Raw genomic sequence first — 51,301 nt, 5'->3', positions numbered from 1 at the left:
AGATGTGTATAAGAGACAGGGGCGAGGGGATTGATGTCGATCTGCAACTGATCATGGTTGTCGACCACCCAGAGCAGGCTGTCGCGATTGCCCAACATGTTGTCGTAGAGCTGGGGACGAGTGCGCAGGGCATCGAGGCTGGCACTGTCATGGATCAATGCCTGAATCCGCGCGAGGCGCCCTAGCAAGGCTTGATCATCACGCCAGGCAATTTCACGTTGTAGCGAGTGATAGAGATAAAATCCCACCGCCCCCAGCAGCAGCGCGCTCACCAAGGCGAACATCATCGCAAGGCGCAGACTTAATGTCCGTGGCCACCAGTTCATGGCTGCACATCCAGCATGTAGCCAATGCCACGGATGGTGTGGATCAACTTAATGGGATAGGGATCATCCACCTTGGCCCGTAAGCGACGAATGGCCACATCCACCACATTGGTGTCGCTATCAAAATTCATCTGCCAGACATGGGAGGCGATCAAGGTGCGCGATAGCACCTCACCTTCGCGGCTGAGCAACAGATGCAGTAACGCAAACTCCTTGTTGGTCAGGGTTAAGCGCTCGCCCTGACGGGTGACCTTGCGTTTGAGCAAGTCCAACTGCAAATCAGCGATCTGATAGCGTTCGATTTCCCGTGGTGGGCCGCGCCGGAGCAGGGTTCGCACCCGGGCCAGTAACTCGGCGTAGGAGAAGGGTTTGACCAGATAATCATCGGCCCCAAGTTCCAACCCCTTGACCCGATCTTCAATGGCATCGCGGGCAGTTAAAAACAGCACTGGCGTTGGCGAGGTGCGGCGAATGATCGGTAACAGCTGCCAGCCGTCCAGCTTGGGCAGCATCACATCAAGGATGATCAGGTCAAACTCACTTTCCTGCACCAGATGTTGGCCATCGAGGCCATTTAACGCCACTTCCACCATAAAGCCCGATTCAGTGAGCCCTTTGCGCAGGTAATCGGCGGTTTTCACCTCATCTTCCACAATCAATATTCGCATCATCCCCTCCCATTGCAGCCCGCTAGCTTAAAGCGAGATGGGCGGCGGTCCCATTACAAATTTGTCATCTCAAGGCAATCAAGCTGAGCGCCGCCTTTATGCACTATGACCAACAACCGCTCAAGAGAGCGTTTAATGGGAGCAATTATGCAGATCCGAAAACATATCGCTTTACCAATGATGGCATTAGCGCTGAGTTCCGGTGTGGTGTGGGCAGAGGCCCCGCTTGTTGCCGAGCGTGCAGACGTGACCTTGCCGCTGGCTAATCAGTTACTGCAAGCCACCTTGGCGGCGTGCCATGCCGAGGGGCGCACCGGCGTCGCGGCGGTGGTAGATCGCGGCGGTAACTTGGTGGCCCTGCAGCGGGATGACAACGTCGGCCCCCACAACACCTTGGCCGCTCAACGTAAAGCGTTCACCGCGTTATCCACCAAAACCGCCACCGGCCTGTTGGCTGAACGGGCCCGCACTACCCCTGATGCCGCCAACCTCAACACCGTGGCGGAGCTCTTACTGCTCGGCGGCGGTGTGCCACTCAAAGTGGGCGATCAGGTCATTGGCGCCATCGGTGTCGCTGGCGCGGGTGGCGCTCAGTTCGATGAAGGCTGTGCGCTCAAAGCCATCGCAAATGTGTTACCTACTAAATAATCGGGAGAAAATGATGAACATGCTGAAAACCTTACTCGCTGGCGCGCTGCTCTGTGGCCTCTCATCCGCTGCCTTGGCTGCCGTTAATCCGCTGAGCGTTCACGTGCTGAACCTGCAAGATGGCTTGCCGTCACCTGGGGTCAGCGTCACCTTAGAAAAGAAGAGCGGTGAGACCTGGAACACCCTCAACACCGGCTCTACTAATGAGCAGGGGCGGATCCCTGAACTCTATCCCGCAGGCAAAGATCTGGAGAAAGGCACCTATCGGGTGACCTTTAAGACCGGTGATTGGTTTAAGCAGCACAAAGGGGCCACCTTCTTCCCAGAAGTGCCGGTGATTTTCGAAGCCGATGGCAGCGTACCGCACTACCATATCCCGCTGCTGCTGAGCCCTTACGGCTTTTCTACCTATCGCGGCAACTAAGTAGTGGGCCGCAAGCGGGCCTAATGGATGCTACGTCGTCCCGTGGCCATGGTTGCACCGAGGTGTTTTTCCCGCCTGACGTCGTCTGCGGTGATCTCGTCGGTGATAGCAATCCACCCAGCCCTCTATCACAACCGAGGATGACGGCAAGTAAAGCAGGGTAGGGGACAGAGAAGTACAAGAAAGCAAAGGGCCACCCAAGCGGGTGGCCCTTTTATTAACCACGACTATATCCTTCTCTATTATTTTGTTTTTAATCAAACTCTTATTTGTTTTCCCGCAGGTTGAGGGAGATTTATTGTTCCTATCTTTCGTAAGATGCGCTTGATACCGCCCGCAGTCGCTTCACGCTCTTTTTTCTGGTGACGACTGACATCCCTCTTACGCCATGCAGTGAGCAGCCATGATTGAACGCATTTTCCAAGATATTGATGAAGAGCAAGTGGTTAACGCAGATAATCCGCATTTTCTTATTCAGCTAGGTTGGGATGATGGTGCTAGCTGGGACGCGTTGTTGTGCTCAAAACGTATCCTGCTTATTTCCGAAGCGGGGTCAGGCAAGACCTATGAATGTCACAAGCAAGCCAGTGAGTTGGCTGCAAAGGGTGACGCTGCATTCTATGTGGAGTTGGCCAGTCTGGCATCCAGACATTTGCGGGATTTGCTGGGTTATGAGGAGGCGAGGCGTTTTGACCGATGGCTAGCCTCCCCATCTGAGGTTGCTACCTTTTTTTTGGACTCTATCGATGAACTTCAGTTGACCCGAGGCACCTTCCGACAAGCGTTGGATTGTTTCGTAAGAGGTATTGAAAATAACTTGAATAGAGTTCGTGTGGTGGTGACGACCCGCCCCATCCCTTTTGATATGCAACTTATTCGCAGCAAACTGCCTGTTCCATCAGAGATAAAGCACCTGACTCCCGAAGAGAGAGAAAGGGAATTTAGCAATGTGGCAATGGGTGAGCACCTGATAAGGCAACCAGATCAAGCTAATGAAAAACTCACGCCTGATTGGCGCACAGTGGCGCTGATGCCCCTCTCTAATCCGCAGATTGTTGAGTTTGCCGAGGAGCGAGGTGTCAAAAACAGAGCTGAATTGCTCAATGAGATTGAGAGGCAAAATGCCTTTGAGTTTGCCAGACGTCCTCAAGACTTGATCGAGCTCTGCGCTGATTGGCAGCCGGGCTCTCAGCTTCGAACCCACTGCCAGCAAGTGGAAAACTGTATTCGAATCAAACTAATGCCCAGAAGTGATAGGCTTGAACTTGCCGAACTTTCAATAGATAAAGCTATCGAAGGGGCGCGCAGGTTAGCGCTGGCCATGTGGCTAACCCGTCGTTTAACCATCAGGCACAGTGCGGAATCGGATAACGGTCAACAGGGTGAGGCTGCGCTTGATCCGTCGATTATCTTGTCAGACTGGACACAAGCGGAGCTAAAAACGTTATTGGAGCGGCCGTTGTTTGGTTTTGCGGCCTATGGTCGGGTGCGTTTTCACCATCGCTCAGTGTCAGAATTTCTTGCTGCGCAGAGATTGCAGGAGCTTAAGAATAAAGGCATGTCGCTTCGTGCCCTCAAACGGCTTCTTCTTCTTGAGACCAAGGGTAAAACTATTATCCCTCCTTCCAAACAGGCGATTGCGGGCTGGTTAGCCGCATTCAATGACGATATTTTTCAGGCAATTCGTGACCATGAGCCGTCGCTACTGTTCAATGAAGGCGACCCTGCATCATTGACCCTTGCACAGCGTCAACAAGCGCTTAGGGCCTATGTTCAGCGCTATGGAAAAGGAGGATGGCGTGGTTTACACACGCCCTCTATTCAAATTAAACGCTTTGCAACGCCTGAATTGGCTGATGAGATTAATCAGCTGTGGCAGCAGGGTATCGATAATCCAGACGTGCGGGATCTATTGCTGAGGTTAATTGAGTGCGGGGGGATAAAAGGCTGTGCCGAACTTGCCCATTCGGTTGCTAATAACGTAGGGATGGAAGAAGTTGCACGCTTATATGCTATTCGAGCTTTGATTGCGGTCAATGACCCTAGATTGCCAACAGTAGCTGCTGTGATGGTATCCCAACCTCCCGACTGGCCGGATAAGTTAGTGTGCGCCGCGATTATGGATCTTTTCCCTGCTCATCTCTCGGTGGCGCAATTCTGCCAAGCATTAGGATGGCGGCCATGGAAAACACAATCAGTTGGAAAATTGATTAGGCAATTTCCATCGCTAATCAAACATGCTCCCCTTGTTTTGTCACAGCTAGAGGAACTGCGGGATCAATTAGTTACCCTCATCTCGGATGGGTTGCAAATGCCGCAAGATCAGTGGCCACATATAGTGTCACCTCGCCAGTATCTACGTAGCATATTAGCTGCGGTCTCTATTCGTGGGCTCGATCATCAGTGCACCCAACCTTGGATCCATGCCAGTGTGCTTGCGTTGCATCTGCGCCAGCGTGAATACGATGATGACAAAATTTATAAGGAATTGGCGCAACGTATCAATAAATTTGATAGTCAGCGTAGAAAGCAGGCATTTTGGGCAATCAATCATATTGTGCAATCCCTGCATCCGACAGAGGATACATTGACGCGAATAGGTGAAATTATTCCCTATGACTCGCTGATTCAATTCACATTACCACAGGATAAGGAGTGGCTAGTTAATGATCTGCAAGATAAAAATAAGCCACTTGTTGAACGTCAAATGCTGATGCATATAGCACTCAGGAAATTAGGGGTATCAGTGACGGATTTGCGAGAGTTGGTTGCCGATCAACCAGAGTTACGCTTATTACTCGCTGAAGAAATAGAGCCCTCTGATTTTGAGAAAGAGCAGAAAGAATATCAACGTCAAGAAAAGGAACAACGAGAAAAAGCAGAAATAGAAGAAGCAGAGAAACGTGAGAGTTGGATAGCGTTACATCGAGCAATATCTGAGTCACCTGATAAAGCGTTCGCAGATAATCACGGTAAAAATTTAGTGTGGGATCTATTTCAAGCCATGTCCAGCACCGTAGATGGCAATAATTTATCTGGTTGGAATCGCCCCTTTCTTGAGTCTCAGTTTAGTAAAACCATCACAGATCGGATACGCACGCTGTTTATGGCAGCTTGGCGAGAGCAGTGCCCACTACTTATTTGTGAGAGGTCCGCAGATCCGCAAAACACAGATCTAGATACATGGCGACTCGGTTTGGCGGGACTCTATGCAGAAGCGGAAGATTCTGATTGGGCTAGCCAGCTGACTGAAGAAGATGCGAGGCGAGCCGCACGTTATTCGTTACTTGAACGGAGTACATTACCTTATTGGATTAATGACTTGGTGAGGTGTCATCCATCTGCTGTCAGTGACGTTTTTGGGAAAGAGCTTGAGTGGATTCTTTCTAACTTTACTGATGAACATCATCACTCGATGTTGTTAGAGCATCTTAAAAATGCTGCTAGTGCAGTGACAGGATTATTTATACCTCACCTTGTTGCATGGTTGGGTGAAAGTTTGAGTGAGATTAATTCTATAGTCGATGATGAATCACGAACATCCGCGTTTATATCTCGATACTCTCGTGTGATTGGATTGGTTTTAAAACATGGTCATAGTGATCATAGAGTCCAATTATGTTGTATGGCTCAGGAATATTTAACTCTCGATCTGACTGAGCCGGTGATGCTGCTCTGGTTATCCACTTTGATTCGGATAAATCCTGAGTTAGGAGTTGATACACTTGCAGAAAAATTACGAGATATTAAACCTGAACCATTAAGTAAGGCCGCTATATGGTTTATAACCTTATTTAATGAGCGTCATGATGGTATTAATGTCAGAAATAATGATTTTACGCCTAGCATATTGCTCAAACTTACCCGTTTGGCTTACCAACATATACGACCACAGGATGATGCTGAGCATGAAGGTTGTTATACACCCAATATGCGTGACAATGCCGAATATGCACGTAACGCAATTCTGACGGCACTACTGGCGTCACAAGGTGAAGAGGGATGGCAAGTGAAAAATGAGATGGCCATTGATCCCCTATTTGCTCATTTCAAAGATAGAATTTTGGCATTAGCGCAGGAGGCATGGGCTCAAGAGATGGATTCTGCGATTTTAAATGAGCAACAGTGTCGTGAGTTTGAAAAGAAATGTGAAGTACCACTGACAACCAATGGAGCTATGTTCAGCTTGCTTTGTAATCGCTTGGCCGATTTGGATGAGTTATTAAAGAGTGATGTTTCGCCAAGAGAGGAATGGGAAAAAATAGGCCAAGAGCGGATCATGCGGCGTGCAATAGCCAGAGAGTTAAAGAATTTAGCCAATGGTCTTTACACGGTCGATCAAGAAGCGGTCACTGCTGAAGAAAAGGAGACGGATATTCGGCTGCGCTCCACCGCCTCTGACTACGAAAGCGTAATTGAGCTAAAGCTTGGCGATAACCGTTCAGTACGTGATTTTCTTAACACGATTGAAGATCAACTGGTAACAAAATATCTATCAGTAGCAACTCGTCGCTCAGGAGCCTTGCTAATAACCCTGAAAGAGGATCGAACTTGGCAACATCCAGATTCAGGGGAAAAGATAGGTATAGAAGGTTTGCGCGAATTATTACTAGAAGAAGCCAAGCGGGTTGAGGAAAAAATGGGCGGTGCTGTGTCGATTGCAGTTCATATATTGACGCTTTTCCCGCGACTGCCTACCGAGCAACAAAAGCATCTGAACTGATAATTCATGTTATTACGTAGATATAAGTTGGCTAATAGTGAGTTTTATCGTTGTGAAAAAGTGGCGTTGTTTTCCAAACCAGCCATTAAGTCACAACATCCCCAGCCCCAAGTGCCTGCTACACTCGGGGCTTTCTAACAGGCAGACCAAGCAGGGCGAGATCACGGATGTTTTTTGAACTGATTTTCCCCGCCAGCAGCAGCTTGAACCGATACATGGCCGTTTTGCCAGAGAGCGACGCTGGTATCCCGATATCTTCTGCCTATGCGCCAGAGCATCCTTTCGCATCACCAGTACCCCTCCTCATTTATTGGGGTGGGGGCCCCTTGTTCCTAGCCCTGCGTTCTTGCGAGGCGAGATCCGCGTTAATCAAAGACTTGTTGTATTGAGTCCAGTTAGTGATGGGGTGAAGCTATGAGCGATGTGCCCATGACGCAGACTTGAAGGGGGATGGTAGTGATCAGATCACTGCTTCCTCAGTTAGTTTCATTTACACACAGTGATTTGGGACGCAACGCCAGGCATCACCGAAAACTTTAAACGGGAGCCGGTTGCTTATGATGAAGGCGCGAACAAATTGTTCGCACCTTCATTATGGTTGCACTTATGATTTGAGTCCGCCCTTGTTATCTGAATTCGCACACGTTATTTGTAAATAAATCTAATCCCTGAAACATATCGAGGTAAATTTCCTGCCGATGAATAAACAATAATTCCATAAATTGAGTCACTAATACTAAAACTAGTACTGGTTCCTGTAGAAAATTTACCCACTGTTTTGTCAATATCCTCTCGCCATTTCAGCATTTGTAGCATAGGCACCCCCCCACTCCCGGTCCACGCCGTGCCTGCAATACCCTCAATGAAAATGACATTAGCTATAGACATTTGGTCCGCATATAGTGCTAAGTCGCCCGCTGATTGCCCTCCTCCAGTTCCCCCTGCTAATAAACTACCACCTATAGCATCATAAATACCATCTACAACAGCAGACCCTTGGAACCTAATCCTTGAGTAGGTAGATGCTGAGATAACATTTGAATAGGCCGTTTCACGGCCAATCACTACACTAGTTAATGCTTTTACCATTGTATATGTTACATCTGGTGATTTTATACCACCATATTCAACCCAAACCGAACCAATATTATTTTCAACAAAGTTATCAGCCGTCACCAAGCCATTGACCACACTAACATCTGATGTACCAAACCATATTCCATCATTAGTGATATCATGAAAACTGCCATCACTATATATAGCTTGAGCGTATACTTGCTCACCAAAATATTCGGTTATATTTATATTTGGCACACTAAGTACAATGCTTTTTAATACTGGATCGGTGACCGTAATAACAGAGGTGGCAGTAAATGTTTGTCCATTATTGTTGCCTGCTGCTGTAATAGTGACAACCCCGGGAGTAATTCCTGTTACTTTCCCTTTATCACTACCACTACTGACAATAGTGGCGATGTTAGGATCACTACTACTCCAGCTTAAAACTGCCTCATTTGTAACATCTAATATACGGCCGTCGGTAAATGTAGCATGGGCTTGTAGCTGATCTGATAAGCCGACAGGTATAGTGATAGTAGCTGGTGTAATGGTAAGTCCAGTGACTAATGCGCCTGTCACTATTACGTCAGCGGTGCCAATAAAAGTCTTTCCATTTGCGTTTCCGATAGCGGTAATGGTTACCCCCCCTGGGCTTATTCCCGTGACTCTACCCTTATCTACCCCACTATTTTGAACTGTTGCAACTGACGGGTCGCTACTGCTCCAACTCAATGCAGAGTCAGTAGTGACATCCAAAACAGTGTTATCCGAGAATATCGCTTGTGCTTGTAACGGTTCTGATAAACCGGCGGGTATAGATGATATATCTGGTATTACCTGTAGTAATGTCACAACCGAGTTAGTAATGGTGACTCGCGCAGTGGTATTTAACACTTGGCCATTTACATTACCAGCCAAGGTAATGGTTACTACACCTGGGGTAATACCTGTCACTTTTCCTTTATCTGGCCCACTACTGATCATTGTAGCTATTTGTGAGTCACTACTACTCCAACTAAACGCATCGTCAGTGGTAATGTTAATTACTCGACCATCAGAAAAAGTAGCTTGGCCTTGTAGCTGTTCTGTCAATCCTGTGGGGAGTGATGAAGCAGCAGGAATAATATGCAGTGCAGTAATGATAGCTTCGGTAATCGTTATCTGAGCAGTAGCACTGAACGTTTGGCCATTTACATCAAGAAAAGCGGTAATAATTGAGCCGCCAGACTTAACAGCATTCACTTTTCCTTTATCCACGCCACTACTCAACACTGTCGCGATTTGTGGCTGACTGCTACTCCAATGTAATGAGTCGTCCTTCGTCACATCGATGGCCCTGCCGTCGGAGAGGGTTGCTTGAGCTAACAGATATTCCGATAATCCTGCGGGTAACGATGATACTGTCGGGGTGACTTGTAATTTGGTGACAATGGCCGGAGTAATCGTTACCTGTGCCGTGGCAGTAAACGTCTTACCATTAGCATCAATCAATGCCGCTACAGTAACGCTACCTGGTATCACTCCCGTCACTTTCCCTTTCTCAGCGCCACTACTCAGAATGGTCGCTATCAGCGAATTACTGCTGCTCCAGCTTAAGGCCGAATCAGTGGTTACATCTAATACGTTACCATCGGAAAAGGTAGCTTGAGCCTGCAAAAACTCGGATAAGCCAGCTGGCAGTGATGAAACAGCTGGAGTTATCTGCAATTGCGTGATAACAGCTTCAGTAATAGTGACTTGAGCAGTTGCAGTGAGTGTTTGGCCATTGGCATCAATAAATGCGGTTATGATGACACTACCTGTTTTGACACCACTCACTTTTCCCTTTTCTGTACCATGACTGAGGATGGTCGCAACTTGTGAATTACTACTGCTCCAACTCAATGCAGTATCTGCTGTCACGTCCAACACCTCACCATTTGAGAATGTTGCCTGCGCACGAAGTAACTCCGATAGGCCTACTGGCAGTAATGAGATAGCCGGGGTCACTTGTAGTTGAGTGATAATTGCCTCTGTGACCGAGATCTGGGCTGTCGCTGTAAATAATTGATCATTGGCATTAATAAATGCAGTGATTATCACCCTACCAGGGCTGATCCCACTCACCTTTCCTATCTCCCCCCCACTGCTCAACACAGTAGCAATAAGGGGATCACTACTACTCCAATTAAGAGCAGAATCAGTCGTAACATTGATGACCCTACCATCCGACAAGGTTGCCTGAGCTTGCAATTGTTCAGATAGACCGGCGGGTAATGAAGATATTACGGGTGATACTTGTAATTGAGTGATAACCGCCTCAGTGATTGTCACTTGAGCAGTCGAGCTAACTATCTGGCCATTAGCATCAAGTAATGCTTTTACAGTGACAACTCCTGGTTTCACCCCCATTACTTTACCTTTATCAACCCCATTACTTAGGATGCTAGCAATTTGTGGATCACTGCTGCTCCAACTCAATGCCTCATCTGTTGTTACAGTAACCACTTTGCCATCAGATAGCGTCACTTGAGCTTGCATTTGTTCCGACAGCCCCGCAGGGAGTGTTGATATAGCAGGCGTTACTTGCAGTTGAGTAACAATCGCACCTGTTATCGTGACTTGAACGTCTGTCGTGAAAGTCTGACCATTTGCATCGCCAAACGCCGTCACAGTGACCACTCCTGGTTTGACGCCAACAAGTGTTCCTTTATCTGCACCACTACTCAGGATGGTCGCGGTTGTTGGGTCATCAATACTCCAGCTAAGTGCATCATCGTTGGTCACATCCAGTACACGGCCATCAGAGAGAATCGCTTCGGCAAGCAGTTGTTCAGATAAGCCGACAGGTACAGATGACACTACAGGATTAACCTGTAACCTCATGACCACCGCATTAGTTACTGTTACTTCTACTGTCGCTTTGAATGTTTGGCCATTCGCAACACCGGCTGCAGTGATCGTCACCGTGCCAGGAGTTACCCCAGTAAGTTGGCCTTTTTTTGCCCCATGACTGGTGATCGTAGCCACTTGCGTATTACTGCTACTCCAACTCAGGGCATCATCTAACGTGACATCTAATACTCGCCCATCAGAAAGGGTAGCTTGAGCCACTAATTGCTCCGAAAGCCCTACAGGTATAGAGGAAGCGACAGGGGTGAGCTGCAGCACAGTCACTATCGCGGGAGTAATGGTTACTTTGGCCGTTGCGCTAAACGTCTGGCCATTGGCGGACCCTGACGCTGTCACGATCACAGAACCAGGTATTCCGCCCGTCAGCGTACCTTTATCTGCTTCACGATTACTGATAGACGCAATGTTGATAGCGCTACTGCTCCAAGTGAGCGCTGGGTCAGCTGTCACATCGATGACTCGGCCATCAGAGAGGGTTGCTTGAGCTCGTAACTGTTCCGATAGGCCTACAGGAATGGATGATACCGAGGGAGTAACCTGAAGCTGAGTCACAATAGCAGTGGTCACTATTAAGGTTGCAGTCCCGAAAAATGACTGGCCATTCGCGGTGCCCGCTGCAGTAATCAAAACATTGCCAGGAGCCACCCCTGCTGCAATTGCGTCATTGTTGATACGCGCAATCGCATCATTACTACTGCTCCATGTTATTTCTTTATTGTGAGTTACATCCAATGCCCGACCATCAGATAAAAATGCGGTCGCGGTAAACCCTCTCGTTAACCCTTGCGGTACGTGATTCAACGCGGACGTAACTTGTAATGCGGTGACAATCGCGCTGGTTACAGTGAGTTTGGCACTACCCGCAATGTTGAGACCTGCCGTATTTTTAACGGAAGCCATGATCACGGCCTCCCCTGGTGTTAGGGCACTCACCACACCGAACGTATCCACAGATGCAACGTTCGGGTTACTACTCGTCCATAACACCGATGGAGAATGAGTCACATCCAGCACACTGTTATTACTCATGAGTATCGATGCGTTGAACTGGCTTGATAGCCCTGCAGGCAATAGTTTGGTGGGCGGCGTAACCTGCAGCGCGACTATCTCTACGCTTGGCTCAGGAAGGGGAAGACTATCGTTATCTTTTTTGCTGCAACCAAAAGCAAGCAAGAGAAAACCAATCACCAAGAGCACTCTATATATGCTCATACACCCTCCAACCCTTTTCGTAACAAACCCATACGCTGACGTTGATAATTGTAGGTGAAAGAAAGTTACGAGTAGGTCCGTTTACTATGAATCTGGTAATCGTAGTCAGCAAAGGGATAAGTTAGGTCATCGGGAATGCCAATAAAATGCATCCTGACTTCAGGGACGACTGCTGATTGTACGCAGGGGCCCCCTTGATGACGGGCGTGGAGGCTGCGTAACTATTGGCAGGTAGGGGATATGATACAAATGCGTTGATAGAGGTTGTGCGCGCCAAGGAAATGAAGCCTGTCATCCCTTCTAAACGTCATCGTAGGGAGTCGCGAGAGCATAACTTGGAACCAGACAAGGCCAAGCATCTGGTGGAAAACGCCTTCCTTCATCTGAAACAATGGCAAGGAATAGCGACAAGATATGCCAAAAACACAAGTTCATTTGTGGCCGCAGTGCGGATCCGTTGCACATGCATGTTGGGATAGCGCTTATGACTCAGCCCCTAGCGAATAGATTGCGTTTGGGACTTAGGAGGGGTTATGGGATCACTATTCGATGATCAACGAATACAACGATTGTGTACCCGTTTACTGGATGAACAGAGCAGTAATGGGGTGCTTTTGGAGAGTGCGTATAGCCGAGAGTTACTCGTCCTGCTGCAAGCTGTTGATGGGGTTAGGCCGGTGGGGCGTAGTGCACGTTATCGACTGACACCTGAAGGTACGACCTATATCACGCAACAGTTAGCCCTTGTGGTGCCTGCGCAAGCCAATAAACAGGCACAGTTACAAGCCCTGGGCGTCACTTTACCTGCCGAGCTCAATCAAGCCACGTTTAATGCGCTTTGGTATGGCGATAGTAAGCGGGGGCAGAAGGAGGATAAGCCCGGCTCCTGTGAGATTGCGTTAACGCAAGATGAAGTGATCCGCTTGCGCACCCTTCATCCCCTTCGCTTGGTGGATGAGCAGGGGGACGTACATGACATGACACTGGGTCAGCGGTTATTGGGAGAGGTGATGCTACCAGAGCGGGCGATGAATCGTCTTCGGGCGATTGATTGGCAAGGAAGCTGGGTCATCACAGTCGAGAACAAAGGGGCATTTATTGATTACCCATTGCAGGCAGAGCAGCTGCTGTTATACACGCCCGGTCGTAATACGTCGCTGGCTAAAAGAGTGATCCCATTGTTGCCGGCCGGCGTGCGGTGGGCCCATTTTGGCGATCTCGGTCAACGGGGGATTGATATTGCGCTGGAGCTAGCGGCCTCTTTGGCTCTCCCGCCTTATCTCTGGCTGCCTAAGCAGGTAGCACGCTACGTTGCTCCTTACGGGATGCCTGTTGTGACACAAGGTGAGGAGGGGAGAGGCAAGATTGGGTGGCGACAAGAGTCAGGCAAGACACCCGTTTGGCTCGACGTTCTGAATGTGCTTGCGGGCTCTGGGCGTTGGCTAGAGCAGGAGTCGTTAGTGCTCGCCCCCGATTGGCAGCCATGGTTGCTGGCTGAATAAGCGTGCAATTGGCGCCAATCTATCAGTCGAATGATGCCAAGCTCAGCCCCCCTGATATGACCCATTACGCCATCATCATCTCCTCTTTTACCCTTACTCTTGGGTGGGGGGTGGGCTTTGAATTGGCACCCGGCGTTTGAGGGTGCGGCTCACATAATGCAAGCCACACTGATAGTCGCCCGTAATGGCCTTGAGCGCCAAGGTCAGCGCTTGGTGCGCCAGCGCGTCATGTTGTTGGGGCAGGGAGTTGATGCCAAACGGGAGAAAATCGAGTAGCCGATCATCACCGAAGGTGGCCATTGCCAGCTGGCTCACCTCGGTAGCGTGGTCGTGCGTTTGCGCTAGCAGGTAGTCGAGCACGCCTTCCATCAGGATGTAGGAAGTGGCGATCAAGGCGTGTGGCAGGTGGCCCAATTGCTGGTGCAAGGTTTTGATCAGCTGATACCCCTCGGCGCGAGAAAAGTGCTGACCTTCACACAGGTAGCGGGTGGCGGGGTGGTTAGCCACGGCCTGTGCAAAGCCCGCTTTGCGCTCTTGGCTGATGGTCAGGGCTGGCAGAGCCGTGATCAGCGCGATGTGGGCGATAGCAGGGGTGAGCAAAGAGGCGGTGAGATCATGGCAGGCCTTCTGATTTTCACTGGCCACCGTGACAAATTTGTCGGGGGCCATGGCCCGATCCACCGCCAACACCGGTATGCCGTGCCCGTGGAGGTGTTGATAAAAGGGGTCCTCGGGCGGCAGGCAGCTGGCCACCAGCAGGGCATCCACATGGCGGCTGGCCAGCATCTGGGCCAGCTCTTTTTCGGTGTCAGGTTCATCTTCCGAACAGACGATCAGCAGCTGATAGCCTTGGGCTCGCGCCCCTTGTTCAAGGCGCTTAGCGAGCTTGGCGTAACTGGCGTTTTCAAGATCAGGCAGGATAAAGCCGAGGGTTTTGGTCTGGCCACCGCGCAAGGAGGCGGCGCGGCTGTCGGGCTGGTAGTTATGGGCGGTGACGACGGCCATCACCTTGTCCCGGGTGGCTTGGCTGATCCGGTATTGGTCGGCCTTGCCATTGATCACGTAGCTGGCCGTGGTGCGCGAGACACCAGCGAGGGCGGCGATTTCATCCAGTTTCATCATAGTGGCTCTGCTTGCGTTACCAGGCCCGCGTACCCTGCCAAGGGGAGGCACTGAAAAATGTGCGCGGGATCATATCATTGACAGCGCTCTGTTGTCGGGACTTGCACAACGAGCTGAAACGATTCAGGCTTAGCTTAAGTGAAACGATTCAGCTTGTCAGCAAGCAGCGATAAATAGCAGCGAGGTCACGGGAAGCGTGCGGCGCTGCTCGTTATTTGGGCTATGGTCAGCTGATGCCGTATCAGCATCTATCAATGTGATGTGCCACCGGCCATGTGGGCCGCTGGACGCAGAGGGAGAACCTGTATGTTGAAGTTGGAAGCGACCCACATTTTGCTTGGCCAGACGGTCACCACCAAGGCCGAGGCGATAGCCCTGCTGGCCGATAAACTGACCGAGGCGGGTCTGGTCGCGGCGGACTATGTCGATGGCATGCTGGCCCGCGAAGCGCAGCAAGCGACCTATCTTGGCAGCGGCATCGCCATTCCCCACGGCACCACCGACACCCGGCATCTGGTCAACCGTACCGGCGTCATGGTGGCCCAGTTCCCCCACGGCATTGCGTGGGATGAGGGACAGATCGCCTATATTGCCATCGGGATTGCCGCCAAGTCTGATGAGCATTTGGCCATTTTGCGCCAGCTGACCCATGTGCTGGGGGACGAGCAGGCCGCCGCTCAATTGCAAGGAGCCACCGATGCCGAGACCATCATCCACATCCTGACTGGCGCCACGGCCGCCAAGGCGGTGCAATACCTCACCTTGGCTGATTTTCCGGCCGAGGATCGGGATCAGCTGCTGCTGGGGGCGGCGGCGCGTGCGAAGTCTGCGGGCTGGGGCGACGCTGCCATGGTGAGCATCCTGCTGGCAAGCGAACCGGCCTATCTGGGCGAGGGGATCTGGCTGGCACGGGCGCAAGCCGCCCAGAGCGGTTGGGTGTTGGCCACCCCGAGCCATGCCCTTAGCTCAGGTGAACGACCAGTCAGTGCGCTGTTGCTGCTGTGCGCTGCCGATGGGGGCTATCTACCACAACTCGAGAATCTGGCCAAATTGGCGGACGCCGATCAGCTTGCCACCCTTGTTGGCAGCGACGGGCTGGCCATGTTGCAGGCGGGGCCTGCCAGTGGTTTAGCCGAGACCTTCACCATCCTGAACCCCCATGGCTTGCACGCCCGCCCCGGCGCCATGCTGGTCAAGGTAGCCAAAGAGTATGAGGCCGATATTCGGGTTGCCAATCTTGATGGCAGCGGTGAGGCGGTCTCTGCCAAGAGCCTGATGAAGGTGATTGGACTGGGGGTCAAGTGCGGGCACCGGCTGGCTTTTCGTGCAGAAGGGGCGGATGCCGAAGCGGCGCTCAAGGGGATCGGTGTGGCCATCGCCGCAGGTCTGGGTGAGGGGACACACTGATGGAGATCATCACCCTCACCCTCAATCCTGCGCTGGATCTCACAACGGGCTTGGCTGCGCTGGCGCTCGGTGAGGTGAACTTGGTCAGCGAGGCTAACCTGCGGGCGGCGGGCAAGGGGATCAACGTGGCCATGGTGCTCAGCGATCTGGGTCGTGACGTGGGGGTTAGCGGCTGGCTGGGGGCCGATAACCAGCAGAGCTTTGTCGCTTTATTTGCCGAGCGTGAGCTTGCGGATCACTTTGTTCGCGTGGCAGGCAGTACACGGATCAACGTCAAGATCTCCGAACAGTCAGGCCGAGTGACCGATGTTAACTTGCCAGGACTCACCATTGAGAACGACGCGGTGAGCGCGTTGGAGCAGACCCTCGATGCACTGGCACCCGAAGTCGAGTGGTTTGTCCTCGCCGGTAGCCTGCCCAAAGGAGTAGATCCTGACTACTGCGGCCAGCTGATCCGCCAGCTCAAAGCCAAGGGGAAGCAGGTTATTTTCGATTGCAGCGGCGCGGCCTTCAGCGAAGGGATCAAGGCGGCACCGACCTTGGTCAAACCCAATCTGGAGGAGCTTGCACAGTGGGCAGGCCGTCCGATCAAGACCTTAAGCGAGCAGGCCGAGTGTGCCCGCCAGCTTCAGGCGCGCGGGATCACGCATGTGGTGATCTCCAATGGCGCGGACGGCGTGATCTGGTTTACCCCTGACGCCATATGGCAGGCTATTCCACCCCCCATGACCGTCGTCAGTACGGTCGGTGCCGGCGATTCACTGGTCGCGGGGCTGGCCCATGGGCTTAGCCTTGGCTGGGCGCCAGAGCAGACCTTGCGCCTTGCTACCGCAGTATCAGCCCTGGCTGTGAGTCAGGTTGCCGTCGGTTTTGATGATCAGGCGGCATTGGCCCCACTACTGGAACAGGTACGTGTGCAGTCGCTGGACGTGGCTGCCATCCATTCTCATTCCCAATCCATCAAGCACTCAGGAGATGCCCAATGAAAGCAATTCTGGTTACGGCTTGCCCAGCGGGCATTGCCACCAGCTTTCTCGCTGCAAAACGAATAGAACAGCAGGCCAAGCTGGCAGGCTGGGAGCTCACCCTTGACGTTGGCGCGAGCATGTCGCCCCGCCAAGCACCCAGCGTGGAGCAGATTGCTGCTGCCGAGCTGGTGCTGGTGGTTGCCAGTGCCCCAGTCGATCTGGCGGCCTATGATGGCAAGCCGCTCTATCAGGGCAGCATGGATCTGGCGCTGCAAGACCCTGCGGCCTTGTTGGCTGCCGCCACCCGCGGGGCCAGTGTCTACCGCCATCCCGTGACATCGCCCGCAGCTACTGAGGCCGTCGCCCCAGCGGCAGCGGGTAAGCGCATCGTGGCGGTGACCGCCTGCCCAACTGGGGTCGCTCATACCTTTATGTCGGCCGAAGCGCTAAAGAGCATGGCTAAACAGTTGGGGTATCAGATCCGAATCGAGACCCAAGGCTCAGTGGGAGCCCAAGATGCCCTGACGGCAGAGGAGATTGCCGCCGCTGATCTGGTGTTTTTGGCGACCGACATTGAGGTGGCGATGGCCCGTTTTGATGGTAAGTCGGTTTATCGCACCAGCACGGGGGCGGCCCTGAAGAAGACCCGCGCCGAGCTCGACAAGGCGTGGCACGAGGCAACGCTGTATCGCCATAGGGGCGCCAGCCAACCGAAAACAGAGGAAAAAGCAGGCCCCTACAAGCACTTGTTGACCGGCGTATCCTTTATGCTGCCGATGGTGGTGGCGGGGGGGCTGATTATCGCGCTCTCGTTTATTTTCGGTATTGAGGCATTTAAAGAGGAGGGCACGCTGGCTGCTGCGCTGATGAAGATCGGCGGTGGCTCGGCCTTTGCCCTGATGATCCCGCTGTTGGCGGGGTACATTGCCTACTCCATCGCCGATCGCCCGGGCCTTGCCCCTGGCATGATCGGTGGGATGCTGGCCAGCTCGCTGGGTGCGGGTTTCCTCGGCGGCATAGTGGCCGGTTTCTTGGCCGGCTACAGCGCTAAGTTCATCAGTGACAAGCTGCGGTTGCCGGTGACCTTGGACGCCCTCAAACCGATCCTCGTCATTCCACTGGTTGCCAGCTTGTTCACGGGCCTAGTGATGATCTATGTGGTCGGCGGCCCAGTAGCAGACATCATGAAAGCCTTGACCGTGTTTCTGAACAACATGGGGTCTGCTAACGCCGTGCTGCTCGGCGTCATCATCGGTGCCATGATGTGTTTCGATTTAGGCGGGCCAGTGAACAAGGCCGCATACGCCTTTGGGGTCGGTCTACTTGCCTCTAAAACCTACGCCCCGATGGCGGCGGTGATGGCGGCAGGGATGGTGCCTGCGCTGGGGATGGGCATTGCGACCTTCCTAGCCCGTGCCAAGTTCATTAAGGCGGAGCAGGAAGCTGGTAAAGCCTCGTTTGTGCTGGGGCTGTGCTTTATCTCTGAAGGGGCCATCCCATTTGCGGCTAAAGACCCGATGCGGGTGATCCCAGCCTGCATGGCCGGCGGGGCGCTGACGGGGGCCCTCTCGATGCTGTTTGGCTGTGAGCTGGTTGCTCCTCACGGTGGCCTGTTTGTGCTCTTTATCCCCCATGCGATCAGCAATGTGCTGATGTATGTGGTGGCGATCGCCGCAGGTTCAGCGCTGACAGGGGTGGCGTATGCCATGATCAAGCCCAGTGATGCATCGGCCAACTCGGCAATGGTGTGATACAGCACCATTGTGATTCAGTGATAAACAACAAGGCGACCTGCGGGTCGCCTTGTTGTTAGATGGAATGTGGTGCGCTTAGAAATCCCACCCCTGTGGTGCTTGCAGCTCATCTTGGCCACTGTTGTGGGGGCTATCGTGTTGATTCTCTTGAGCCTTGCGGCGTGCCGTTTCAACCCGCGCTTTACGGCCACGGCATAGCCGCATCACCTCTTGCTGCTGAGCTGGCGTCATCGTAAGCCAGTTAAAGCGTTCCTCGCGGTTGCGCAGACACCCCTTGCAGTAGCCTTTATTGTTCACTTCACAGACACCGATACAGGGACTCTGGAGTGGGAAGATTTCAAGTTGTTCCATCTCTCTCCTTTGGCTTCAATGCCACCTTGTCCAAGCCATCAGCAGTGCTAAGTGATTGCCGCTTTGGTGTGGTGCATGCGGCAGTCTATATGGCGTGCCGCCGGTCGGCATGTAGTGGCTACGTAAACGGTCCAAGGGGGGCTGAGCTGAGCATGGAAAAAGGCCCACAGAGTGGGCCCTTGATGTGTGCATAGCATGATCGCAAGCCCCTATTTTCGTTCTGGGGTCCGACCGATGATCTCGGCAGGAAGGTCACCGTTATCCTGCTCTAGGATCACGTCAAATCCCCAGAGTTGATGAAGGTGCTTGAGCACTTCATGGCGCGAGTCGCCAAGGGGGATGCGATTGTGGGGGACATAGCGCAAGGTCAGCGATCTATCTCCCTTCACCGCAACGTTATAGACCTGAATGTTGGGCTCCAAATTACTGAGGTTGTACTGGGCTGACAGAGTATTGCGTACCTGGCGGTAGCCCTCGTCATTGTGGATGGCGCCAACTCTCAGGTAGTTTTTCAGATCGTCATCATCAATGGCGAACAGCTTCATGTCTCGCATCACTTTCGGGCTTAAGAACTGGCTGATAAAGCTCTCATCCTTGAAGTTTTGCATGGCAAAGTGGAGGGTTTCGACCCAGTTGCTACCGGCATAATCGGGGAACCAGTATCTGTCCTCCTCGGTGGGGTTCTCGCAGATGCGGCGCAGGTCGGTAAACATGGCAAACCCCAGCGCATAGGGGTTGAGTCCAGAGTAGTAGCGGCTGTTGTAGGCCGGTTGATAGACCACGTTGGTGTGGCTGTGCAGCACCTCCATCATAAACCTATCGCTCAGCTTACCCTCGTCATAGAGGTGGTTGAGGATGGTGTAGTGCCAGAACGTTGCCCATCCTTCATTCATCACTTGGGTCTGTTTCTGTGGGTAGAAATATTGGCTGATCTTGCGCACGATCCGCACGATTTCACGTTGCCAAGGTTCCAGCAACGGGGCGTTTTTCTCGATGAAGTAGAGAATGTTTTCTTGGGGTTCAGCGGGGTAGCGTCTGTCCTCCACCCCCGCAGCTTTATGTTGCTTGGGCAGGGTACGCCACAGCTCGTTAACTTGGGTTTGCAGGTAATCTTCTCGCGCCTTCTGCCGCCGTTTCTCCTCAGCCATCGAGATCTTTTGCGGCCGTTTGTAGCGGTCTACGCCAAAGTTCATAAGGGCATGGCAGGAGTCTATCAGCTGTTCTACCGCCTCAATGCCGTGTTTCTCCTCACATTCGGTGATGTAGTGCTTGGCAAACAACAGATAGTCGATGATGGAGGAGGCGTCGGTCCAGGCTTTGAACAGATAGTTGTTCTTGAAAAACGAGTTGTGGCCATAGCAGGCGTGAGCCATTACCAGCGCCTGCATCGGCATGGTATTCTCTTCCATCAGGTAGGCAATGCAAGGGTCTGAGTTGATCACAATCTCGTAGGCCAGCCCCATCTGGCCACGCTTGTAGTTGCGTTCGGTATGGATAAAGCGCTTGCCGAACGACCAATGTTGATAACCGATGGGCATACCAACGCTGGAATAGGCATCCATCATCTGTTCCGCGGTGATCACCTCGATCTGGTTGGGGTAGGTATCCAACTGGTAGATTTTGGCAACGCGGGCGATCTCCTGGTGATAGGTCTCCAGCAGATCGAAGTTCCAGTCAGGGCCGTCACCGAGCGGTGCTCTACGTTTTTCAGTTTCGATCATGTGACCTCCTTATGCCGCTTGCTTTTTGAACAGTTCGCGGAACACCGGATAGATATCCTCGACCCTGCGAATATGCTCCATCGCAAAGTGGGGGAACTGGCTGGCCACCGATTCGTACTCGTGCCACAGAGTCTGATGGGCACGGGTAGTGATCTCGATGTAGGAGTAATAACGGACTCGCGGCATGATGTCGCGCACGAGGATCTCTTTGCACTGTGGCGAGTCATCGGCCCAGTTATCGCCATCTGATGCTTGTGCTGCGTAGATGTTCCACTGATTGGCGGGATAACGTTCAGTGATAATGTCATCCATCATCTTGAGCGCACTTGACACGATAGTGCCGCCGGTCTCTTGGGAGTAGAAAAACTCGTGCTCGTCTACCTCCTTGGCTTGAGTGTGGTGGCGGATGTAAACCACCTCGACGTTCTTATACGTGCGGCTCAGGAACAGATAGAGCAGGATATAGAAACGCTTAGCCATCTCCTTGGTGGCTTGGTCCATAGAGCCCGAGACGTCCATCAGGCAGAACATCACCGCCTGACTGGAAGGGACGGGCCGTTTGACGAAGTTGTTGAATTTGAGATCGAAGGTGTCGATAAAGGGGACTGCGTCGATCCGCCGTTTCAGCTCGCGGATCTCCTTCTCGAGCTGCGCTATTTCGGCAAAGTGTTCGTTGGGATCGGTGGCCAGCAGGGCCAGCCGATCTTCCAGTTCATGCAGTTGGCGTTTCTTGCCCGCTTGCAGCGCCATGCGCCGCGCCAGCGAATTTTGCAGGGAACGCACCACGTTGATGTTGGCGGGCACCCCGTTTGAGGTGTAGCCCGCCCGATAGGTTTTCACCTCCATCAGCTGATTGAGCTGGGTTTTCTGCAGCCTGGGCAGTTCCAGATCTTCAAACAGCAGATCGAGATACTCATCTTTGGAGATCTGGAACACGAAATCATCGGCCCCTTCCCCCTGATTGGAGGCTTGTCCTTCACCAGCCCCTTGTCCGCCGCCCCCTCCTTTGGGGCGGTCAATCTTGTCGCCGGAGACGAACTGGTCATTGCCGGGATGCACCATCTCCCGCTTGCCGCCGTGCCCCTGATGAAAATGGGGCTCGCCGATATCTTTGGTCGGGATGCTGATGCTTTCGCCCTTGTCTACGTCCTGAATGCTGCGCTTGGAGACAGCATCCGAGACCGCTTGTTTTATCTGCTTCTTGTAGCGGCGGATGAAGCGCTGCCGATTGACAGCGCTTTTGTTTTTGCCGTTGAGCCTGCGGTCGATAAAATGCGCCATAACTCCCCCTTGAACCGTCAGGGTCAGGATGACTTGCGTACCCTGAGATACCATTCGGAGAGCAGACGCACCTGTTTACGGGTGTAGCCTTTCTCCATCATCCGTTCGACAAAGTTATCGTGCTTCTTCTGCTCCTCGGCTGAGGTTTTGCTGTTGAAGGAGATAACTGGCAGCAGCTCTTCCGTGTTCGAGAACATTTTCTTCTCGATCACGGTGCGCAGCTTCTCGTAACTGGTCCAGTTGGGGTTACGGCCTGCATTGTTGGCCCGGGCACGCAGCACAAAGTTGACGATTTCGTTGCGGAAATCTTTCGGGTTGCTGATCCCGGCGGGTTTTTCGATTTTCTCCAGCTCGCTGTTGAGGGACGCACGGTCAAACAGCTGGCCGGTTTCGGGATCACGGTACTCTTGATCCTGGATCCAGAAGTCGGCGTAGGTGACGTAGCGATCGAAGATGTTCTGACCGTACTCGGAGTAGGACTCGAGATAGGCGGTCTGGATCTCCTTGCCGATGAACTCCACGTAGCGTGGGGTCAGGTAGCCCTTGATGAACTCAAGGTAGCGATCGTGCAGCTCTTGCGGGAACTGCTCTCGCTCGATCTGCTGCTCCAGCACATAGAAGAGGTGCACCGGGTTGGCGGCAACCTCCGCGTGGTCGAAGTTGAAGACGCGGGAAAGGATTTTGAACGCAAAGCGGGTAGAGAGACCATTCATTCCCTCGTCCACGCCCGCGTAGTCACGATACTCCTGATAGCTTTTAGCCTTGGGATCGGTGTCTTTGAGGCTTTCGCCATCATAGACTCGCATCTTGGAGTAGAGGCTGGAGTTTTCCGGCTCTTTCAGCCGTGACAACACCGAGAATTGCCCTAGTAGCTCAAGGGTGCCTGGGGCACATTTTGCCTCGGTCAGTTCACTGTTAATCAGCAGTTTTTCGTAGATCTTCACCTCTTCCGACACGCGCAGGCAGTAAGGCACCTTGACGATATAAACTCGGTCGAGAAAGGCTTCGTTGTTCTTGTTGTTGCGGAATTGCTGCCACTCGGATTCGTTGGAGTGGGCTAGCAGAATGCCGTCAAAGGGGAGGGCGGAGAGACCCTCGGTACCGTTGTAGTTCCCCTCTTGGGTTGCAGTCAGCAGCGGGTGCAGCACCTTGATCGGCGCCTTGAACATCTCGACAAATTCCATGACCCCTTGGTTGGCTTTACATAAAGCGCCGGAGTAGGAATAAGCGTCAGCATCATCTTGGGCGAAATGCTCTAGCATGCGGATGTCGACTTTACCCACAAGGGAGGAGATGTCTTGGTTGTTATCATCGCCCGGTTCGGTTTTGGCGATAGCAATCTGATCCAAGATAGAAGGGCTAACCTTCTCTACCTTGAACTTGGTAATGTCGCCACCAAATTCATGCAGCCGTTTCGCGGCCCAAGGGGACATAATAGGGCGCAAGTAGCGGCACGGGATGCCGTACTCTTTTTCTAGGATCTCACCATCCTCTTCGATATCGAATAGACAGAAGGGGTGATCGTTGACCGGTGAACCCTTGATACGATAGATGGGCACTTTCTGCATTAAGGATTTGAGCTTCTCTGCCAGCGAGGATTTGCCGCCGCCAACGGGGCCCAGCAGATAGAGGATCTGTTTCTTCTCCTCCAGTCCTTGGGCGGAGTGTTTGAGGTAGGAGACGATCTGCTCGATGGCCTCTTCCATCCCGTAGAAGTCCTTGAAGGCGGGATAGCGTGCCACGACGCGGTTGGAAAAAAGTCTGCTTAATCTGGGATTGGCGGAGGTATCCACCATTTCAGGTTCGCCAATGGCGGTTAACAGACGTTCGGCAGCGGAGGCATAGCAAGATTTATCTTGCTTACACATATCCAGAAACTCCTGGATGCTGTACTCCTCTTCCCTGGCTTTCTCATATCGCTGTTGGTAATGCTCGAAGATGCCCATAACTTTGCCCTCGTTATAGTCGCTTACCCTGAAAAAGAGTGGATCACTGTTTTTGTTCTGTATCCTTTTAAAGCCTAGTCAACAGTACCCAGTAGTCCATCCCTAATTTGCTTGATGACATTGTGAAGAAACCAGCCCGATCCTTGTGCGGGAGGCCAGTCAGCAACATTGCTATGTTACTGACTGCTAAATTATTTTTGCCATGACAGTGAGGTAAATGTCAAAGACATAAACAATAAAAGTTTATTGGCGAATCAAAATCGTCAATGTGGCGAAAGCGATGAAAAGCAAAGCTGAGGCTTGGCGTGGGTTGTTGAGATTATCGATAAAAATGTTTTTATGTTAACGTAAGCGTAATTTTCATTTTTTAGGTTTTAAACTCTAATTTTTACATTGACGCTACATTTTGGCTCCACTAAATTGGCCCTGTGCAATCTATGAGCCGTTCTAGCAAGAGTGCGGTTTATAGTTGTACGAAGCTCTGTTTAAGCACGTTTCCGTTGGCTTGACCCTCGCAACTGCGAGGGTCTTCTTTTTTCAACGCCATGCGTAAATAGTTGTGAAGTTTACGTTAACGTAATGGTGGTGCTTGTTTGAACGTTATTGATATACGCGGGTAACCGCCTGCAGCACGGTGGCAAAAGGTTGCGTTGTTAATTGGCCGAAGCCTGCCAATGATTTGGCACTGACACGGTGGGTCATGGGAGTACTGATACCACATAAGAACCGAGCTAGCCCTCGCGCATCTTGGCAGCCTGTTTTGGCAACAAAGGGGTCGCACCAAGTACGCAGTGTTTCATTATTGGGCAGGGTCAGTGGCGGTAGCGAGGGGAGCGTAGCCACTTGTCCTCGGCATACCGAGCAGTGACCACAGCGGGCAGGCGCCGCAGTATCAGCAAAATAGTGAGCTAGACGGTGGCTTAGGCAGTGAGGTGAGGTAAAAAAGTCGAGCATGGTCGCGAGTCTAGCCAGTTCACTCTGCTCTTTTTGTAAGAACAAGCCATGCAGGGCAGCCGCTTGCTGTGGGCCGTCCCATTCAGGTGTGACAACGCGATAAACCTCGGTCATCTGTTTGCTTTCCAGTTCGATCCAGCCTTGCTGTTGCAGGTAGTCAAGGGCTGCTACCGCCCGTTGTCGTTCGCCTTGATAACGCTGCCAAAGGGCATCGAAATCCATTGTGCACCAGCTGCGAGCTTGGGGGGCACAGGCAAATAGCTCGGTCAGGAAGGTTTGCCGAGTGGGATGGAAGTGGCTGAGGATCTCGCCTTTTTTCAGCACAAATTTGAAGCGGTAGTCGGCGTAATAGCTGTATGCGGGGCTGATGATGCCTGCGATCTCCAAGTAGACCAGCAAGGTTTTCAGCGGCAGGGGGCGGATATTCGTGTCGCTCGCGAGCTGAGATAGAGTGAACTCCCACTCAGTGCCGCTCTGTTTGATGAGGATGAGTAGGTGCGTGATAGCACTGAGATCGGGTGTGTCGCCGTAGACAAAATTTTCCAACACCGGTAATTGCGCCTGATGGGCAAGCACCACACAGCGGGCGGCTTGGCCATCCCGGCCGGCGCGACCAATCTCTTGACTGTAGTTTTCAATGGATTTGGGCAGATCGTAATGGATGACGCGACGAATATCGGCTTTGTCGATACCCATCCCAAACGCGATGGTGGCGACAATGCAATCGACGCGACCTACCATGAAATCCTGCTGGATCTGACTACGCAATGGGGCGCTCAGCCTCGCATGGTAAGCCTGAGCCTTGAGTCCTTGTCGGGTCAACATCTGGGCGCAGGATTCTGCTGTCTGTTGTAACGTCACGTAGACGATAGTAGGGGCAGTGGGATCTTGCATCAAGGTTTTAGTCAGCCACTGCTCCCGTGCTGCTGGCTGCAAGGGAACAACCGCGAGGTCGAGATTTGCGCGGTAAAACCCCGTCACAATCACCCCATTTGATGGGATGTCGAACTTGTTTTGCATGTCGCGGATGACCGCGGGAGTGGCGGTCGCCGTCAGCAACACTACCTGCGGGATCGCCAATGCGTGGCGATAATGCGGCAGTTTGAGGTAATCAGGGCGAAAGTTGTGTCCCCATTCCGAGATACAGTGTGCCTCATCTACCACCAGCAGTGACAGGGGGATCTGCTGGATAAAACGGCGAAAACGCTCGTTTTTAAGGCGCTCCACCGAGACCATCAAGACCTTGAGTTGACCCTCTCGCGCCTGCTGCATCACATGATGACTCTGCTCTGCACTTTGGCTGGAATCGAGTGTCGCGGCGGGGATCCCCTTGTGTGTGAGAAACGCCAGCTGATCGTGCATTAAGGCGAGCAAAGGAGAGATAACCAAGGTGAGGTGGGGCAGCGCAATAGCTGGCAACTGATAGCAGAGCGATTTACCGGAACCGGTAGGGAAAATTGCCACTGCGCTTTGCCCCGCTAATAACCGTGTCATCACCGCTTCTTGCCCAGGCCGTAAATCAGTAAAGCCAAAGTGGCGACGTAGCAGAGTAGGGATCATGGTCGGTCTCCTTGGCAAGAGAGAGGCGCATTAGGTAAGCGCCTTGTTTTGCGGTAGCAGGGTGTGTTGATTAAATATACAAGCATGGTTGGTTGCGCCATTGTTGTAGCTATGTTGCGGTTTTTTGTGGGGTAAAAAGGATATTTTTTGGTGATTCTATAGAAAAAAAACGCGCTGGATGGGATATTCCCTGTCGCAATCTGGTCGTAACAGGACGAGCTCGATAGAAAGCTTGCCATTTTGCTTCAATTGGGGTCTTTGCACCCACATCAGGATTGCAGAGAGGACTCATGATTCATGCACTTTGTGCGTAGGAACTATTTGATGACACAACAACACCCCCTTCTTCGGCTGGTCAATGGCACCAGTTTAGTTAGCCAGATCTTAGTTGGTCTGGTGCTTGGTATTTTGCTGGCGTTTTTTGCCCCTGAGTGGGCCAAAACTGCCAGTTTATTAGGCAACCTGTTTGTCGGTGCACTTAAAGCGGTGGCCCCGTTGTTGGTGTTCGTGCTGGTAATGGCCGCGATCATTGGCCACAAGCAAGGACAGAAGACCAATATTCGGCCACTGCTTGTGCTGTATCTTTTTGGCACTTTTTCTGCTGCTGTGGTGGCGGTTATTGCCAGTTTTTTGTTCCCGTCAAACCTTCATCTGGTTGCCAACACCGCTGAGATCACACCACCTGGTGGGATCACCGAGGTATTACAAACCCTGTTATTTAACGTGGTAACAAACCCAGTCAAGGCGTTGATTGAGGCAAATTACATCGGTATTTTGGCATGGGCGATTGGTTTGGGGCTGGCGATGCGTCACGCTAACGAGAGCACCAAGGCGCTGATCACCGACCTGTCTCATGGGGTATCGGCGATCGTGAAAGTCATCATTCGCTGTGCGCCGTTGGGGATCCTCGGGCTAGTCGCTGCCACGTTAGCCGAAACGGGTTTCGATGCGTTGTTAGGGTATGCCCAGCTGCTGATGGTATTAATCGGTAGCATGCTGTTCATCGCTTTCGTGGTGAATCCGCTGATCGTCTTTTGGAAGATCAAACGCAACCCTTATCCGTTGGTACTGACCTGCCTGAAAGAGAGTGGTGTGACTGCCTTCTTTACCCGTAGCTCTGCTGCCAATATTCCGGTCAACATGGCGCTGTGCGAAAAGTTGCGTCTGCCGGAAGATACCTATGCTGTCTCCATCCCGCTCGGGGCCACCATTAACATGGCAGGTGCCGCTATCACTATTACCGTGCTCTCTATGGCGGCGGTACATACCCTGGGTATGGAGGTCGATCTGGCTACGGCGGTGTTGCTCTCGGTGGTGGCGACCATCAGCGCCTGCGGTGCGTCCGGCGTAGCTGGCGGTTCTTTACTGCTGATCCCGCTGGCATGCAGCCTGTTTGGCATCAGCAACGATATCGCCATGCAGGTTGTGGCGGTGGGCTTCATCATCGGGGTTTTGCAGGATTCTGCTGAAACGGCACTTAACAGCTCGACGGACGTGCTGTTTACGGCGGCGGCCTGTATTGCTGATGATCAAACCCTGCCGGATACAATCCCTATGACCCGTAGTGACGTCTGAGCAAGATGGCGGCGGCGCACTAGCGCCTCTTTTTGACCGCATTATTTTCTGACAATCCGAAACCAGCGTGGCTGGTTTCGGATTTTTTGTTTGAACCTCGAGGGGATCCGGTAGGGGCAACACGTCGCGCGTTCGATGTCGCCCATCGTTTTTCTCGGTTTGCTGCGATCTGATTGAACTTGGCATACTGTCTCGGCTGCGCCACTGCTCATGTCAGAGTCAGTGCGCTGGTGTGCCCTGTTATTCGATCCTGATCTTGTGAGGAAGAGTGAATGAAATTTATTGGTGCGCACGTGAGTGCTGCTGGGGGCGTGGAGCAGTGTATTGCGAGAGCCCAAGCGATCGGTGCTAACGCCTTTGCCCTGTTTACTAAAAACCAGCGTCAATGGCAGGCTCCGCCCTTGTCAGAAGCGACCATCCGTGCCTTTAAGCAGGCTTGTGAGCAGGCGGGATTTACACCTCAACAGATCCTGCCCCACGATAGTTACTTGATCAATTTGGGTCATCCAGATCCTGAAGGATTGGCTAAATCTCGTGATGCTTTTTTAGATGAGATCCGGCGTTGCGAGCAGTTGGGGCTCTGTTATCTCAATTTTCATCCCGGCAGCCATCTTAAGCAGATCCCAGAGGCTGCGAGCCTTGCGCTGGTGAGTGAGTCCATTAACTGGGCCCTAGAACGCAGCCAAGGCGTGACGGTCGTGATTGAAAATACGGCGGGGCAGGGCACCAATCTAGGTTGGTCATTTGAGCACCTAGCGACCCTGATCGCGGGGGTAGAAGATAAAAGCCGAGTCGGTGTTTGCTTCGATACCTGCCATGCTTTTGCCGCTGGTTATGATCTGCGTACCGCGCAATCCTGTGCCGCCGTTTTTGCAGATTTTGAGCAAATTGTTGGTTTTCAATATCTTAAGGGGATGCATATAAATGGTGCCAAATGCACCTTTGGTAGTCGCGTTGATCGTCATCACAGCCTACGGGAAGGTAATTTGGGGGAGGCTGTGTTTCAACACATCATGAATGATCCCCGCTTTGATGGGATTCCGCTGATCCTAGAGACCATTGATGAATCGATCTGGGGGGATGAGATCTGCTGGTTACGCAGTTTGGCTAGCTCCTAGTGGTAGTCGTGTTTAACGCCCTCAATCGGTGAGAGGACGTAAATAGGAGGGCTGTGCTCGACAAAATGCTAAGAAGCGGCGCAGGGTGGCAGAGTGATACTTTTGCCGATGCCAGATCAGCGAAAGTTGGCGTGGGTAGCGCTTGGTCAGGGGCAGGGCGACCAAGCGCCCAGCTTGTAACCGATCCGAGACGGCTAACCGCGAGATAAAGGTCAGCCCCAAGCCTTGCTCGACGGCTAGCATCACGGCCTCTAAGGTGTTGAGCTCCAGTCCTAGGGTCCAACTTGGGAGCGTTGGCTGGAGTTGCCGCTCAAATTGTTCTCGGCTGCCGGATTGCGCTTCCCGCAAGACCCAGCGCTCTCCCCCTAGGTGGGCAAGCGTGAATGGGGCCGCATTGGCAAGTCTGTGGCCTGGTTGTGCCACTACCAACATTTCGTCCTCTAGCCATGGTTCATTTATCAGGTCTGGGTGGTGGTTTTCACCCTCGATCAGGGCCAAATCCAGTTCAAACTGGGCTAAGGCATGGCACAGCAGATGGGTATTGGTGATGGTCACCTTGGGCGGCAGGCCTAGTTGCTGCTTGCTGCTGGCGAGTAGGGTTGGCAGCAGGTAGTTACCGATAGTCTGACTCGCTCCTAGTTTTAGCTGGCTACTGGGTTCTGCCTCTGGCCGAAATAGGTTTTCAATATCCTGCATTCGCGTGAGTATCTCTTCGGCGGCAGGTTGCAGTAATCGCCCTTCGCTGTTGAGTTGTAATCGTGGGTGAATGCGATCAAAGAGTGGTGTTGCAAGTTGCCGTTCGAGCTCTTGTAGGGCTTGCGATACCGCGCCCTTACTTAAACACAGTTCGTTGGCGGCAAGCCCTAGATTGCCGTTGCGGGCGATAGCGGCGAACACTTTTAGTTGCTGCAGCGTCAGCTTCATTTTGTTTAGTTATCCTTAACACCACATTTAATTCATTTAGATATCATAAACAATGTTCGCTGCTTATCCTATGGTCATTGTCATCCAAATGAGAGGTGCCACCATGATCGCCAGAACTCGTCAATCCTTAGGCAAAGCCCCGACCCCCATGGCGGGACTGGCATTAGGTATTGCTAGCCTCGGATGGTGTTGGGAGAATGCGGGCCCTTTTGAAGGGCGTGTGCAGTTGCTGGGTGCAGCCATCGCATCGGTATTGCTGCTAATCCTCACTTTTAAGTTTTTGCTGCATCCCCGATTGCTGTTGCAAGATCTTGCGCATCCCGTCGTCGGTAGCGTGGTGCCCACCTATGCCATGGGGACCATGGTGGTTTCCAAAGCTGTCGGTACGTTTGCGCCACAAGCCGGTGTTGCTCTCTGGTTGTTTGCTGTCGCCTTGCACGTGCTGTTTTTAGCCACCTTCATATGGCACCGCGCAAAAGCATTTGAAATCCACCATATGGTGCCCAGCTGGTTTGTCCCACCAGTGGGGATCATCGTGGCGGATGTCGCCTTTCCGGGTGGTGTTTTTGCGCCCTTGGCCCATGGCCTGCTTTGGTTTGGCATCAGTTGTTACGGTGTGATGCTGCCATTGATGCTTTATCGTCTTATCTTCAGTCACGAAGTACCCGATGCCGCCAAACCCACTATCGCTATTCTTGCTGCCCCTGCTAGTCTCTCGCTGGCTGGTTATCTGACCGTTACTCAAACACCATCACTGCTGTTGGTGGCGGTGCTGCTGGGGATTGCTATTTTGATGACCGGTATTATTTATCTGGCATTTATCAAACTACTTCAGCTGCCTTTTTCCCCCGGTTATGCCGCCTTTACGTTCCCATTGGTGATCGGTGCGACGGCCCTGTTCAAAGTCGCGCAGTGGGTGGACAGCTTTGCCTTAGCTGATCGCTATGCTGAGCAAATCCGAGTGTTGGCTTATGCAGAGCTCGGTGTGGCGACCGTGATCGTCGGCTATGTTGCGTTGCGTTACCTCATGTTTTTTATACCAGCGTCAGTGGATCGTCTCCCGAAAATTTGGGGGGCTCATCAGTAGCGTTTTCCTGTTCTCAGATTGCAGGCAGCGACATAAAAGCATCACGTTTTAGCAATGCCCAGACTATCGCCATCCTCAAGCGAGCAGAGTCTGGCTCACCGAGTCCTAGATGTTGCCGCGAGGATAACATCAGCTCTGCAACCTTTTACAGGTGGAGCCTCAAATTAGGTGGCTTGGATGATAAGTATTGAACGCCGTTATTTTGGGATAGACATCGAGGAAAATGTGCTTTCGCCCAAGAGTAGGCTGGGCTGATAACTTTTTAGTCAATGAAGCCTATGTGGCAGAGCTGTACACAGCCAAAATATCATTCACTCTGTGAGTGACACTGTATCCTCTAGAGATCGTTCTCGTTGCGGCTTGGCTAATACTAAGACGAGTCTGTTTATCCGCTCGTAGCCAATAATTGACAATCGCAGCCATATCATGAACTTGGCCTGGCTCGACTAGCCAGCCATTTACTTTGTGATCAATGAGTGTGACCAACCCACCCACGGCAAAAGAGCAGACGGGGATGCCATGGGCCATCGCCTCAAGAGCCACTAGAGGTAACCCTTCAAATCGGGATGTGATACAGAGCAAGTCGATATGCTGCCACTCATCCTTCATCTGGCTGAAACCATGAAAAGAGACTCGGTCACTATAGCGCTTAGACAATAGACCACGTTGTGGCCCATCCCCGTAAAGGTGGAACTCCCCCTCTTGGCAAAGCGCCGCTAACTGACAAAAGCTTTCTGGACCTTTTTCTGGGGATAAGCGACCGACAAACGCAATATGATTGCCAGTTAGCAGAGCGCCAGCTGAGGGCAGAGGAACAAAGTTACTAATGACGGTACTGGGGTGTGGCAATTTATGGGCAATGGGATCACTGACTGCAATACATGTTGCAAAGCGCGCGGTTGCACGATCGAGCCAACTGTATAGTGTTAGCCACCCAGTACCATCGTCGCCGCTATGAAAGGTAGACACCACCGATTTGCCGCTACACCATGCGGTGAGACGTCCGAGAATCCCTGCTTTGTAGCCATGGGTGTGCAGCAACATCCCATCAGACCTGCGCGCAATGGATTTCATAAAGTCAATGCTGTTACGACAAATTCTGTAGGGTAAGCCCTGCTGCTGGAGCAATGAAATAAACGGGGTATCGCCATGATCGTCCACTAAAACGATGACGGGTTTTAATCCCTTAGCAATCAATTCACGGGCCAGATGTGTGACATGTACTTCAATGCCGCCCACATCTCTGGCATCGATGGCTAGCCAGATCTCATGTGTAGATAACATATCTTATGTCCTTTGCTGGGCGTAACATGCTGCTCACACGGGCCAAGAGCAGACTACTATCTGCACATTGCTAGGCGGCTGAAACAGGAGGATAAGCCAGTAGCAGCAATGTCATATCATCAAGGTCGGCCGATGAACTACGTTCATCAAACCAGTTCGCGATGCGTTGTGCCTGCTGATCCAAACTGGATTGAGAGGTAAGACAAATCGCCTCTAGCTGACGCTCTCGTTGTTGACGCTCTGCTGGGTCTCGGCTCTCCAATAGACCATCCGTCCAAAACAGTAATCGTTCTCCCGGCTTTAGCTGTAGCTGATTGGTCGCAAAATCGGGTGCAGGCTGCAAGCCAGGTAAAGGGCCAATTTCTCCGATTTGGTGTATCCCTTCTGCGTTAATCAGCCAAGGGGAAGGATGACCCGCACTGGCCCATCTCACCCAGCCTTGTTCGCCAAGCTCAATACAAAGAATGGTCAGTAAGGTCGAACCTAGGAGAGGATCGCTATACACGGCTGTGGAAAACGCTGTAAGTAGGCGAGCCGGATGCTGCTGCTCGCTCTGTGCAGCAAGCAAGCCTCGCAGATAACCAGCATACGCATGAGCAAAGAATTTGGCTTGTGTGTCATGTCCCATCACATCGCCTAGCCACAACACAGGCCCCTTCACCAGTAAGAAATCACCACCACCGACTGCGGCAGCGCGAGTCTGTAATGCCAGCTGGTAGCCATTAATCGTTGAGGCTGGCAGTAAAGGGCGTAATGCTGATGTCATCTGCCGATCTAGCTTTGCTCCCCACTGCGCTTTAAGTTGAACGGAACGTTGTAATACCCTCGCAACAGCCAATAACAAGGCCTGCTTGGTGATTGGCTTCACGAGAAAATCATCGATACCTAACGCACCTGCCCGACTTTGAGTCCACTGATCTTGATGACCTGTGAGAAAAATAAAAGGCACCCCTCCCATTCGAGAGTCCTTCATCAGCTTTTGACGTAAATCGAAGCCATCAATTCCCTCCATTTCAATATCGGAAAGCACCAAGGCTGGTGGCTGACGGCCAAGCGTCAATAGTGCAGTCTGTGGATCTGCATAAGACTCCACTCGATAAGCACCACTTAAGTAACCCTCTAGTAAAGTACGCATTACCTTGTCATCATCTATTACTGCGATGATAGGAGGCTCATAAGCATTACCACGAGGACGTAAAACAACCCTATTTCGCTCTGCCTGACGGCTGAAATGAACTTCATCAAACAGCTTGTGCACCAACGCTAAGCCATAGCCACCTTCTTGAAGCTCATCAGGTAGCGGCATGGCCGCCAACGTGGGTTGGGGTCCACCATCATCTTCCAGCAGTAACATGATCCCTTGTGCATCTTGCTGTAGCGTGACCCAAATCTGTGTTGCTGGGGGAGTGGCGTGTCTGACTATATTGGTCGCAAGCTCACTGAAACAAAGTTGCCAGTTCGCGTGTTCTGCAGGAGGGATCCGTAACAAAGCTAATCCTTGAGCAAGTCTGTTACGCAGTTCGCGTACTGACTGTAACGTTGCTGGCGCGCAACGCTGCCAATCATTCATAGGTTTTCCTCGTTAGATCCGATAATTGAGTAAAATGCTACGTTTACACCAACGCTTGAGCCACTCTGTTAATCGATTGCTCGGTAATCGATCTAATTCACGTAAAATCTCACTCACCAACCTCGGATTAAATTTGTCATTAAATACAGCCCCGACTAGGTTTGCCTCTACACGCCTTAATTTATCAACCGCGCTCTGTACTTGAGTGGTGGATGTGATCCCTGCCAGCACCACCAACAGCGTGGCTTCAGTGATGCTGCAGACCAGATCAGCGGGGATGTTGCCTCTATTGATGGCATTAAGTGATGAGGTATCAACAATGACCACATCATACTGCTCTAGCCATTTAGCTAGTAGTTGCCCTAATGTCTCTTTGTTACGAAACGCCATCAGCTCCTTACTGGGGGCAGGGATAAGTGCTAATGAACGGCCATACGCTATCGGTTTAGGCACATCATGGGGACCCCATGGTTCGGACGTAACCTGCACGGGATGGTAAAGATTAAGGTCGACTAAGAGAGCCCTACGCCCATCAACTTCTGCACGTCGAGCAAGTGCGTTACAGATAGTGCTAGTCCCTTCCCCTCCTTCAGCAGACGTCACCGCTAAAGAACGGATTCCACGGGCCAATGTTGCGGCGTAGAGAGACTCCAATTCTAAATATTGAACTGGGATAGTCATGCTATAGGGACCCTACTAATGCAACTACCGAAATGGTAGTCAAAATATCTTTCATCCCATCCATAAAAATAGCCCAGTTACTGCTTTGACTATCGGGAATAAAAACAGTATCACCTTCTCGCAATACAGGTAGTTGGCTGAAGTCGGGTTCTTTGGCAAATTTATCCAAGTCAAAAGTACGGGCTTGATCACCCTGGCCACTTACCGCCATATTAATAACAACAATTTTCTTTATATAAGCAGAACCTGTCGGACCTCCTGCTTCAGCCAATAAATCAAGTAGCGTCATTGATGAATTAAAACGATAACGGCCAGGTCGAGCAATGGCCCCTAATACTCGAATAGTATTTTCCTTTGGCTCATCAAGCCAAGGACGATTTTTTTCGGGTAGATATATTGAATCCCCCGGCAATACCTTGGGTAATAAGTTCTCATCTCCCGTTTCAAAATAGAGCGCTAAATCTAGTTTAGTTACCCTAGCATTAGAGCCGTTACGGTGAGCAATCCGCACATTGCGTAAATCTGCAGCAGCAGTTGGTCCATCCGCTGCAGACAAAATATCTATAAAACCGAGCTGCTCATTAAAAGCATAGCGTCCAGGGGCACCAACTTGGCCGAATATGTAAATAGAGCTGTCAGGTGACTGACGTACCCATTGGGATTTATTATCACTTGGATCAGTTGGAAGTTCAGGCACCATGATAGTAAATCCCGCACGAATTTTAGGCAGACTACTCAGGGAGCCTCCTTGGTGAAGGAACTTATCAAGATCAAATATCGTTGGTGTTGCCTGTCCATCTTGGGTGGTTAGTATTTGAACTTTAGCGATGTCAGCCCGTTCATTGGGACCTCCTGCATGTGCAATTAAATCGAGCAACGACATCTCATCAGACCATTCATATCGCCCAGGGATTAACACTGCCCCCATCACCATAACTGCTCTTCCTGGCGCGACTTTCAACCAAGACTTTTCATTCATATCCGTTTTTTCTGGGATAAATATCGCATCCCCAGGTTTCACAATAGGTAAATCCGTTTTAAGCCCTTCGGTATAAGCTTGTAGGTCAATTGGTTCAACGGAGCCATTAGTACGCAGTAATTTAATTTGACGGCTCTCGGCATAGCGAGTCGGCCCCCCTGCGTTAGCTAAAATATCAAGGAAAGTATCCCCCTCTCTTCCTTCATAGGCTCCGGGTTTAAATACTTCCCCCATAATATAGATAGTTCGTGCTCCCTTTTTTATTTGCTCTTCATCTTTGGGGACAAAGATGGTCGCGCCAGGAGCTAAGTTAGGCAATAACTTATTATTGCCAGAGTCTAGATAGGCTTTTAGATCAAAAAGTTCCGGTGAGCTGCCATTGATCACTCTTATCCGCTCTACCCCAGCAAAACGCGTGACGCCCCCGGCTCGCATCAAAAGATCTACGATCGAATTACCACTCTTAAAGCTAAACGCACCTGGGTTATTCACTTCACCAAACACTTTGATCGCTTTTTCTGTATCGCCATCACCACCTGCGGCCAACGTCGCCGCATCAAAATCGATCTGGACATTACCGATAAGAGGAGAAGCAGGAACAAACACGACATCCAGAGATTCTAACGGAGGAAGTAAACTAGCATCACCCGTATCAAGGTAACGCTTATAGTCAAAGTTCGATACATCATTTTTGCGACGCACTTGCATATTGTTAAGTTGAGCACCGGGTACTAGACCACCAGCAGCATCTATAGCCATTTGTACGTTGCCATCAGGGGATAATTCATAATTACCGGGTTTTTTTACATATCCCATCACGCTGATCAATAATCTTTTTTCTAGCAACGATATTGTCAGCTGGGAGAGATTTTTATAAACAGGCTTAAGAGCATGACGGATCATTTCATCTGCTTGGGATAATGTTTTTCCCATCACATTGATCGATCCCACTTCGGGTAATACTAATTCACCTTGCTTGTTTATCTGGAAAGGCTGTTCAAAAGCAGGCTCCCCTGGTTGAATAATGGCAAGGCGATCTCCAGGAGATAGGAGGCTGGCAGCCAGTAACGGGTAAGTGAATAACAATAAAATAAAACCGATCAATCCTTTAATAGCACTTCGTTTCATAGGCACCCTTCTTTAGTGCTACGTTTGCCCCCAACTGCGCAAGGGAACCCCTGACCAATCAGAACGACAACCCTCACCGGTCGTCTGCGCTAGTCGCAAACGAATTTGTTTTAATGACTGAGCCAGCATAGCCTGTCGCCAAGAAACCTCAGACCAGAGTCTTCCATGCATATCTCGCAATATATCGACTCGTTTAGACTGTAACTGTTCGAGTTCTGCGGGCATACACTCACGCAAATACGCTCGTTTTAATTGCTCTAATTGACTATCTAGTTCTTGCTGTCGCTTGTCATAATGCAACCAGACTTTACGCTCATCTTCGTTTACAGGTAAATTTGTTGGTCTGACTTCTGCCAACCCACCATAGCCAGCATCAGGCCACTGAGTACATCCCGATAACAGCAGACATAATCCCATCAGCCTCCATTTCTTCATGATGTTGTGACCGCAATGCCACGTGAACGCATGTAGGCTTTGATGCTTTCGTAGCATGGGATTACTCGGTCTATATGCAACATATCTAATAAGTCGTGAGGCTGACCAGGCCCACAAACAAGCACTAATTGATGCCCATTCATGACCAATCTTTTGTATAAGAACACTAACGCGCCGATACCAGAGGAATCAATAAAGTGCACATCACTAATATCTGCGAGCACATTCCCATCATAAGTTGATAGCTGCTCAAAGAGAGGTCTTATCTCGGTGACCGCCATCGCATCCAACTCTTTCTCCAGTACCACAACTTGGGTGTCGTTGATGGTGTACGTCATGCATTCCATTGTGTGCTCCTTGCTAACGTCAAGGTCGACTCAGACCGATTCAAACCAGATGACAGCGCCTGGTATTTTGCAAAGGGTATGCCGAATCAAGTAGGCGGGGTTGTCCCCCCTTTAGCATTTACTCAACACCATTTCACCGAACTGATGCATTTTACATTTCAATTTGCAACCCCATGCAGAGTAACTATTGCAAACTGCAACACCAACTACAAATGGAGCTTACCATCAAGTCGATAAAATAACGCAGCCAATCAATTCATAGAAAAGGTTGATGATGTAAAAATCCTTCATGAAGGGCCATAAATCGCCACCGACTCGATACTCTTTTCTTTCTATACCTCAATGTATCGACTTCTACTACTTGGTCTTATACGACACTAATGCCTGCAAATTTCTGTTCTATGAATGGCAGCATCGGTACGGGCCCGCTTTTTGCTTAGGCTCACCATGTCGTGCAATACCCTTTGAGTCTACTTGGTGGAACGTTGACTTGCAGATCATCAGCTCAAGGAGATAACCATGAAATCCAGTATCTATGCAGCGCTATTGTTGAGTGTCTCGTGTTTGGTTCACGCAACTCCAAGTTTTGATACAGCATCACTCAAGATAGAGGGCGCTATCAATCAGCCTAATTATGAACAGGTCGCTCTCTGGGATGAGGCCATGTTAGGCGCACTACCTGAATACGAAATCACAACGCGCACACCTTGGTATGATGACGCTAAAACTTTCCGTGGCCCACGGCTATCCGACATTTTGGCCAAAGTCGGGGCCAATGGTACACAACTGACTATTACAGCGCTCAATGACTACTCCATTACACTCCCTATTAGCGATGCAAATAAATACCAAATTCTGCTTGCTCGTAGCATCGATAAAATCCCCCTTTCAGTGCGTGATAAAGGGCCGTTGTTTTTGATATATCCCTTTGACCAGTATCCTGAGCTACGCAATAAGCTCTACTACGGTCGAGCTATTTGGCAGATCAGCACCATTAAGGTGGAGTAGTTCATAATGCGACCAATGGCGGCAAGTCAGCGCTTCTTATTCGTGGTACTCAGCGTACTGCTGTTTGCCTTTGCTGGTATTGGTACGATTCAATATCGACAACTTGACGATCTACAGCGCAGTAGTAGCCAAGGTGAAGATAATATTATGTGGAACTATTTTCAGCTTTATAACGAAGCACTGCGCTTTCAAAATGCGTTACAGACCGAGGCACAACACAAGCTCCAACTCAGATATGACATTATGGTCAGTCGAATGACGCTCGCATTAGAAAGTAAAGACCGAACTTTACTGCAACAGACTGACATATACCCACGAGCAAACAAGGCTATTCGTTATTTTATAAATCAAGCAGACATCTGGCTTGGCCCAAAGGTGACGAAACCGTTATCACCTCCAGTTTTCAGACAGTTACGCAGTCAACTTGAACAGCTACTACCTGTACTACATCAGCTAACTCTTGAGGTTAATCAACAAGTAACGCTATTTGACGTCGCACGGCGTGAAGGTGTGCGAGAGCAAATCATTACGACCATCATGATTGCTACTCTTCAATTCGCTTTGCTCTTTGCTCTTGCTCTACTTATTTGGAAACAAATGAACGTTTCTTTTTTACAACATAAGTTAATGCAGCAATTAAATGAGAAGCTCACCAAGGCAAATCGCGCAGCAGAAGCAGGTACTCGCGCTAAAAGTAGCTTTTTAGCTAATATGAGCCATGAAATTCGTACCCCAATGAATGGTATTTTGGGAATGCTTTCGTTGCTCGCAGAACGGGAAATGGACTCACGAGAGCGAGATTATATTGAGACCGCACGAGAATCAGCCAATCACTTGTTAGGACTACTTAACGACATCCTCGATATATCTAAATTGGAAGAGGGGAAAGTCTCTTTATTACTCGCCCCCCATCATCTACCACGCTTAATCGAAGATATCCGAGCGCTGATGCAAAGTAGCTGCGATAAAAAAGGCATTACGCTGTCGTTGACCATTGCGCCATCAACACCAGAATGGATTGTTATGGATATTCTAAGAGTACGTCAGATTTTATTTAATCTTCTTAGTAATGCTATTAAGTTTACTCATCAAGGTGACGTATCGCTCACCATTGATGCCAACGAATTATCGCCGCAAAGCCATTCCATCCGAGTTGCCATTACCGATACAGGTATTGGTATGAGCCAAGCTCAGGTTGATAAGCTATTCCAACGTTTTTTTCAGGCGGATGCTTCAATCAACCGCCAATATGGTGGTTCGGGTTTAGGGCTTGAGATATCACGTAATCTAGCCCGGCTGATGGGGGGGGATATCTCGGTTAGCAGCCATGAAGGGGAAGGTAGCTGTTTTACGTTTATTTGGCCTGCCCAAGCTACCATACCGTCGATTATGCCACTGCCAGCCATAGCGTCAGCTCATCGGCCCAGCCATATCCTGGTGGTTGATGACAATGCAACGAACCGTAAAGTCATCAGTGCCATGCTTGCTACAGTCGGTCATCGGGTAACAGTGGCGGTTCAAGGTCAAGAAGCTCTGGCTATATTGGCAGACACCACCATCGATATCGTATTGATGGATGTGCAAATGCCAGTGATGGATGGTTTAGCTGCAACGCGCTACATTCGAGAAAGTAAGCAGCCATGGGCACGAATTCCCATCATCGCCCTGACTGCTGATGCCATGCCGGAATCACGCCACTACTACCTCTCTCACGGAATGGATGGCTATATCACCAAGCCGATTAACAAAACTGCGTTACTAGCGGAAATTAATAAACAGATGGCATTAAGTGAGCAAGACCAGCAATTTACTGCAATAAAGTAATCTCGCTATGTTTTTCGCAGTCTCTTCTATCAGGCATTGAAAGGCGTTAATGGGAGCACCATCGGCCCTATGCCAGGGGCTCGGACGAGCGTCGAAATTATCCTATGATCGCAAGCACCTTAGTCGCTGCCATCGACTATGAATAAACGTCAAAAATGGCAGTTAATAGGCAGTGTGGTTGGGTTAGTACCACAGCAATGCGCCTGAGGTAGGTCGTGCCTGCTTGGGAGAGAACCCCTCGCGCCGGATACCGCTTACCATACAGAGGAAAAGGGCCACCTGATTGGCAGCCCTACTTGCTACAACGAATAACTCGTCAAATTCTTCATCTCTCTGACGGTCATCAAGGCAAAAACGTGTCTGGACGTAGCTTCCGATCCGTGGATGCTACCTAGTTAGTCCCTTGCTAGGCGTAAAAGTTCCTTGCAAACAGACACAATATCGCTGCTGACGGAGCAATAACTGCGCGAGCGAGTCGCGGTGTTCATAGGCCATTCATCAGGTTGATGAACTCGCGCTGTTCCATGTGGTGGTTAGATGGTGCCTGCAACAGGCCTGATGGGTTAGTGGGCTCATGTTGGAGGCAAACAGACCCCGATGCCGCCCAGTCCGCAGTATCCTTGAGGATTTTTTGCCAGATATTGCTGATGGTAATCCTCTGCGTAGTAGAAGGGGACGAGTGGTAAAATATGGGTGGTGATCACCCGGGCATCACCACTGAGCGTCATCGCCTGCTGATAAGCATCAAGACTCTTTTGGGCGATTTCTTGCTGAGCCGCATCTGCATAAAAAATCACCGATCGATATTGCGTGCCGATATCCCCCCCTTGGCGCATGCCTTGGGCTGGGTCATGTTGTTCCCAAAATAGCTTCAACAGGTCGGCATACCCTATCTGCGTTGGGTCAAACACAATCTGCACGGTCTCAGCATGGCCGGTCAGGCCGCTGCATACCTCTTGATAGATGGGGTTCGGTGTCGCACCGCCTTGGTAGCCTACCGCAGTGGCATGCACCCCAGGCTGTTGCCAAAACAGCCGCTCCACTCCCCAAAAGCAGCCCATACCAAACCAAGCAAGGGCCATACCTTGCGGCCAAGGGCCCTGTGTGGCATGGCCGTTAACCACATGCTGCGGGCTGATCACGGTGGCATCAGTGCGACCTGGCAGTGCTGCCGCGTGAGAAATTATCTGTTCCATATCTCCTGTCCTTATCTAACAGCGGTCTAATGGCGGTATTGACATCATGGATGCTGCGAAGATAACAGCTTATTAACCCAGAGCAACCCTGCTAAGCCAGTATCCCAATCTGGCTACCTGCGGGATCTGCTCGCTCAGCATGGGTAAGGTGTCTATTTAGTGCAGCTAATATCAGTGAAGTAGATATTTAATCTTGATTTGTGAATTTATTTTCATATATTGAGCTGATTAATGGACTGTTATGGAAGAGATATCAAGTGCGTGAACGTGAACCCAGTTTGGTCAATGCTTTTCGGCAATCAACGCCTTATGTCAACGTACACCGAGGCGCTACCTTTGTGCTGATGATGGGAGGCGAGACCCTGTGTCACCCTAACTTTGCCAACATCGTCACTGATATTGCGCTGCTGCAAACATTAGGTATCCGGCTTGTGCTGGTGTTTGGTTCACGTCCACAAAATGATGACGCATTAGCGCGCGCAGGGATCGAGGCGCAATATCACAAACGGATCCGAGTGACCGATGATGCCAGCTTCGCCATTATCAAACAGGTGTGTGGTGGCTTGCAGTATGACATCACGGCCCAACTCTCAATGGGGCTTGCCAATACCCCAATGCAAGGTGCGCGGATCAACGTGGTGAGCGGTAATTTCGTCACGGCTCAGCCCCTGGGGGTCGATGATGGCATCGATTATTGCCACAGTGGCCGCGTGCGCCGTATTGACGTGGCGGGGATCACGCGCCAGTTGGATCAAAAAGAGCTGGTGTTGATCTCTCCCATCGGTTGCTCTGTCACGGGCGAGAGCTTCAACCTCAGCTCAGAAGAGGTGGCACGGCGGGTCGCGGTCGATCTCAAGGCTGATAAGCTTATCTGTTTTAGTAGCAGTCAGGGGGTGATGGATCGGCGGGGTGAGGCTATCTCCGAGCTGTTTCCTGAGCAGGCTGAAGAGTTGCTGGTCGAGCTGGAGCAAGCGGGCGAAGAGATGTCCTGTACTGCGCGTTACCTACGCGCGGCCATCGCCTCTTGCCGAGGCGGCGTGCCCCGTTCCCATTTGGTGAGCTACCAGGTCGATGGTGCCATGCTGCAAGAGCTGTTTAGCCGCGACGGGTTGGGCACCCAGATTGTACGCGAAAGCGCCGAGCAAGCCCGGGCCGCCACGATTGAAGACATTGGCGGTATTTTGGATCTCATTCGTCCCTTGGAAGAGGAAGGGATCTTAGTTCGCCGCTCCCGCGAACAGCTGGAGATGGAGATCGACAAGTTCACTATCATTGAGCGCGATGGTTTGATCATTGGCTGCGCGGCTCTTTACTGCTTTATGGAAGAGGCGATGGCGGAGATGGCCTGCGTGGCGATTCACCCTGAATATCGCAACTCCAATCGTGGTGATCAGCTGGTTGCCAAGGTCGCCGAGCGAGCAAGGCGGTTAGGTATTCGTCGGCTATTTGTGCTCACCACCCGATCCATCCACTGGTTTCGCGAGCGGGGTTTCGAGCCACTGGAAGTGGAAGATTTACCAGTCGAGCGGCAACGCTTTTACAACTGGCAACGGCGCTCGAAGGTTTTGTCAAAAGTGATTTCCTAACTCATTGATTATTAATTGAGTTATCTCCTATTTTTAAGTTTTCCACAAACTCGATTGACAAAATACGCTAACACGGGTTATTTCTAACTGCACTCCACGCCTAGCGTGGAGCCAGAAGAGGAGCGCTGCCCAGGCAGCTCAAGGGAGGACACCAGAGTCCGAAGAACTTGAGTCAGGGGGAGCAGCGCCGAGACGAATGAGATAACTGGCTATCTCAACGTCGGCTCTGGGGGCTGAATCCCCCAAGCTGTCATCGGTAGTGATCATCCCACAGCGGGCTCTAACAAGGGCTGATGTGGGATGGGCGCTGCAGGTGGAGTGCTTCTGGCTGGGATCACATTGTTTATTCCTGCCATTTTTCGCCTCCTCCTCTCTTTTGCCCGATGAAACTGGATTTTCATATCAGAAAGGAGTACGCAATGAATCCTATTAATGTCGCCAAGTTTGGTGGAACCAGCGTGGCCAACGCTGCCGCAATGGATAACTGTGCCAATGTGGTGCTGGCCAATCCGGCTACCCGCATCGTGGTGCTCAGCGCCAGCGCAGGGGTGACCAATCTACTGGTGACACTGGCACAAGGGGAGCTCGATGCGGCAGGGCGCGATGCCGAGTTAGCCAAGCTAGCTGACATTCAACATGCCATCTTGGCCAGCTTGGGCCATCCCGCCGAGGTCAGTGACCAGATCCATGCCCAGCTTGACGACATTCGCACCATGGCGCAGCAGGCTAGCCAACACACTGATGCGGAGCTTGCCGATCGACTGATTGCCAGTGGTGAGCTGATGTCGACCCGCCTGTTCACCGAACTGTTACGCCAGCGTGGGGTCAATGCCCATTGGCAGGATGTGCGCCAGATCATGCGCACCGATAGCCGCTTTGGTAAGGCGACTGTCGATATCGTCGCCACACGGACTCTCTGCCAACAGACGCTGGGGCCACTGCTCGGCGATACGCTGATCATTACGCAGGGATTTATCGGTGCTGACAGTGATGGCCGTACCACCACCCTTGGCCGGGGGGGCTCAGACTACAGCGCGGCCTTGTTGGCAGAGGCGCTGGATGCCGGCTCCATCGAGATTTGGACCGATGTACCCGGTATCTACACCACCGACCCGCGCCTGGTGAGCAGTGCCCGCCCCATTCCCGAGATAAGTTTTGTGGAGGCGGCTGAAATGGCAACATTTGGCGCCAAAGTGCTGCACCCCGCGACCTTGCAGCCGGCCTTACGCCAGAACATTCCGGTGTTTGTCGGTTCCAGTAAAGCCCCAGCGGAGGGGGGAACCTGGATCCGCGCTAGCACCGAGTCTCGCCCGCTGTTTCGGGCCGTTGCCCTGCGTCGTCAGCAGGTGCTGGTGACGTTACACAGCCTCAATATGTTCCATGCCTACGGTTTTCTGGCCGAGGTGTTCGGTATTTTGGCCCGTCACCGTATCTCAGTCGATTTGATCACCACCTCCGAAGTCAGCGTCTCGCTGACCCTAGATCACACCGGTAGCCAGAGCAACGGTGAGCCGATACTCAGCGACAAGGTGTTAGCCGAGCTGGGGCAGTGGTGCAAGGTGGAGGTGGAGACCGGATTGGCGCTGGTCGCCTTGATCGGCAATCGGATGAGTGAAGTCAATGGGGTGGCGAGCCAGGTTTTCGCTACCTTGAACCAGCACAATATTCGGATGATCTGTTACGGTGCCAGTGCCCACAATCTCTGCTTCTTGGTCAATGAAGGGGAGGCCAACGAGATCGTCAACCGCCTGCACCAAACGCTGCTCGATTAAGCAAACGGTGTGGGAGCACGACCACGATTGCAATACGGGCACCAGAAGGTGCCCGTATTGCTGTGCCATATCCCTCAGCGGTCATCTGTGCTGCTGCCATTGTTCAAGTAGACCCGCCTGACCTAACGCCACTTCTTGCGCGGTCAGTCCAGGTGCCAATTGCGGATAGTGATCGGTCAGCACCCGTAACAACCAGTCGAGCCGATCTTGCACCAGTGGGTCACTGCTTGTCCCTTCTTGCGTACTGATAACGTTGAGCCGGTGACTGCGGTACATGTCATGCAGCCAGTTACGAGTGAGCTCATCGTCGCTGGCTAATGCGGCGGTCCACTGGCGCTGTAATTGGTGTAAGCGATCCAGTACCAAGGCACTGGCCCCTGCACGAGTGAGGTGGTCTGTCTCGCGCTGCACCCACTTAAGGCAGAGCTCACGCCAGTAACGAAACTGGGGCAGGGGAGCGACCTCTGCCAGCCACAATCCGCTTAGGGTGCAGGTCTCCAGTCGTTCCACGACGTGAAACTCGGGATCAAGTAATCCATTGGAGTTGTATTCAAAACGGGGATCAAACGTCCACATGTAGCCGAAGTCAAACAGGCTGATCTGCTCTCCATCATCCAGCAGATTGCTTGGGTTTGGGTCCCAATCAAACCAGCCCCAACGAGCCAACTCGGCCTCCACATCTAGCATCTGCGCCAAGTTACGCTCATTGAGGCAATGAACCGGTTCCCCGCGCAGCCAAGGTGAAACCAAAATACCGGCTTGGGCCGAGCCAAAGCTGGTGCACACCACATTGGCAAGCAGGGTCGGGTGCAGCTCACGTAGCGCCTCAATTTCTCGGCGCCGCTCCAGCTCGGTCAAAAATGCAGTCTTACCATCGGGGTGGGCAAGCAGCGCCTCTTGACGGCATCGCTTAAGACACCAGTGACGGCCATTGAGCTTGAGATGAAAGACCTCCGCGGTGCGACCGTGCTGATAGAGCTTAAGCACACTGGGGTGGCTTTCTTTGAGCTCAAGGAGCTGCGTCACAGGCAATGGACAATCCCGTTCGCGCCCCACGCTAATCTCTTCTTGGCGCTCAAGCATGTTCATTAATCGGGCCTGACGTGCGTTCACTTTAGGATTCATATATGTACCCTCATCCACTGCTGACAGACTAAACAGCCAACCCGACTCAAACCAGTCTCAACTTCTCACGATGACGACCCCATCACATAATCAAATGGCCCCTTCGATCCAGATCACAGTTCGTTGGTTTACCTTGTCACCTTATATTCATGATCTCGTCATTAAATTGACAAGTAGAGGCAGGGCCCGCACCATCGAGCAAGCCCGCTTATGCGAACACGCGCGCCCTTCGTTGCCAAAAGGATAAGCTGATATGACTCTGTTTCGCTCAGACCGCTTATCGCTGCGTGTTCCGAGCCTGCCCGCGTTGCTTTTGACCCTGTTAAGCGGCTTGCTGTTCTTGACCCTGCTGTTGCCACTGCTGAGCCCAAGCAGCTGGTTTGGCAGCCGTGAGCCGATCATCCTCGGGCCTGCCGACAACCCTGTTGCCACCCTCACGCGCCACACTCTGCTCTACAAAAGTGACAGCCGTGGGCTCTATCTGGTCGTCAACAGTCAGTGGCAGTTGCGCGGGCCACTGCAGGCCGGCGATAAAGTGCAGGTTGAGTTGCTAAACGAGCGAGGGGAGCAAATAGATCAGCTGAGTCAAGCGGTCGATAAGCGCCAGATCTGCCGTAACGCGCGCTGCACCTTGGCCCTCAACAGCACACTAAGGGCACCTGATGAGGCGCTGGCCAGTGGCTATCAGCTGCGCATTGGCCTGCTGCTGGCAGATCGTCCCTCAAGTGGTGAGTTCAGTCAGATCGTGCAGACGTTGCCAGAGCAGGGCTTTAACTTGACCTATCTGGTGGTGACCCTGGTGCTGGTGCTGGCGTTAAGCGCGGTGGTGCTAAAGATACTCATGCCCACACTACGCCAAGGCCTGCGTTGGCGCATTCTTGGTAGCCTGTTACTTGGTAACCTGACCTTCCTACTGTTACATGGTTTCGTCGTTTTTAAGGTAGGGGAGTTTTTACTCTGGTCAGGTTTTAGGCCGGAGCACTATTACCTTGCGTGGGCCAGTATGGTGCTGGGCTGGGGCCTGTGCGCATTGGCAGGATTAAGCCTCTATATGGGGCTGATTTTTACCCTACTTTGCAGCGTTGCCCTCCTCGCTAACTTTACCAAGATAGCGCTCTATGGGGTGCCCCTTGGCGGAGATGATCTGGGTAATCTGATGGCGTTACTGCGGATCTTACTCGATCAACAACCTATCCTGCCCCTCGCCATTGGCACCGTGCTGTTGCTGCTGGGTTGGCGCTTTAAACTATCCCGTTGGTTGTTGCAGGGGCTATTGCGCACCACTGCGGCTATCGTCGCCTTCTTTGCCCTGTGTGTGTTTGCCACCCAAACCAGTAATAAGCTGTTGGGGGCCAACGTTCGTTATGTAGACCGAGCCATCAACTACCACCGCGATATTATTCGGGCCGGCCCTGGGCTTTACCTGTTCAATCTGGTGGATCAGATGCTGCAAAATGGCAGCGTGTTTCGCCAGCCATTGCCGATTAATTCGCTCACCCCCGTCATTAACGAGGTGTCGCCACCGATGCCACCGCGTTGGGATCAGGTGATCGTGCTGCAATATGAGTCGCTGATGCTCGACTGGCAAAACAAGATCTGTGCGCCGGCCCCCACTCTGAACTTACCGGCGAGCGTGCAGCAGTGGCGTAAGACCATCCACTCGCCCACGACGGGTGGCATGACGGTGTTGGCTGAGTTTGAAATGAATACTGGGTTACCGGTCGGGCTGCTCAAACAGGGGGTGGTGCCTTACTACTACCTCACTGAACAGGTGCCCGGCCTGGCCCAACGTGCTCAGCAAAGCGGTTATCAGACCCTGTTTGTGCACCCTTACGTGGAAAAGTTCTGGGGCAGATCCAAGGCCATTCCCGCCCTTGGCTACCAAGAGCGCTGGTTTGATACCCAGTTCAGTAGCCTTGAGTACAAGGGAACCTATATCGCTGATGACGCCTTGATTAATCGGCTATTACGCCGCAGCGAGCAGCAGGACCGCCCACTGTTTGCCTACGCGGTCACGATGCAGGGGCACGGGCCGTTTGATAGCCCACGTTATCGGCAGGAGGCGCTCAGTGGGGCCTGTGCTGACGTAAGTGATGAGGATAAACAGTTACTCAATACCTACTACACCGGCGTGGTGGATGCGATGGCCTCACTGGAGCGGTTGATCAAGCACCTTGATGCCTCTGGCAAGCGCTATCTTGTGGTGGCGTTTGGTGATCACCAGCCCTTGCTGATGGCGGCAGGTAAGGGGATACATGGCGCCAAGCCAGCACGGGATGCTGCGTATCGGATTCCGATCATGGCCTTTGCCCGAGCGGACGATCCTCTCGAACTGGATAGGCAATTTGCTCCCGTGCGTCAGCTCTACCAAATGGGGCAGGCAGTGCGCCAACTCCTCGCCGGTGACCTAACCCCCATCTTGGATGGCCCCGTGTTGCACCCAGTATTAGGCCAAGAGCAAGGATTTGATGTCTCCCCGTTGGTGCCGCAGATCCGCGCCAGCTTCAGGCCCGACGCGCTGCCTTGATAAGGTCAGTGGTATCATCCCACTCCCCAGCAAGCGGATGGGTCACGCTGGCACTATTATCTTCGCTGGCAAGGGTACCGCCGCCGAGAAGTTTGTCGTGCTGGAAGAGGCTGGTGTGAAACCATCCGGTCGCTTGCCGAGGTTACGCGAAGTGACCGAATGGTAATTCCCGTTGGTTGATAAAAATACCGCCAACTCATGTGCACGATAAGAAGAGTTCACTTCACATGAGGTGGTATTTTATGGTCTAGAGGATGAGGTTTTTGGGATTTCGCCATTAACTGATGCAATGAAATCAAACCTGAATGATTACTTTACATCACCGATATGCTTGATAAAACGAGCATAGAATAAACCTTGCAAAATAATAAATGGCAGAGTGTCTACTGCAGTGCCTGTGACGATTTCTTCACCTGATGTGGTGCTTATGTAGTATGTCATTAAGCAGAGAATGACAGGGATGAGGAGTGCACAGAATCGGATAGTGAGCACGAAAAGTATGCTGATGCTTTTGCCAATAAAGTCCTGTCCTGCGGCGCCACCATTTGCCCGATATGCCCAATAGAAACCAATTGCTGCCATTATGACTGTCGAGACAGAATCGATAATTTGCCACGTGGTATTTGGTTTCGATGGGGTGGTAAAAGACAACTCGAAACCTATTAACGTGATCAACATCATGGTAAATAAGTAAATAAACTTATCTTTTTCTGACAGAAATCCTGACTGAATGTCATTTTTTAAGTCTGCGATTTTCCAAAAATACATGTTGTTTCCTAAATAGAATAATTGAACTAAAGAAAGGCAATCATACCGTTGGTCCAAATAAAGAAGCGCATTCGGACGCGCGAGATATTAATTTACCGCTGACGTTAGCTGCAACCTGTGATGATAAATTAAGAACGGCGTTGTTTCCCAAATCAACAATCAAGTCATGACTGCCCCAGCTCGGCGCATCAAACTCGGCCAGCTGGCGGTTGGCAAAGGCGAAGATGTTGCCCCGCTTGCCCAGCATTAGCCGCCCTTGCGGGGTCGAGCGGTAGTAGTGGACGAAGGTGCGGCCATCCACCACGCTGCACCCGTGTTCTAGCTGCTTGGCGGCCAGCGCATCCGGCGCGGGGTCGGTGATCACCATATCGGAGGAGACCAGCACGATAGTGCGGTGAAACTCGCGAAAGTGCGCCGTCATGGCGCTGTTGAGGGCCAGCACCACCTTGCGGGCACGCACCTCCCCCTGCGGCGTTTGCACCAGTGCAGGCTGGCCCGCCGCAGGGCGCTGCATGGGGGAGTGCTCATAAACCTCGACTCCCAGCTCCCGCGCCACCCGCAGCAGGCCGCGCACCAACAGCGCCGGTTGCACCGAGCCCGCATCGACCTCGTGGTGGCCGTGAAGGGGCATGGGTGGGGCGGGCTGTTCGGCGGCGAGCGCCTCGGCCAGCCAGAAGGGGAGAGTGGACATCATGATGCCTCATTACGGTTATCGCGAACGCCAGCGCTGGGTGCGATCCAGCAGGGCGCGGCTTAACAACAGCTGGAGCAGCTTGACGCTGGCGGCAGCCAGCAGGATCAAGGTGGCCATGGCGGCAGCGGTGGCGGTATCGCCGGAATCCTCCATGTTCAGCACGGCGATGGAGGCGAGCACGCTGTCGCTTGAATAGAGGAAGATCACCGCCGAGGTGGTGGTCATGGCATTGACGAACAGATAGATGAAGATTTCCAGCAGCGCGGGCAGGGAGGCAGGCAGGGTGACCCGCCAGAACGCCTTCCAGAGTGGAATGCGCAATGAGATGGCCACCAGCTCCAGCTCCTTGGGCAATTGTTTGAGGCTGGTCAGCGCCGTCATATGGCCCACCGTGTAGTAGTGGATGACGCAGGAGAGCACCATCAGCGGCAGAGTGCCATAGAGGCTGCCAAACAGCGGATTGCCGTTGAAAAAGAAGATATAGCCCAGCCCCAGCACCATGCCGGGCACTGCCAGCGACAGCATGGCGAGCAGATGCAACAGCTGGCGAAGCCATGCGAAGTGGCGCCCCTTCTCCTGCGCCCAAGCCAGCACCATGATCAGCAGGGTGCCGATAAGCGCGGTACAGAAGCCCAGTTGCAAGGTGTTGCTAAAGGGCTGCCAGCCGTAGACGCTGTTGCTGTCAAAGGCGTAGTGATCCAGGGTCAGAGCGAGGTTATAGGGCCAGAACTGCACCAAGGATCCGTACACCGCCATGCCCACCAGCGCCAGAAACAGCAGGGCCCACAGGCAGCACCAGCCGAGCGCCAGCAGATCCCGCAGCCGATGGGGTTTGGGCTGATAGGGCACCGCCTTGGTGCTGCTCTGCTCCTGCATCTTGCTGCGTACTCGGTGCTCCAGGGCAAAGCTCAACAGTGCCGGCAGCAGCAGGGTGACGCTGGCCACTGCGCCCAGCGAAAAGTTCTGCATCCCGATCACTTGGCGGTAGATATCGGTAGCCAGCACGCTGTACTGGCCGCCAATTACCTTGGCCACCCCGAAGTCGCAGATGGTGAGGGTGAACACGGCGATGGCGGCGCTGAGCAGGCCATAACGAGCAGTGGGCAGGGTGACGGTGACAAAGGTGCGCCAGCCGCTGCTGCCGAGCACTGTTGA

General features: G+C 52.0%; 34 protein-coding genes, 4 pseudogenes and 1 riboswitch. Of the genes and pseudogenes, 17 read left to right on the top strand and 21 right to left on the bottom strand.

Annotated elements, in window-relative coordinates:
• Both CUC53_RS00200 and CUC53_RS00195 read right to left on the bottom strand, forming a co-directional pair.
• Positions 1–326, bottom strand: a pseudogene (locus CUC53_RS00200) (hypothetical protein); the annotation flags it as partial.
• Positions 323–994 carry a heavy metal response regulator transcription factor gene (locus tag CUC53_RS00195; protein WP_100292292.1) on the bottom strand — a complete coding sequence of 224 codons (672 nt, stop codon included), beginning with the start codon at positions 992–994 and terminating at the stop codon, positions 323–325. The pseudogene CUC53_RS00200 and the gene CUC53_RS00195, both read right to left, overlap by 4 nt.
• Before the next feature lie 147 nt (positions 995–1,141).
• Between CUC53_RS00195 and CUC53_RS00190 the strand changes: the two genes are divergently transcribed.
• The 3 genes from CUC53_RS00190 to CUC53_RS00180 all read left to right on the top strand — a co-directional run bounded on the left by CUC53_RS00190 (position 1,142) and on the right by CUC53_RS00180 (position 6,789).
• Positions 1,142–1,642, top strand: a complete 501-nt coding sequence (locus CUC53_RS00190; protein ID WP_100292291.1) for a GlcG/HbpS family heme-binding protein — start codon at positions 1,142–1,144, stop codon at positions 1,640–1,642.
• Positions 1,643–1,655: 13 nt separating this feature from the next.
• Positions 1,656–2,066 carry a hydroxyisourate hydrolase gene (gene uraH / locus CUC53_RS00185; protein WP_100292290.1) on the top strand — a complete coding sequence of 137 codons (411 nt, stop codon included), beginning with the start codon at positions 1,656–1,658 and terminating at the stop codon, positions 2,064–2,066.
• Between the two features lie 403 nt (positions 2,067–2,469).
• Complete coding sequence (locus CUC53_RS00180; protein WP_100292289.1) at positions 2,470–6,789, top strand: NACHT domain-containing protein; 4,320 nt, start codon at positions 2,470–2,472, stop codon at positions 6,787–6,789.
• Between the two features lie 118 nt (positions 6,790–6,907).
• On the opposite strand, the pseudogene CUC53_RS00175 reads toward CUC53_RS00180, so the two are convergent.
• Together CUC53_RS00175 and CUC53_RS00170 are read right to left on the bottom strand one after the other, a co-directional pair.
• Positions 6,908–7,149, bottom strand: a pseudogene (locus CUC53_RS00175) (IS5/IS1182 family transposase); the annotation flags it as partial.
• A gap of 285 nt (positions 7,150–7,434) precedes the next feature.
• The gene (locus CUC53_RS00170) at positions 7,435–11,952 is read right to left on the bottom strand and encodes a beta strand repeat-containing protein (RefSeq protein ID WP_100292288.1); all 4,518 of its coding nucleotides are present in this window, start codon (positions 11,950–11,952) and stop codon (positions 7,435–7,437) included.
• A gap of 533 nt (positions 11,953–12,485) precedes the next feature.
• On the opposite strand from CUC53_RS00170, the gene CUC53_RS00160 reads away from it, so the two are divergent.
• On the top strand, positions 12,486–13,454 hold the full coding sequence (locus CUC53_RS00160; protein WP_100292286.1) for a Wadjet anti-phage system protein JetD domain-containing protein: 969 nt from the start codon (positions 12,486–12,488) through the stop codon (positions 13,452–13,454).
• 93 nt (positions 13,455–13,547) lie between these two features.
• Here the strand turns inward: CUC53_RS00160 and cra are convergent, their stop codons facing one another.
• Positions 13,548–14,576: a catabolite repressor/activator gene (gene cra, locus CUC53_RS00155; protein WP_167386635.1), complete on the bottom strand. Its 1,029-nt coding sequence runs from the start codon at positions 14,574–14,576 to the stop codon at positions 13,548–13,550.
• Between the two features lie 306 nt (positions 14,577–14,882).
• On the opposite strand from cra, the gene fruB reads away from it, so the two are divergent.
• The 3 genes from fruB to CUC53_RS00140 are packed head-to-tail and all read left to right on the top strand — an operon-like array spanning position 14,883 to position 18,702.
• Positions 14,883–15,983: a fused PTS fructose transporter subunit IIA/HPr protein gene (gene fruB / locus CUC53_RS00150; protein WP_100292285.1), complete on the top strand. Its 1,101-nt coding sequence runs from the start codon at positions 14,883–14,885 to the stop codon at positions 15,981–15,983.
• Positions 15,983–16,969, top strand: a complete 987-nt coding sequence (gene pfkB / locus CUC53_RS00145) for a 1-phosphofructokinase (protein ID WP_100292284.1) — start codon at positions 15,983–15,985, stop codon at positions 16,967–16,969. The genes fruB and pfkB overlap by 1 nt, the downstream gene beginning before the upstream one ends.
• Entirely contained in the window at positions 16,966–18,702 is a 1,737-nt protein-coding gene (locus CUC53_RS00140) for a PTS fructose-like transporter subunit IIB (protein WP_100292283.1), read from the top strand. Before pfkB ends, CUC53_RS00140 begins: the two co-directional genes overlap by 4 nt.
• Before the next feature lie 78 nt (positions 18,703–18,780).
• Here the strand turns inward: CUC53_RS00140 and CUC53_RS00135 are convergent, their stop codons facing one another.
• The 5 genes from CUC53_RS00135 to CUC53_RS00115 all read right to left on the bottom strand — a co-directional run bounded on the left by CUC53_RS00135 (position 18,781) and on the right by CUC53_RS00115 (position 26,518).
• Positions 18,781–19,056, bottom strand: a complete 276-nt coding sequence (locus tag CUC53_RS00135) for a DUF1289 domain-containing protein (protein ID WP_100292282.1) — start codon at positions 19,054–19,056, stop codon at positions 18,781–18,783.
• Positions 19,057–19,265: 209 nt separating this feature from the next.
• On the bottom strand, positions 19,266–20,777 hold the full coding sequence (locus CUC53_RS00130; protein ID WP_100292281.1) for a SpoVR family protein: 1,512 nt from the start codon (positions 20,775–20,777) through the stop codon (positions 19,266–19,268).
• A 9-nt stretch (positions 20,778–20,786) separates the two neighbouring features.
• Positions 20,787–22,058, bottom strand: coding sequence for a YeaH/YhbH family protein (locus CUC53_RS00125; protein WP_100292280.1), 1,272 nt, complete (start codon positions 22,056–22,058; stop codon positions 20,787–20,789).
• A gap of 23 nt (positions 22,059–22,081) precedes the next feature.
• Complete coding sequence (locus CUC53_RS00120) at positions 22,082–24,004, bottom strand: PrkA family serine protein kinase (RefSeq protein ID WP_100292279.1); 1,923 nt, start codon at positions 24,002–24,004, stop codon at positions 22,082–22,084.
• A 600-nt stretch (positions 24,005–24,604) separates the two neighbouring features.
• Complete coding sequence (locus CUC53_RS00115; RefSeq protein ID WP_100292278.1) at positions 24,605–26,518, bottom strand: RecQ family ATP-dependent DNA helicase; 1,914 nt, start codon at positions 26,516–26,518, stop codon at positions 24,605–24,607.
• 324 nt (positions 26,519–26,842) lie between these two features.
• Between CUC53_RS00115 and sstT the strand changes: the two genes are divergently transcribed.
• Entirely contained in the window at positions 26,843–28,093 is a 1,251-nt protein-coding gene (gene sstT / locus CUC53_RS00110; protein ID WP_100292277.1) for a serine/threonine transporter SstT, read from the top strand.
• A gap of 272 nt (positions 28,094–28,365) precedes the next feature.
• The gene (gene nfo, locus CUC53_RS00105; RefSeq protein ID WP_100292276.1) at positions 28,366–29,211 is read left to right on the top strand and encodes a deoxyribonuclease IV; all 846 of its coding nucleotides are present in this window, start codon (positions 28,366–28,368) and stop codon (positions 29,209–29,211) included.
• Between the two features lie 21 nt (positions 29,212–29,232).
• Here the strand turns inward: nfo and CUC53_RS00100 are convergent, their stop codons facing one another.
• The gene (locus CUC53_RS00100; protein ID WP_100292275.1) at positions 29,233–30,135 is read right to left on the bottom strand and encodes a LysR substrate-binding domain-containing protein; all 903 of its coding nucleotides are present in this window, start codon (positions 30,133–30,135) and stop codon (positions 29,233–29,235) included.
• Positions 30,136–30,238: 103 nt separating this feature from the next.
• Here CUC53_RS00100 and CUC53_RS00095 point away from each other — a divergent pair, with 103 nt between their 5' ends.
• Complete coding sequence (locus CUC53_RS00095) at positions 30,239–31,222, top strand: TDT family transporter (protein ID WP_100292274.1); 984 nt, start codon at positions 30,239–30,241, stop codon at positions 31,220–31,222.
• 32 nt (positions 31,223–31,254) lie between these two features.
• A pseudogene (locus CUC53_RS18945) lies at positions 31,255–31,401 on the top strand (transposase); the annotation flags it as partial.
• Positions 31,402–31,498: 97 nt separating this feature from the next.
• Here CUC53_RS18945 and CUC53_RS00085 read toward each other — a convergent pair.
• The 5 genes from CUC53_RS00085 to CUC53_RS00060 form a co-directional block, all read right to left on the bottom strand.
• The gene (locus CUC53_RS00085) at positions 31,499–32,506 is read right to left on the bottom strand and encodes a glycosyltransferase family 4 protein (RefSeq protein ID WP_100292273.1); all 1,008 of its coding nucleotides are present in this window, start codon (positions 32,504–32,506) and stop codon (positions 31,499–31,501) included.
• A gap of 70 nt (positions 32,507–32,576) precedes the next feature.
• Entirely contained in the window at positions 32,577–34,076 is a 1,500-nt protein-coding gene (locus tag CUC53_RS00080) for a SpoIIE family protein phosphatase (protein ID WP_100292272.1), read from the bottom strand.
• A 12-nt stretch (positions 34,077–34,088) separates the two neighbouring features.
• Complete coding sequence (locus CUC53_RS00075; RefSeq protein WP_236757830.1) at positions 34,089–34,529, bottom strand: P-loop NTPase family protein; 441 nt, start codon at positions 34,527–34,529, stop codon at positions 34,089–34,091.
• A 229-nt stretch (positions 34,530–34,758) separates the two neighbouring features.
• Positions 34,759–36,864 (bottom strand): SLBB domain-containing protein, encoded by a 2,106-nt coding sequence (locus CUC53_RS00070; protein WP_100292270.1) that lies wholly within the window; start codon positions 36,862–36,864, stop codon positions 34,759–34,761.
• 431 nt (positions 36,865–37,295) lie between these two features.
• Positions 37,296–37,646: an STAS domain-containing protein gene (locus CUC53_RS00060; RefSeq protein ID WP_100292268.1), complete on the bottom strand. Its 351-nt coding sequence runs from the start codon at positions 37,644–37,646 to the stop codon at positions 37,296–37,298.
• Between the two features lie 519 nt (positions 37,647–38,165).
• On the opposite strand from CUC53_RS00060, the gene CUC53_RS00055 reads away from it, so the two are divergent.
• Together CUC53_RS00055 and CUC53_RS00050 are read left to right on the top strand one after the other, a co-directional pair.
• Complete coding sequence (locus CUC53_RS00055) at positions 38,166–38,654, top strand: putative pterin-binding protein (RefSeq protein WP_100292267.1); 489 nt, start codon at positions 38,166–38,168, stop codon at positions 38,652–38,654.
• Positions 38,655–38,660: 6 nt separating this feature from the next.
• A complete protein-coding gene (locus CUC53_RS00050; protein ID WP_100292266.1) occupies positions 38,661–40,478 on the top strand; it encodes an ATP-binding protein in 1,818 nt (605 codons plus the stop codon).
• Positions 40,479–41,050: 572 nt separating this feature from the next.
• Here CUC53_RS00050 and msrA read toward each other — a convergent pair.
• Complete coding sequence (gene msrA, locus CUC53_RS00045) at positions 41,051–41,674, bottom strand: peptide-methionine (S)-S-oxide reductase MsrA (RefSeq protein ID WP_100292265.1); 624 nt, start codon at positions 41,672–41,674, stop codon at positions 41,051–41,053.
• 257 nt (positions 41,675–41,931) lie between these two features.
• Between msrA and argA the strand changes: the two genes are divergently transcribed.
• Together argA and lysC are read left to right on the top strand one after the other, a co-directional pair.
• Positions 41,932–43,260, top strand: coding sequence for an amino-acid N-acetyltransferase (gene argA, locus CUC53_RS00040; RefSeq protein ID WP_100292264.1), 1,329 nt, complete (start codon positions 41,932–41,934; stop codon positions 43,258–43,260).
• A 107-nt stretch (positions 43,261–43,367) separates the two neighbouring features.
• Positions 43,368–43,592: riboswitch (Lysine riboswitch) on the top strand.
• 87 nt (positions 43,593–43,679) lie between these two features.
• Positions 43,680–45,032: a lysine-sensitive aspartokinase 3 gene (lysC, locus tag CUC53_RS00035; RefSeq protein ID WP_100292263.1), complete on the top strand. Its 1,353-nt coding sequence runs from the start codon at positions 43,680–43,682 to the stop codon at positions 45,030–45,032.
• An 81-nt stretch (positions 45,033–45,113) separates the two neighbouring features.
• On the opposite strand, the gene CUC53_RS00030 is transcribed toward lysC, so the two are convergent.
• Positions 45,114–46,157 (bottom strand): protein kinase family protein, encoded by a 1,044-nt coding sequence (locus CUC53_RS00030; RefSeq protein ID WP_100292262.1) that lies wholly within the window; start codon positions 46,155–46,157, stop codon positions 45,114–45,116.
• Positions 46,158–46,410: 253 nt separating this feature from the next.
• On the opposite strand from CUC53_RS00030, the gene CUC53_RS00025 reads away from it, so the two are divergent.
• Together CUC53_RS00025 and CUC53_RS00020 are read left to right on the top strand one after the other, a co-directional pair.
• Positions 46,411–48,684, top strand: a complete 2,274-nt coding sequence (locus CUC53_RS00025) for an LTA synthase family protein (protein WP_100292261.1) — start codon at positions 46,411–46,413, stop codon at positions 48,682–48,684.
• A gap of 37 nt (positions 48,685–48,721) precedes the next feature.
• Positions 48,722–48,850, top strand: a complete 129-nt coding sequence (locus CUC53_RS00020) for a hypothetical protein (RefSeq protein ID WP_420808034.1) — start codon at positions 48,722–48,724, stop codon at positions 48,848–48,850.
• Positions 48,851–48,993: 143 nt separating this feature from the next.
• On the opposite strand, the gene CUC53_RS00015 is transcribed toward CUC53_RS00020, so the two are convergent.
• From CUC53_RS00015 to CUC53_RS00005, 3 genes and pseudogenes are all read right to left on the bottom strand, one after another.
• Positions 48,994–49,452, bottom strand: coding sequence for a hypothetical protein (locus CUC53_RS00015; protein WP_100292260.1), 459 nt, complete (start codon positions 49,450–49,452; stop codon positions 48,994–48,996).
• A gap of 178 nt (positions 49,453–49,630) precedes the next feature.
• Positions 49,631–50,143 (bottom strand): annotated as a pseudogene (locus CUC53_RS00010) (NAD(P)/FAD-dependent oxidoreductase); the annotation flags it as partial.
• Positions 50,144–50,161: 18 nt separating this feature from the next.
• Positions 50,162–51,301: ABC transporter permease subunit (locus tag CUC53_RS00005; RefSeq protein ID WP_100292259.1), on the bottom strand; the 1,140-nt coding region annotated here is incomplete at its 5' end.

Origin of the sequence: Aeromonas cavernicola, from assembly GCF_002795305.1 — a bacterium.
In the GTDB taxonomy this organism is placed as follows: Bacteria; Pseudomonadota; Gammaproteobacteria; order Enterobacterales; family Aeromonadaceae; genus Aeromonas; species Aeromonas cavernicola.
This window is presented reverse-complemented; position numbering and strand designations above follow the sequence as displayed.

Excerpts from the sequence above, each read along its gene's own strand:
- CUC53_RS00195 (WP_100292292.1), bottom strand. The coding sequence starts at position 994 with ATGCGAATATTGATTGTGGAAGATGAGGTGAAAACCGCCGATTACCTG.
- CUC53_RS00190 (WP_100292291.1), top strand. The coding sequence starts at position 1,142 with ATGCAGATCCGAAAACATATCGCTTTACCAATGATGGCATTAGCGCTG.
- uraH (WP_100292290.1), top strand. The coding sequence starts at position 1,656 with ATGAACATGCTGAAAACCTTACTCGCTGGCGCGCTGCTCTGTGGCCTC.
- CUC53_RS00180 (WP_100292289.1), top strand. The coding sequence starts at position 2,470 with ATGATTGAACGCATTTTCCAAGATATTGATGAAGAGCAAGTGGTTAAC.
- CUC53_RS00170 (WP_100292288.1), bottom strand. The coding sequence starts at position 11,952 with ATGAGCATATATAGAGTGCTCTTGGTGATTGGTTTTCTCTTGCTTGCT.
- CUC53_RS00160 (WP_100292286.1), top strand. The coding sequence starts at position 12,486 with ATGGGATCACTATTCGATGATCAACGAATACAACGATTGTGTACCCGT.
- cra (WP_167386635.1), bottom strand. The coding sequence starts at position 14,576 with ATGATGAAACTGGATGAAATCGCCGCCCTCGCTGGTGTCTCGCGCACC.
- fruB (WP_100292285.1), top strand. The coding sequence starts at position 14,883 with ATGTTGAAGTTGGAAGCGACCCACATTTTGCTTGGCCAGACGGTCACC.
- pfkB (WP_100292284.1), top strand. The coding sequence starts at position 15,983 with ATGGAGATCATCACCCTCACCCTCAATCCTGCGCTGGATCTCACAACG.
- CUC53_RS00140 (WP_100292283.1), top strand. The coding sequence starts at position 16,966 with ATGAAAGCAATTCTGGTTACGGCTTGCCCAGCGGGCATTGCCACCAGC.
- CUC53_RS00135 (WP_100292282.1), bottom strand. The coding sequence starts at position 19,056 with ATGGAACAACTTGAAATCTTCCCACTCCAGAGTCCCTGTATCGGTGTC.
- CUC53_RS00130 (WP_100292281.1), bottom strand. The coding sequence starts at position 20,777 with ATGATCGAAACTGAAAAACGTAGAGCACCGCTCGGTGACGGCCCTGAC.
- CUC53_RS00125 (WP_100292280.1), bottom strand. The coding sequence starts at position 22,058 with ATGGCGCATTTTATCGACCGCAGGCTCAACGGCAAAAACAAAAGCGCT.
- CUC53_RS00120 (WP_100292279.1), bottom strand. The coding sequence starts at position 24,004 with ATGGGCATCTTCGAGCATTACCAACAGCGATATGAGAAAGCCAGGGAA.
- CUC53_RS00115 (WP_100292278.1), bottom strand. The coding sequence starts at position 26,518 with ATGATCCCTACTCTGCTACGTCGCCACTTTGGCTTTACTGATTTACGG.
- sstT (WP_100292277.1), top strand. The coding sequence starts at position 26,843 with ATGACACAACAACACCCCCTTCTTCGGCTGGTCAATGGCACCAGTTTA.
- nfo (WP_100292276.1), top strand. The coding sequence starts at position 28,366 with ATGAAATTTATTGGTGCGCACGTGAGTGCTGCTGGGGGCGTGGAGCAG.
- CUC53_RS00100 (WP_100292275.1), bottom strand. The coding sequence starts at position 30,135 with ATGAAGCTGACGCTGCAGCAACTAAAAGTGTTCGCCGCTATCGCCCGC.
- CUC53_RS00095 (WP_100292274.1), top strand. The coding sequence starts at position 30,239 with ATGATCGCCAGAACTCGTCAATCCTTAGGCAAAGCCCCGACCCCCATG.
- CUC53_RS00085 (WP_100292273.1), bottom strand. The coding sequence starts at position 32,506 with ATGTTATCTACACATGAGATCTGGCTAGCCATCGATGCCAGAGATGTG.
- CUC53_RS00080 (WP_100292272.1), bottom strand. The coding sequence starts at position 34,076 with ATGAATGATTGGCAGCGTTGCGCGCCAGCAACGTTACAGTCAGTACGC.
- CUC53_RS00070 (WP_100292270.1), bottom strand. The coding sequence starts at position 36,864 with ATGAAACGAAGTGCTATTAAAGGATTGATCGGTTTTATTTTATTGTTA.
- CUC53_RS00060 (WP_100292268.1), bottom strand. The coding sequence starts at position 37,646 with ATGGAATGCATGACGTACACCATCAACGACACCCAAGTTGTGGTACTG.
- CUC53_RS00055 (WP_100292267.1), top strand. The coding sequence starts at position 38,166 with ATGAAATCCAGTATCTATGCAGCGCTATTGTTGAGTGTCTCGTGTTTG.
- CUC53_RS00050 (WP_100292266.1), top strand. The coding sequence starts at position 38,661 with ATGCGACCAATGGCGGCAAGTCAGCGCTTCTTATTCGTGGTACTCAGC.
- msrA (WP_100292265.1), bottom strand. The coding sequence starts at position 41,674 with ATGGAACAGATAATTTCTCACGCGGCAGCACTGCCAGGTCGCACTGAT.
- lysC (WP_100292263.1), top strand. The coding sequence starts at position 43,680 with ATGAATCCTATTAATGTCGCCAAGTTTGGTGGAACCAGCGTGGCCAAC.
- CUC53_RS00030 (WP_100292262.1), bottom strand. The coding sequence starts at position 46,157 with ATGAATCCTAAAGTGAACGCACGTCAGGCCCGATTAATGAACATGCTT.
- CUC53_RS00025 (WP_100292261.1), top strand. The coding sequence starts at position 46,411 with ATGACTCTGTTTCGCTCAGACCGCTTATCGCTGCGTGTTCCGAGCCTG.
- CUC53_RS00020 (WP_420808034.1), top strand. The coding sequence starts at position 48,722 with ATGGGTCACGCTGGCACTATTATCTTCGCTGGCAAGGGTACCGCCGCC.
- CUC53_RS00015 (WP_100292260.1), bottom strand. The coding sequence starts at position 49,452 with ATGTATTTTTGGAAAATCGCAGACTTAAAAAATGACATTCAGTCAGGA.